Origin of the sequence: Candidatus Symbiopectobacterium sp. NZEC127 (assembly GCF_025962675.1) — a bacterium.
In the GTDB taxonomy this organism is placed as follows: domain Bacteria; phylum Pseudomonadota; class Gammaproteobacteria; order Enterobacterales; family Enterobacteriaceae; genus Symbiopectobacterium.
The window spans coordinates 1-57,671 of the sequence record NZ_JAGFPG010000007.1 but is presented as its reverse complement, the minus strand read 5'-3'; the positions used below and the strand labels follow the sequence as shown (position 1 = coordinate 57,671).

46 protein-coding genes and 4 tRNA genes (1 of these 50 running past the window's edge) are annotated in these 57,671 nt (G+C 55.8%); 9 read left to right on the top strand and 41 right to left on the bottom strand.

Features of this window, described 5'->3' with window-relative positions; all coding sequences use genetic code 11:
- The 7 genes from J5069_RS20290 to J5069_RS20260 form a co-directional block, all read right to left on the bottom strand.
- A protein-coding gene (locus J5069_RS20290) for a M20 peptidase aminoacylase family protein (protein ID WP_264645560.1) crosses the window boundary here: on the bottom strand, positions 1-1,083 show its 5' portion. 75 nt of this gene lie to the left of the window's left edge; the window shows 1,083 of its 1,158 coding nt (coding positions 1-1,083); its start codon is at positions 1,081-1,083; its stop codon lies off the left edge, out of view.
- A gap of 96 nt (positions 1,084-1,179) precedes the next feature.
- Positions 1,180-1,941, bottom strand: a complete 762-nt coding sequence (locus tag J5069_RS20285; protein ID WP_264624868.1) for an amino acid ABC transporter ATP-binding protein — start codon at positions 1,939-1,941, stop codon at positions 1,180-1,182.
- 12 nt (positions 1,942-1,953) lie between these two features.
- Complete coding sequence (locus tag J5069_RS20280) at positions 1,954-2,625, bottom strand: amino acid ABC transporter permease (protein ID WP_222161225.1); 672 nt, start codon at positions 2,623-2,625, stop codon at positions 1,954-1,956.
- 68 nt (positions 2,626-2,693) lie between these two features.
- A complete protein-coding gene (locus tag J5069_RS20275) occupies positions 2,694-3,503 on the bottom strand; it encodes an amino acid ABC transporter substrate-binding protein (protein WP_264645559.1) in 810 nt (269 codons plus the stop codon).
- A gap of 11 nt (positions 3,504-3,514) precedes the next feature.
- Positions 3,515-4,042 (bottom strand): GNAT family N-acetyltransferase, encoded by a 528-nt coding sequence (locus J5069_RS20270; RefSeq protein WP_264645558.1) that lies wholly within the window; start codon positions 4,040-4,042, stop codon positions 3,515-3,517.
- 13 nt (positions 4,043-4,055) lie between these two features.
- Complete coding sequence (gene purB / locus J5069_RS20265) at positions 4,056-5,420, bottom strand: adenylosuccinate lyase (protein ID WP_264645557.1); 1,365 nt, start codon at positions 5,418-5,420, stop codon at positions 4,056-4,058.
- 193 nt (positions 5,421-5,613) lie between these two features.
- A complete protein-coding gene (locus tag J5069_RS20260) occupies positions 5,614-6,687 on the bottom strand; it encodes an iron-containing alcohol dehydrogenase family protein (protein ID WP_264645724.1) in 1,074 nt (357 codons plus the stop codon).
- Positions 6,688-6,984: 297 nt separating this feature from the next.
- Between J5069_RS20260 and J5069_RS20255 the strand changes: the two genes are divergently transcribed.
- The gene (locus J5069_RS20255; RefSeq protein WP_264645723.1) at positions 6,985-7,794 is read left to right on the top strand and encodes an amino acid ABC transporter substrate-binding protein; all 810 of its coding nucleotides are present in this window, start codon (positions 6,985-6,987) and stop codon (positions 7,792-7,794) included.
- Positions 7,795-7,918: 124 nt separating this feature from the next.
- On the opposite strand, the gene J5069_RS20250 is transcribed toward J5069_RS20255, so the two are convergent.
- The 18 genes from J5069_RS20250 to trxA form a co-directional block, all read right to left on the bottom strand.
- Positions 7,919-7,995: transfer RNA gene (locus J5069_RS20250), tRNA-Pro, on the bottom strand.
- 55 nt (positions 7,996-8,050) lie between these two features.
- A tRNA-Leu gene (locus J5069_RS20245) sits at positions 8,051-8,136 on the bottom strand.
- A 23-nt stretch (positions 8,137-8,159) separates the two neighbouring features.
- Positions 8,160-8,235: transfer RNA gene (locus J5069_RS20240), tRNA-His, on the bottom strand.
- 82 nt (positions 8,236-8,317) lie between these two features.
- Positions 8,318-8,394 (bottom strand) — tRNA-Arg (locus J5069_RS20235).
- A gap of 139 nt (positions 8,395-8,533) precedes the next feature.
- Entirely contained in the window at positions 8,534-9,928 is a 1,395-nt protein-coding gene (thrP, locus tag J5069_RS20230; RefSeq protein ID WP_264645556.1) for a bifunctional threonine/serine APC transporter ThrP, read from the bottom strand.
- Between the two features lie 220 nt (positions 9,929-10,148).
- On the bottom strand, positions 10,149-10,889 hold the full coding sequence (wecG, locus tag J5069_RS20225) for a lipopolysaccharide N-acetylmannosaminouronosyltransferase (protein WP_264645555.1): 741 nt from the start codon (positions 10,887-10,889) through the stop codon (positions 10,149-10,151).
- Positions 10,890-10,898: 9 nt separating this feature from the next.
- Positions 10,899-12,272 carry an ECA oligosaccharide polymerase gene (wzyE, locus tag J5069_RS20220; protein WP_264645554.1) on the bottom strand — a complete coding sequence of 458 codons (1,374 nt, stop codon included), beginning with the start codon at positions 12,270-12,272 and terminating at the stop codon, positions 10,899-10,901.
- Positions 12,269-13,354: a TDP-N-acetylfucosamine:lipid II N-acetylfucosaminyltransferase gene (locus J5069_RS20215; protein ID WP_264645553.1), complete on the bottom strand. Its 1,086-nt coding sequence runs from the start codon at positions 13,352-13,354 to the stop codon at positions 12,269-12,271. The genes wzyE and J5069_RS20215 overlap by 4 nt, the downstream gene beginning before the upstream one ends.
- The gene (gene wzxE, locus J5069_RS20210; RefSeq protein WP_264645552.1) at positions 13,351-14,601 is read right to left on the bottom strand and encodes a lipid III flippase WzxE; all 1,251 of its coding nucleotides are present in this window, start codon (positions 14,599-14,601) and stop codon (positions 13,351-13,353) included. The genes J5069_RS20215 and wzxE overlap by 4 nt, the downstream gene beginning before the upstream one ends.
- A gap of 1 nt (position 14,602) precedes the next feature.
- Positions 14,603-15,733 (bottom strand): dTDP-4-amino-4,6-dideoxygalactose transaminase, encoded by a 1,131-nt coding sequence (gene rffA / locus J5069_RS20205; protein ID WP_264645551.1) that lies wholly within the window; start codon positions 15,731-15,733, stop codon positions 14,603-14,605.
- Positions 15,720-16,439, bottom strand: coding sequence for a dTDP-4-amino-4,6-dideoxy-D-galactose acyltransferase (gene rffC / locus J5069_RS20200; RefSeq protein WP_264645550.1), 720 nt, complete (start codon positions 16,437-16,439; stop codon positions 15,720-15,722). Before rffC ends, rffA begins: the two co-directional genes overlap by 14 nt.
- A gap of 63 nt (positions 16,440-16,502) precedes the next feature.
- A complete protein-coding gene (gene rffG / locus J5069_RS20195) occupies positions 16,503-17,576 on the bottom strand; it encodes a dTDP-glucose 4,6-dehydratase (protein WP_264645549.1) in 1,074 nt (357 codons plus the stop codon).
- Entirely contained in the window at positions 17,567-18,829 is a 1,263-nt protein-coding gene (wecC, locus tag J5069_RS20190) for a UDP-N-acetyl-D-mannosamine dehydrogenase (protein WP_264645548.1), read from the bottom strand. Before wecC ends, rffG begins: the two co-directional genes overlap by 10 nt.
- 38 nt (positions 18,830-18,867) lie before the next feature.
- A complete protein-coding gene (gene wecB / locus J5069_RS20185; protein ID WP_264645547.1) occupies positions 18,868-20,001 on the bottom strand; it encodes a non-hydrolyzing UDP-N-acetylglucosamine 2-epimerase in 1,134 nt (377 codons plus the stop codon).
- A gap of 52 nt (positions 20,002-20,053) precedes the next feature.
- Positions 20,054-21,151 carry an ECA polysaccharide chain length modulation protein gene (wzzE, locus tag J5069_RS20180; RefSeq protein ID WP_264645546.1) on the bottom strand — a complete coding sequence of 366 codons (1,098 nt, stop codon included), beginning with the start codon at positions 21,149-21,151 and terminating at the stop codon, positions 20,054-20,056.
- A 23-nt stretch (positions 21,152-21,174) separates the two neighbouring features.
- A complete protein-coding gene (gene wecA / locus J5069_RS20175) occupies positions 21,175-22,257 on the bottom strand; it encodes a UDP-N-acetylglucosamine--undecaprenyl-phosphate N-acetylglucosaminephosphotransferase (RefSeq protein ID WP_264645545.1) in 1,083 nt (360 codons plus the stop codon).
- 310 nt (positions 22,258-22,567) lie between these two features.
- The gene (gene rho / locus J5069_RS20170) at positions 22,568-23,827 is read right to left on the bottom strand and encodes a transcription termination factor Rho (protein WP_010283881.1); all 1,260 of its coding nucleotides are present in this window, start codon (positions 23,825-23,827) and stop codon (positions 22,568-22,570) included.
- A 470-nt stretch (positions 23,828-24,297) separates the two neighbouring features.
- Positions 24,298-24,624, bottom strand: coding sequence for a thioredoxin TrxA (gene trxA / locus J5069_RS20165; protein ID WP_196908155.1), 327 nt, complete (start codon positions 24,622-24,624; stop codon positions 24,298-24,300).
- 117 nt (positions 24,625-24,741) lie between these two features.
- On the opposite strand from trxA, the gene rhlB reads away from it, so the two are divergent.
- Complete coding sequence (gene rhlB, locus J5069_RS20160) at positions 24,742-26,028, top strand: ATP-dependent RNA helicase RhlB (protein WP_264645544.1); 1,287 nt, start codon at positions 24,742-24,744, stop codon at positions 26,026-26,028.
- A gap of 6 nt (positions 26,029-26,034) precedes the next feature.
- Complete coding sequence (gppA, locus tag J5069_RS20155; RefSeq protein WP_264645543.1) at positions 26,035-27,531, top strand: guanosine-5'-triphosphate,3'-diphosphate diphosphatase; 1,497 nt, start codon at positions 26,035-26,037, stop codon at positions 27,529-27,531.
- Between the two features lie 8 nt (positions 27,532-27,539).
- Here gppA and rep read toward each other — a convergent pair whose 3' ends face one another.
- Entirely contained in the window at positions 27,540-29,564 is a 2,025-nt protein-coding gene (gene rep, locus J5069_RS20150) for a DNA helicase Rep (RefSeq protein WP_264645542.1), read from the bottom strand.
- Between the two features lie 178 nt (positions 29,565-29,742).
- Here rep and ppiC point away from each other — a divergent pair, with 178 nt between their 5' ends.
- On the top strand, positions 29,743-30,024 hold the full coding sequence (gene ppiC, locus J5069_RS20145) for a peptidylprolyl isomerase PpiC (protein ID WP_264645541.1): 282 nt from the start codon (positions 29,743-29,745) through the stop codon (positions 30,022-30,024).
- A gap of 62 nt (positions 30,025-30,086) precedes the next feature.
- Here ppiC and putA read toward each other — a convergent pair whose 3' ends face one another.
- Positions 30,087-34,055: a trifunctional transcriptional regulator/proline dehydrogenase/L-glutamate gamma-semialdehyde dehydrogenase gene (gene putA / locus J5069_RS20140; protein ID WP_264645540.1), complete on the bottom strand. Its 3,969-nt coding sequence runs from the start codon at positions 34,053-34,055 to the stop codon at positions 30,087-30,089.
- 356 nt (positions 34,056-34,411) lie between these two features.
- Between putA and putP the strand changes: the two genes are divergently transcribed.
- Positions 34,412-35,896 carry a sodium/proline symporter PutP gene (gene putP / locus J5069_RS20135; RefSeq protein ID WP_264645539.1) on the top strand — a complete coding sequence of 495 codons (1,485 nt, stop codon included), beginning with the start codon at positions 34,412-34,414 and terminating at the stop codon, positions 35,894-35,896.
- Between the two features lie 79 nt (positions 35,897-35,975).
- Here putP and ilvC read toward each other — a convergent pair whose 3' ends face one another.
- Entirely contained in the window at positions 35,976-37,454 is a 1,479-nt protein-coding gene (ilvC, locus tag J5069_RS20130) for a ketol-acid reductoisomerase (RefSeq protein WP_264645538.1), read from the bottom strand.
- A 162-nt stretch (positions 37,455-37,616) separates the two neighbouring features.
- On the opposite strand from ilvC, the gene ilvY reads away from it, so the two are divergent.
- The gene (gene ilvY, locus J5069_RS20125) at positions 37,617-38,507 is read left to right on the top strand and encodes an HTH-type transcriptional activator IlvY (protein WP_264645537.1); all 891 of its coding nucleotides are present in this window, start codon (positions 37,617-37,619) and stop codon (positions 38,505-38,507) included.
- A 4-nt stretch (positions 38,508-38,511) separates the two neighbouring features.
- On the opposite strand, the gene J5069_RS20120 is transcribed toward ilvY, so the two are convergent.
- Positions 38,512-40,638, bottom strand: coding sequence for a TonB-dependent siderophore receptor (locus tag J5069_RS20120; protein ID WP_264645722.1), 2,127 nt, complete (start codon positions 40,636-40,638; stop codon positions 38,512-38,514).
- A gap of 619 nt (positions 40,639-41,257) precedes the next feature.
- Here J5069_RS20120 and J5069_RS20115 point away from each other — a divergent pair.
- Positions 41,258-42,028 carry a lysozyme inhibitor LprI family protein gene (locus tag J5069_RS20115; RefSeq protein ID WP_264645536.1) on the top strand — a complete coding sequence of 257 codons (771 nt, stop codon included), beginning with the start codon at positions 41,258-41,260 and terminating at the stop codon, positions 42,026-42,028.
- Here J5069_RS20115 and J5069_RS20110 read toward each other — a convergent pair.
- The 7 genes from J5069_RS20110 to J5069_RS20080 all read right to left on the bottom strand — a co-directional run bounded on the left by J5069_RS20110 (position 42,025) and on the right by J5069_RS20080 (position 49,488).
- Entirely contained in the window at positions 42,025-42,768 is a 744-nt protein-coding gene (locus J5069_RS20110; protein ID WP_413542266.1) for a DUF2461 domain-containing protein, read from the bottom strand. The two genes, J5069_RS20115 and J5069_RS20110, sit on opposite strands and share 4 nt — an antisense overlap.
- A gap of 83 nt (positions 42,769-42,851) precedes the next feature.
- The gene (gene ilvA, locus J5069_RS20105) at positions 42,852-44,405 is read right to left on the bottom strand and encodes a threonine ammonia-lyase, biosynthetic (protein ID WP_264645535.1); all 1,554 of its coding nucleotides are present in this window, start codon (positions 44,403-44,405) and stop codon (positions 42,852-42,854) included.
- A 5-nt stretch (positions 44,406-44,410) separates the two neighbouring features.
- Positions 44,411-46,261 carry a dihydroxy-acid dehydratase gene (ilvD, locus tag J5069_RS20100; RefSeq protein WP_264645534.1) on the bottom strand — a complete coding sequence of 617 codons (1,851 nt, stop codon included), beginning with the start codon at positions 46,259-46,261 and terminating at the stop codon, positions 44,411-44,413.
- A 113-nt stretch (positions 46,262-46,374) separates the two neighbouring features.
- A complete protein-coding gene (locus tag J5069_RS20095) occupies positions 46,375-47,301 on the bottom strand; it encodes a branched-chain amino acid transaminase (RefSeq protein WP_195314406.1) in 927 nt (308 codons plus the stop codon).
- Positions 47,302-47,324: 23 nt separating this feature from the next.
- On the bottom strand, positions 47,325-47,582 hold the full coding sequence (ilvM, locus tag J5069_RS20090; protein ID WP_195314405.1) for an acetolactate synthase 2 small subunit: 258 nt from the start codon (positions 47,580-47,582) through the stop codon (positions 47,325-47,327).
- A 17-nt stretch (positions 47,583-47,599) separates the two neighbouring features.
- Positions 47,600-49,249: an acetolactate synthase 2 catalytic subunit gene (ilvG, locus tag J5069_RS20085; RefSeq protein WP_264645533.1), complete on the bottom strand. Its 1,650-nt coding sequence runs from the start codon at positions 49,247-49,249 to the stop codon at positions 47,600-47,602.
- Between the two features lie 140 nt (positions 49,250-49,389).
- A complete protein-coding gene (locus J5069_RS20080; protein ID WP_195314403.1) occupies positions 49,390-49,488 on the bottom strand; it encodes an IlvGEDA operon leader peptide in 99 nt (32 codons plus the stop codon).
- Between the two features lie 350 nt (positions 49,489-49,838).
- Here J5069_RS20080 and J5069_RS20075 point away from each other — a divergent pair, with 350 nt between their 5' ends.
- Entirely contained in the window at positions 49,839-51,368 is a 1,530-nt protein-coding gene (locus J5069_RS20075; protein WP_264645532.1) for a YifB family Mg chelatase-like AAA ATPase, read from the top strand.
- A gap of 60 nt (positions 51,369-51,428) precedes the next feature.
- Here J5069_RS20075 and J5069_RS20070 read toward each other — a convergent pair whose 3' ends face one another.
- Entirely contained in the window at positions 51,429-51,767 is a 339-nt protein-coding gene (locus J5069_RS20070; RefSeq protein WP_264645531.1) for a DUF413 domain-containing protein, read from the bottom strand.
- A 120-nt stretch (positions 51,768-51,887) separates the two neighbouring features.
- On the opposite strand from J5069_RS20070, the gene hdfR reads away from it, so the two are divergent.
- Complete coding sequence (hdfR, locus tag J5069_RS20065; protein WP_264645530.1) at positions 51,888-52,712, top strand: HTH-type transcriptional regulator HdfR; 825 nt, start codon at positions 51,888-51,890, stop codon at positions 52,710-52,712.
- A 14-nt stretch (positions 52,713-52,726) separates the two neighbouring features.
- Here hdfR and yjfF read toward each other — a convergent pair whose 3' ends face one another.
- From yjfF to ytfQ, 4 genes are all read right to left on the bottom strand, one after another.
- Positions 52,727-53,689, bottom strand: coding sequence for a galactofuranose ABC transporter, permease protein YjfF (gene yjfF, locus J5069_RS20060; RefSeq protein WP_264645529.1), 963 nt, complete (start codon positions 53,687-53,689; stop codon positions 52,727-52,729).
- Entirely contained in the window at positions 53,689-54,699 is a 1,011-nt protein-coding gene (ytfT, locus tag J5069_RS20055; protein WP_264645528.1) for a galactofuranose ABC transporter, ATP-binding protein YtfT, read from the bottom strand. The genes yjfF and ytfT overlap by 1 nt, the downstream gene beginning before the upstream one ends.
- Complete coding sequence (gene ytfR, locus J5069_RS20050; protein ID WP_264645527.1) at positions 54,680-56,206, bottom strand: galactofuranose ABC transporter, ATP-binding protein YtfR; 1,527 nt, start codon at positions 56,204-56,206, stop codon at positions 54,680-54,682. The genes ytfT and ytfR overlap by 20 nt, the downstream gene beginning before the upstream one ends.
- Before the next feature lie 66 nt (positions 56,207-56,272).
- Positions 56,273-57,229, bottom strand: coding sequence for a galactofuranose ABC transporter, galactofuranose-binding protein YtfQ (gene ytfQ, locus J5069_RS20045; protein ID WP_264645720.1), 957 nt, complete (start codon positions 57,227-57,229; stop codon positions 56,273-56,275).
- Between the last annotated feature and the right edge of the window lie 442 nt (positions 57,230-57,671).

The window sequence follows — 57,671 nt, the reverse complement described above, 5'->3', positions numbered from 1 at the left end:
GTCATCAACGCGGAATTTCGGGTGATGCAGCGCAAAAGGCCCGCCCGAACCGACCATCATGAAGGTACCCGGCAGTTTTTGCTGATAGAAGGCAAAATCCTCGCCAATCGGGCTGGCATCCACGCGACGCGCTTCAAAGCCTTCTTCATCGGCAACGCGCAGGGCAAAGTCCACCCATTCCGGCGTATTGACCACGGACGGTGGCCCGGCGTGCCAGATAAACTCCAGCTCAGCGCCAAAGGTGCTGGCAATGCCTGCCACAATCTGGCGGAAGCGCTGTTCGATCACATCGCGCGCTGCCTGGCTAAAGGTGCGTACCGTGCCTTCCACGTAGGCGGTATCCGGGATCACGTTCCAGGTGCTGCCGCTGTGTACCTGAGTGATTGACACCACGGCGGTATCATCCGCAGGCACCGTGCGACTGATAATGGTCTGCACCGCGCTAATCAACTGGCCGAGAATGATAATCGGATCGTTGCCTTCATGGGGTTTGGCCGCATGGCAGCCTTTGGCGGCAATCTTGATTTCAAAACGGTCCACGCCCGCCGTCAACGCACCGTCTTTGCCTCCCACCACGCCAACGGGCAGCGTTGGGTCGTTGTGAATGCCAAAGATGGCTGCGGCATTATCCAGCGCACCGGTCGCGATCACTTCTGGCGCGCCCAGCCCGGTTTCTTCTGCCGCCTGGAACAGAATGCGCACCGTGCCTTTTAACTCGGACTCGATGCCTTTAAGTAAAATGGCGGCACCCAACGCAGCGGAGGAGTGAAAATCGTGCCCGCAAGCGTGCATCACGCCCTGACGCTGAGAGGTGAATGCCACGCCGGACTCTTCTTCAATGGGCAGCGCGTCGATATCTGAACGTACGATAACCAACGGGCCATCCTGCACGCCGCCGACTTCGGCGACCAGACCGGTTTTCAACGGCAGGTCCAGAATGCGGATGCCTTCCTTCTCCAGCGCGGCGCGGATTTTTTTGGTGGTTTCAAATTCCTGGTTGGATAATTCAGGGTTCTGGTGCAGATCGTGCCGGAACGCCTGAATAAATTGCGCTAATGGCGCATGCTGAGGTGCTGTTTTCACGATGTATATTCTCCACACTGTCCGTGCTTAACGCCGCGGGATGAGCCAGCGTTAAGCAGGGTGTTGTCATTTTAAATAGCGTATATCACCACATCGTCAGATGTCGTATTCCGTATGCTCCGGCATCTTGGTCATCTGGCGTAAGAAACGCTGCGTCTGCGGGTTATCGGAGAAACTGATCACCTGCTCAGCGGGGCCCTGCTCGACGATATGCCCGTCGGCCATGAAAATCACCCGGTCAGCAACCTCTTTGGCAAACTGCATCTCGTGGGTCACGATAACCATCGTGGTGCTGTTTTTCGCCAGATTTTGAATCACTTGCAGCACTTCGTGCACGCGTTCCGGATCCAGCGCCGAGGTGGGTTCATCAAACAGAATGGCTTTCGGATCCACGGCCAGCGCCCGCGCGATACCGACGCGCTGCTGCTGCCCGCCGGACAGCGTCACCGGATACTGATGGGCTTCCGGCAGCAGGCCGACCTGCTCGATAAGCCTGAGCCCGATCTCCTGCGCCTGTTTCTTCGGCATTTTTTTCACAACAATCAGCGCTTCGGTGATGTTTTCCAGCGCGGTTTTGTTTTTGAACAGGTTGTAGTTCTGGAACACCATCGCGGTTTGCTGACGCAGCGCGTAGGCTTCCTTGGTGCTGTAACGACGGGTATCCAGCACGCGATCGCCAATTTCAATCGTGCCGGACTCCGGCTTTTCCAACAGGTTGAGGCAGCGCAGCAGGGTAGATTTACCCGATCCGGATGGCCCGATAATCGCCACCACTTCGCCCTGTGCGATATCAAGACTGATATTGTCCAGCACCACTTTGTCGCCAAAGCGTTTTGAGAGGTTTTTTACACTGATCATGGCGGCGTCTCCTTAGCGCTGTAATGAGTGGTTCAGTTTCTTTTCCAGCCAGTTTTGCAGTCTGGAATAAACGATGATGACCAGCCAATAAATCAGCCCTACCACCAGGAAGGTTTCAAAGAAACGCAGCGATTCTGCGGCGATCATCTTACCTTCAGCAAACAGCTCAGATACGCCCAGCGCAAAGGCAACCGAGGTGTCTTTGATCAGTGAAATAAAGGTGTTACCTGTTGCAGGCAGCGCATTGAGCATCGCCTGCGGCAGCACGATACGGCGATAAATCTGCGAACGATTCATGCCGATCGACAGCCCAGCTTCCGTTTGTCCCCAATCGACCGAGGCCAGCGCGGCGCGGAAAATCTCCGCCATGTACGCCGAGGTTTTCAGGCTGAAACCGATAATCGCCGCCGACATCGCGGTCAAATCGCTCAGCGCCGGGAACAGCTGCGGCAAACCGAAGTAGATAATAAACAGCTGAACCAGCGACGGAATGCCGCGAAACAGCGAGATATAAAACTCAATGACCTTCACCAATACCGTGATCTTGCTTTCCCGCAGCAGCGCTAGCACCAGACCCAGTATCATGGCGAAAATCATGGATACCACGGCTAACAGCAGCGTGGTCGGTAAATAGAGCAAAACCTGAGGAAACACCTTCAACAGGTAAGCAAAATCGATATTCATGAGCAGTACCATTAATGCTTCCACCGGCGCAAGCACCGGTGGAAAAGAGATGACAAAAAGCGCGTCTGTTAGTGAGCTTGCGGTGCGGCGGTAATATCCTCACCGAAATATTTCACGGAAATCTCTTTCAGACGGCCATCAGCGCGCATTTTCGCCAGCTCGGCATTGAACTGCTCACGCAGCTTGTCGCCTTTTTCATCTTTGTGGAACGGGAAACTGACTTCCTCAATCACCAGCGGATCGCCAACCAGTTTGAACGGCAGGTTACGCTTGTTGATTTCGGCCAACAGGATCGGGCGGGAGTTCACGTAGCCTTCCACGCGCTTGGACAACGCATCATTCATTGCGCCATCGCGGGTTTCATAGGTGCGGATGGTCACGCTGCCGTCAGAAAAGGCTTTCTTCAGGTTATTGACGTGGTTAGAGCCCAATACGCCCGCTACGGTTTTGCCTTTCAGGTCATCCAGCGTGTTGATATCGGCGTTGTCTTTGTGCGTAACAATCTGGCTGCCGTAGTAGCTGTAAACATCGGCAAAGTTATACTTTTCTTTGCGCGCCGGGGTAATCGCCACAACGTTGGCCACGGTATCGAGTTTTTTCGCTTCCAACTGCCCCATCAGGCCGCTGAAATCGGCGGTGACCCACTCGATTTTGTAATTCAGATCTTTGGCGATGGTTTCAGTGACTTCAACGTCAAAACCCACCAGCTTGTTATCTTGCTTAAAGCCGCTCGGGTAGCTTTGTCCGGTAGAACCTACGCGCAGCACCGTGCTGGCTTCTCCGCCTGCCGCTGCTTTTTTGTCCTGAGAATCACAGCCAGCCATCAGAAAGGCAGTGGTAAGCGCTAACGCAGACAAAGTCAGTTTTTTCATTATCATGTTCATGCCTCTCATTGGGAATTTTTCTTCTTCCACTGGTGATAACCATCCTGGTCCAACACTTTTTCCATATAAATCGTCAGGTGGCCTTTACCCAGATTCGCCTGCCCGACTTCGTTAAAACCGTAATGCTTATACATGTCGATAAGCCAAGGATGGCTCTGTGCCGTGCCCAAAGAAACCGCAGGTGCTTTCAGTTGCCCAATCAGCACCGTTTCTTCCAGCCACTGCATCATCTGGCGGCCAAACCCCTGCCCTTTGTAGTCCGGGTGGGTGGCGAACCACCCCAAGTGCGGCAAACCATACGGGCCCGGCTCCGGTCCCCAAGGGTAACGGATGCTAAAAGACGACACCATCACGCCGTCTTTTTCCAGCGCATAGACACCGTGGCGCGTGATATGGCGACGCACCCTATCGATATCCGCCTCAGCCGCAGCAAAGTGAATGCCCAGTTGGCGAATCGGTTCATAGGCCGCCAACGCCAACGCCAGAAACGCTTCGTCATCTTCCAGCGTGAGCTGGCGAAAAACCATACTCATGTTTGACGCTCACTTACGCTGGCAGCAGGCCAGAGTTGTCGGCATAACGAATCACTTCATCCACTTTTTGCGGTGCGCTGCCCAAATAGTTGACCGGGTTCAGCCACGCGTCAAGTTCCTGTGCGGTAACCTGCGCCGACAGCACCGGATCTTCCAGCAGTACGTCTTTAAAGTGACGATCCTGTTCAAACGCCTTCATGGAGCACTCGTACACCAGATGGTGCGCGGTTTGTTTGCCCATGCGTTTGCCAATTTCAAACATCACTTTCTCAGAGAGCAACAGGCCGTTTTGCAGTTCCAGGTTCGCCAGCATCTGCTTTTCATTGACCGACATACCGCGCAGGATACCCAGCGCATTCTGCAACTGTGCAGAGAGGTAAATGTTCACTTCCGGCAGTGCGATCCACTCGGCGCGCCAGCTCATGGCGTCACGCTCGTGCTCCACTTTCATGGATTCATGAATCAGCGATGCGCTTTTGAAAATGGGTGCGGTCAGGCTGGCTAGCCCTTCCAATGCCGCCGGGTTACGTTTGTGCGGCATGGTGGTGGAGCCAATTTTCCCTGCCGAGAACGGCTCTTCAACTTCGTTGATTTCCGTGCGCATCAGGTTATACAGTTCGTTGCCGATCTTGCCGAGCGTGCCGCTGATCAGCACCACCACGGAGGCATATTCGGAGAAGCGATCGCGCGCAGACTGCCAGCCAATATTCGGTGTGCCCAGCCCCAATTTATCCAGCGTCAGGCGCTCAATCTGCGGTCCCAGTTCGCCAAACGAGGCATAGGTGCCAATCGCGCCGTTCACGTTACCCACCAATACGCGGGCTTTGATCTCTTTCAGACGCTCCAGATGGCGAACAAACTCATCCAGCCACACCGCCAGTTTAAAGCCAAACGTGGTCGGTAACGCCTGCATGCCGTGGGTGCGCCCCGTCATCGGCGTATGCTGATACTTCTTCGCCAGCCGCTTCAACTCAACTGCCATCAATTGCGTGTCGCGCTCAACAATGGCAAAGGCCTGTTGTAATTGCAGCACCGTGGCGGTATCCACGATATCTTGCGTGGTCACGCCATAGTGAATGTATTCGCCCGCGTCGCCACACTGCTTTTGAATCGCGGTGATGGTGGGCATCAGGGAGTGCTTCATACGGACCGCGTCCTGCGCGATCTCTTCCACATTCAGTGCGCTTGCATCCGCTTTCGCGGCAATGGTTTGTGCCGCGTCGGCCGGGATAACGCCCAGTTCGCCTTCGGCCAGCGCCAACGCAATTTCAACGTCAACCTGCTTCGTCAGGCGGTTATGTTCTGACCAGACAGCACGCATTTCGGGCGTGCCAAAGTTGTTCCCGATGAGGAGAAAATCAATGAGATGTGATGCCATAGCTTACTCGTTCGTTGGATGTGTCAGGCGGGATTTTTGTCGTCGTTCTAATCTTGGGAATATAGCATGCGACAAATCGGCCCCTATATATCTTCTGGATCTATCTTATATTCAGAAGATAGGAAGAGAGATCCTTTACCACACATCCAGACATAACGCTATATTGATATCCATCACACTCTGCAAAACCGCATTACTTGCTGTATTGCGTGGTTAATACGGCCCGTTGAATCACCTCTGGCGCTAGCGAAAACGGCAGCAGCGCGGCGCTGGCAGCAGGAAATTTAAAGCTGCGGGACAGCGTGTCAGCCAGTTCGGCATAGCGCGCTTCCGCCACCGGCAAGCGTGCGGGGGCATCATAGCGCTGCAACTGTGCCAGCAAATCGGGATCGACCGAACCGTCGCCGCGCGCCACTAGCGACTGCACCCGCAGGCCGTAGCCCACTTTTTCACCGTGCAACCAGTCATGCAGTTCAGGAACGTGCGTCATACGATTATGAATTGCATGAGCCACGCCCGGCGAGGGTGAATCATCGCGCATGCTGTTTGCCAGTCCGGCCAGCGCGATATTGGCATCAATCACCTTTTGCAGCGCCACAGTCACCCGCTGTTCGGCATTGTCTCTCAGCGCCTGCTCGCCCCATTGTACAAAGGCATCGCGGGCGAGCGTCGCCACCTGAACCTTGAGGCTCAGCGCCAAATTATCTCCGTTCTTCGCCAGATAGGGCTGAAATTCATACCATTTAGCCAGCGCATCGACGATCCCGGCTTTCAGATAGCGCACATCGCTGCGGGCAATCACGTCGCTATCCACCAGCACCATCACCGGCATGTGTTGCAATACCTGCGTTCCCTGATGCCCACCCTGTTCATCATACAGGATGCTGATCGGGGACCAGGCCGCACAGGTAGCGGCAATGGTCGGCAGGGTGATCGCCTGTCCGTTCTCCAGCCCGTCAGCGACCGCTTTGGCGCAATCCATCACGCGTCCACCGCCAACACCGAGGACGACATGCATACCGCGCTGAGCTATCTCATGCTGATGATGTGCAATCGCCTCACGCGTGCATTCCCCTTCCAGCAGGTACACCTCAAACTGGACGTCGGACTGCGTCAAACTGGTGGAGAGTGCACGTTCCACCGCGGCCCAGGCGCGTGGACTGGTTAATACGGCAATGTGGCGCGAAAACGGCGCGATCAGTTCACCGACACGTGAAAGCAGGCCAGACTGGTGGTGATAAACACCGGAAGATTTGATGGCAAACACGGTAATCCCTTGATTTTCTACGCTGTGCCAACTCTTGCGCACAGGCTATAACTTGTAATAGTAAAAGCCTGCCAGCAGGTTGTAACCGAGCAAATGGTGATAAGATATAACGTGATGATATAAATTCCTGTTTGTTTTGAATGATATAGTTTTTCAAATAAACAACGCTCCCTCACTTCCCCTCAATGTGCATCCCACTGTTGTTAGCCTGCCATTACCCTCAGGGCTGATGAGCGCGTTGCAAATTTTTAACCCGATTTCGTTTTAAACCAGGAACGTTGAAACAGGAACCCCATGATGAAAATCCAATTGACCCGCCACGTCAGTGCCGCGCTGCTGACCCTGATTGCCGCCGTGACGCTGGCTGGCTGCGATAATAACAAGAGCGCGGAAACGCAGAGTAAGGTGCTGCGGGTGGGCACTACGGGCCAAAGCTTCCCGGGTTCTTACAAAGAGAACGGTACGCTGGTAGGTTATGACGTGGAAGTGGCAGAAACCATCGCCCACGAACTGGGCTACCAGATTACCTGGACTACTGCCGATTTCAGCGGCCTGATGGGCCAGTTGGAAGCGGGGAAACTGGATACCGTCGCCAATAATTTCGTGAAAACCACCGAGCGCCAGAAAAAGTACAACTTCACTGACGCTTACCTCACCTATGCGTCGCAAATCGTCACCAGCGTTGAGAACAAAGATATTCAATCGCTGGACGATCTCAAGGGCAAAACCGTATCCGGCGTTTTAGGCTCGACCCACGTAACCAACCTGCGCAATGCCTTTCCCAACAATGACGTCACCATCCGCACCTATGAAACCCGCGACGGTGCGATGAATGATGTGATCAACAACCGCGTTCAAGGCTACGTCAATTCCCGCCCCATCCTGTTAGCAGAGATTAATAAACGCCACCTGCCGCTGAAACTGGTGGGTGAACCCATCTCCAATGAGCAGGTCACGTTCCCGTTTGCCAAAACGGCGGAAGGCGACAAGTTATTGGCGGAATTCAATCAGAAGCTGCAACAACTGCGCCAGAGCGGCCAGTTAAAAGCGTTGGCGGAGAAGTATTTCGGCAGTGATAAGGTGCTGGAAGGCGGTAAAGCGGAATAAGCGGTTTTCGCCCTCGCACAACGGGGGCGTTGTTCCAACGAACAGGCTATACGGATGCCAGAAAGACAGATGCCAGAAAGCAAAAAGCGGCTGTTCCTGAGGAACAGCCGCTTTTCACAGAAAGTGGTCGGCGAGAGAGGATTCGAACCTCCGACCCACTGGTCCCAAACCAGTTGCGCTACCAAGCTGCGCTACTCGCCGAAATACTTTTTTCAACGTTATCAGTGTAAACACACTGAATGTTGATGACGTTCGTTGGTGCGAAGAGAGGGACTTGAACCCTCACGTCCGAAGGACACTAACACCTGAAGCTAGCGCGTCTACCAATTCCGCCACCTTCGCATACATTCACGAACATCTGAATCTGGGGTGGCTAATGGGACTCGAACCCACGACAACTGGAATCACAATCCAGGGCTCTACCAACTGAGCTATAGCCACCAATGTACTGCTTACAACTAACGATAAAACCGGTACTTCCCTTACGGTGAATTGTACCACCGCAGCTCTTGCACACAATGAATGGTGCGCCCGACAGGATTCGAACCTGAGACCTCTGCCTCCGGAGGGCAGCGCTCTATCCAGCTGAGCTACGGGCGCATAGCGCCGTTGCGGGTGGGGATAGTACGGATTTAATCTCTGCCTGTCTAGTGCTTTTTTTATCGAAATGATGCGTTTGCTTATGCTTTGCGCATTTCGTATCGAAAACACACAGCCAGTGACTCTCCCCACCCATTAATCAGGCTTCGGGTGCCGTTAATGCCTGTTTTTTACGCCCTTCCAGCACGGCATAAATCACGCTAACGGCGGCGAGAAACGCGACGCCGACCAATAATGACATCCGCGTGTCTTCATTGATATACATACCCACCAGTACACACAGCAAAAAGGCCATGGTCAGGTAGTTCACCCACGGAAACAGCACGGATTTGAACGGATGACCCGCCAATTGCGCCTGATGCTGCTGACGAAAGCGTATTTGGCTTATCAGCACCACAAACCATGGCACCATGCCCGGCAGCACGCTGGCGCTGTAGACATAGACGAACACTTTTTCCGGGTTGGGAATAATGTAGTTTAGCGCCGAGCCTAGCAGCAGACAAACAATAGAGACAGCAACACCTGCCGCAGGCACGCCGCTGACCGTGACTTTACCTATCCAGGCCGGTAGCTGACGGTTGTTTGCCAGTGAATAAAGCATACGCCCACAGCTGTACATCCCGCTGTTACAGCCTGAAAGCGCAGCGGTCAGCACCACAAAGTTGATGATACCGGCTGCGGCGGTAATCCCGATTTTGGCAAAGGTCAGCACAAACGGGCTGCCAGCGGTGCCAATTTCATTCCACGGGAAAATGGTGACGATGATAAAAATGGCACCCACGTAGAAAATCAGAATACGCCACAGGATGTTGTTAATCGCGCGACGCAGGGTAATTTTAGGGTTCTTGGCTTCACCGGCGGTGATCCCGACCAGCTCAACGCCCTGATAAGAGGCCACCACCAGACACAGCGCAAACAACAACCCTTTCCAACCACCGGCCAGGAAGCCGCCGTGCTCGGTCAAATTGGCAAAGCCGGTCGCCTGACCATGGTTACCAATACCAAAAAAGATAATGCCAACGCCGACCACAATCATCACGATAATGGTGGTGATTTTAATCATGGCAAACCAGAATTCGATTTCACCGTACAGACGCACTGCGGCCAGGTTGGCCAGCGCCACCAGCGCCACGCACACGATAGCGGGGATCCACTGCGGCAGTTCCGGGAACCAGTACTGCACGTAAACGCCGATAGCGGTGATTTCGGAAATCCCGACCGCCATCCACATAAACCAGTAGCCCCAAGCGGTGAGATAACCAAAGAACGGGCTCATGTATTTATGCGCATACACGGCAAAGGAGCCGGTGACCGGTTCCATATAGAGCATTTCGCCCATTGAGCGCATGATAAAGAAAACGAATATCCCGGCGACGATATACGCCAGCAGCACAGACGGCCCGGCCCACTTCAATGCGCTCGCCGCGCCCATAAACAGCCCAACGCCAATCGTTCCGCCAAGCGCGATCAGCTCAATATGTCGCGCCTCAAGCCCGCGGTGAAGCTTGCCTTGTGATTCTTCCTCGTTAGCCATAGATCCTCAGTCTTAAATGTTGTGTTTTCCTCCCGGTTTCATACCGGGTTGTAGTGTGCCCATCCCGCTTTCGAGCGGGTTAGTGCATTTTCGGCAGCATATCCTTCTGCATTTTTTCCTGATTAGCAAATAGTCATTTAAAATCAAATGGGAATAACAATTTTGTTTTAAGAGCCGATTGTCATAACAAATAGCGATGGCTAGGCAGAGCGTAACGCCGTTACAGGCGTCCGCTAAAGTAGTAGGCGAGGAATTTTAATAGCTTAATCTGACGCGTAATGCGGCTGGGTTGGCTCAACAGCCGGTAAAGCCATTCAAGCCCTAAGCGCTGCCACGCCAGAGGCGCGCGTTTCACGTGTCCAGTGAAAACGTCGTAAGTGCCTCCCACGCCCATATACAGCGCCTGCGGATGGTAACGACGGCAGTCACGCATCAGTATCTCCTGGCGAGGGGATCCCATGGCAACCGTAACGATACGCGCCCCGCTGGCGCGCACCCGCTCAAACACCGCATCGCGCTGTTCCTGCGGAAAATAGCCATCCTGGCTGCCGACGATATTCACCTGCCACTGCGCCCGCAGTTTCTCTTCGGTCTGGCGCAGTATCGCCGGTTTTCCGCCCAGCAAAAAAACCGGGGTGCCTTCCGCACCGGCTTTTTGCATCAGCGCTTCCCACAGATCGGCCCCGGCGACACGCGTTACCTCCGCCTGCGGATATTTACGCCTGATGGCGCGCACAATACTGATGCCGTCGGCATACTTGTATTCGGCCTCGGCAATCAGATCCCACAGCGGTTTATCCTGCTCGGCCGCCAACACTTTCTCGGCATTGATTGCCACTAACGTACCGGTTTTTACCTCTCCCTCGGCAAAAAGGTAGGCCAGACAGGCGGCTTGATCCGCAAACCCGTGCAGTGGGATATTGCGAATGCGATAAAGCGGGACAGAAGCGGGGTTTTCCATGAGGGTTCCTTATGGCGTATCCGGAGTGTGTGGGGCCAAGGTGGCCGCTACGGATGGCGAACGCGCCCAACGCTGGCGAATCAGGCCCGCACGTTCAAACAGCCAGTACAGCAACTTCGCCACCAGCACGCACAGCCCAAACACCAGGATAAAAAACACCACGCGTGACACGAAAGCATCGCCGCCTTCTCGCACCAGCACCATCAGGTTAAAGATGGCACCAAAGCAGAAACTTTGCAGCACCGCCGCGCTGTAGCGATTCTGGCTGCGACGGCCCGATTCATACAGGGCATCAAACCACTTGACGATCAGGCCCACCACAATGGCGCCGAGCGGAATAAACAGCACGCCACCCATCACCACCAGCGATCCCAGCAGCGTCGGCGAAATCGCCAACCCGGAGTGGTTATTGAGCACTTCCCAGGTGAAATAGTTAGCGCTGTTGAGCACCAGATTAGGGCGCGCGGGCCACAGCCAGGACGGAATAAACACGTAAAAATCACGCACGATAGGGGCTAGCCCTTGAAATTCGATGTCATCGTAGTGTTGCCACAGCAGTGCCAGATTTTCCCACGGAGAGAAGGTGTCGCGCGTCAGATACAGGAAGGTGTAAAACGCCTCCGCACCGCTCACGTCCAGACTGTAGCGCTTTAACGCCAGCCAGAACATGGCGGTAACGCTCACCGCCCCCGCCGCCACCAGCATCCACAGCGTGATCCAACCGCGCTGGATGCCAATAAACAAGAACAGGGCAAAAGCGATAATGATATTGGCTCGCGTACCGCCGACAATCAGATAGGTCAGTATTCCGAACCCGACGGTGCCCACCAGAAACAGCAGCCAGGCGCGGCGCGTCTGGTGCAGGAAATAAACCACCAGCATCGCGGGGATGAAGAAATAGAAGAAGCGCTTTAAGGCGACACCGGATACTTCGCTGGAAAAAATCTGGCTGTAGGAGCGCAGTTTAAACAGCAAAAAACCGTTGTTGATAAAGAAGATAGCCACTGTTACCACGGCCACCAGCGCCAGCAATAGCCACGTCAGGTGCGTTTCAACGCGATTCATCACGAGCCATGACTCACCGGGCGGCCTGCGCTGCGCCCTCAGCCGGGTTTTATAGGTCACGTAATAGATGGCGTAAAACGCGGTGGCCGACAGCAGCGCCTGAAGCAGATAGGTCGCAGGCACCACCGCCACATTGAATTTAAACGCCAGCAGGCAGGTAAAAGGAAAACCGAAATAAAACGTCAGCAGAAACAGGATGGAGAACAGTACGTTAAAGTTAAAGCGTACGCGACGAAACTCCTTCCAGGTCAAAAAAAGAATAAAGCAGACGGCAAACAGATACACCACGACCAAGCCGCCGAATTCACCCTGTGTCATCGTTTCGTCTCCGCCGCCAACGTCAAGGCATCGTGCCAGCCTTGCTGATAGTTAGGCTGGAAGAACGCGATGCGACGTTGATCCACGCTCGCGAGCTGGCGTTGCGCTTCACGCACCACCGCTTCCGTCAAAGTATCGCCGTAAAACAGCACCGGTAAATGCTGTTCGGCCAGATCCTGCCAGAAGGGGTTCTGTCGACTGATCACAAAGGGCACCCCGCACTGAATCAGCAGGCAAAGCGTACCAATGCCTTGCTGACGCGGGAAGATAAATACGCCAAGATCGCAACTGCGCAATAGGTTCAGGTAATCGTCGAACGCCAACTGCTCACGCAGCAACTGAAACTGTTTCGGGCCAAACAGCGTTTCACCTTCCTGCGCCACCTGATTGATATAGTCTTGGTTGTTGGCGGGATATCCCATGGGGACAATCACCCGCACCTGCGACCCCAGTTGCTGATGAATGGCCCGCAGCGCTTCGATGTGCCGATTGCTGCTATCGCCGGAATTGCCCACCAGCACCGTCATCGGCCCGGCCAGCGGTTTGGTCACGGTTTCTTCCGTCAGCGCCGGATTCATTTTGGTGGGGAAGTAAAGCAGCGAGGCAGGCACGTCAGCATGCCGCTGCCGATAGAAATCCAGATCACCACGCGTGGCAAAGACATGACCTATCCGTCCCTGCGCCATGCGACGCAGCAGGTAAAACACGCGATGCTTCCACTGTGTGGCCTCTTCATACAGATCCGCACCCCACACATGCCAATAGGCCTGGGCCGGTTTGATACGTCGCCCCAACAGCGCCAGCCAAATCCACGGATTGAACTGTCCGTGGAAAAAGAACCGCGTCTGCCGATCGGCCCGCGCCCGCGTCACCACCGCCTGCGCCAGCGCGCGTTTATCGGCATAGCAGGTTAAGGTCAGCCCCGGAAAAGCCTGCTGCAAGCGTTCATCACCGGATACCACCATAAAATGCGTGACCACGGGCGCAGGCAGCTGCGTTGCCAGCACGTCGTGGAAGAAGCGCAGCAGCGTCTGGTTATGATGCGGGATATCCGATCCCAGCACGTGAATCAGTGTCGTCATGGTCGCCTACGATAAATAAGAAAAACACAACAGCACAGGAAAAAGTAAACCACATAGGTCCACATATAGGCTTGCGTGGCCCCCAATGCGCCGTGGCGCGGAATCAACCACTGGGAGAAACCACTCAGCAACAGAAACTGGCTCAGTTCCGCCAGCAGATAAAAGCGCAGCGCCGCTTTGGCAATCACCAGATAACCAAAGACATAGGCCCCCACTTTCATCACATCACCCACCAGTTGCCAGGCAAAGAGATCGCGCATCGGCACAAACTGCGGGGAAAACAGCAGCCAGATAGCCACATCGCGCAATAACCAAATCGCGAGACTGGCGGCAGCCACCGCCGGGAAAACAAACCGCAACGCGCGGCCTACTTCTCGCGCAATCGCCGGTTTTTCCTGCAATCGCGCCAGCGTCGGTAGCAAATAGACCGAAAACGCCGCCGTGATAAATTGCAGGTAGGCATCGGATATCGTGCTCACCCCCTGCCACAAGCCGACCGCATCCCACCCGGCATGCGCCGCGAGCAGGTTACGCATCATGATATAGGCGACGGGCACCGTCACCGCCGTCATCACCGCCATCAGGGTAAATTTGCCTAACTGCGTGGCAAACGCGCGGTCCCATAGCGGACGCAGATGCTGCCAACGCAAGGGGGTGCGCCGCCACAGCAACACACCGGCGGGCAGCGTAATCAACGCCGGTACCAGCGCCAACCCGACCAACGCACCGGCGTACCCTCCCAGCAAAAAGCAGGCAACAAACGCCACCAGCCCAATCAGGCTGCCGCTGACAATCGCCAGTGCGTTGCCCTGTGCGTCCCGATACCCTTTCAGGATAGCCAAAAAGAAGTTGGCGCAGGCAATGCCCATTTGCAACAGCGCCAGCAGGCGGATCACGTCACGATAGCGATCGTCGCCAAACAGCGCCGTGGCTATCGGCCCGGCCGCCAACACAAAGAGGAGCGCTAACGCCGATGAAAAGAGCGCAATCAGCGTCGCTGACGTCCCCAACACCTGTCGCAACGGCTCAGGCTCAGGCTGATGGCGCGCCACCAGCATGATCACGCCATTAAATATTCCCGCGCCTGACAGCACGCCCAACACGGTGATCAGTTGGCGGTAATTCCCCGCCAGCCCCACGCCGCTCGGACCGAAGGACACCGCCAGCAATTTGATCACCACCAGGCCAATGGCGATTTTGACCAGCGTCGAACCCGCCGTCCATAAGGACGCTCTTGCCAATGACATATCAGGAAAAGAAACTCAGGATGGTGTTGATCACCGTGCGCTGATTGATATCAGACAGATTGTAAAACAGCGGCAACCGGACCAGCCGCTCGCTTTCCCGCGTGGTATAACGGTCTTCCCCGGAAAACCGCCCGAAGCGCAGTCCCGCAGGTGAGGTATGCAGCGGAATATAGTGGAACACCGTCAGAATTTCCGCATCCTTCATGTCGTGAATAAACGCAGCGCGATCGTCAATATCGCGCAGCTTGAGGTAAAACAGATGCGCATTGTGCTGGCAGTGTACCGGCAACGTGGGCCGCGTAACACGCCCGGCCTCCGCCAGCGGGCGGAAGGCGTCATAATAGTTGTGCCACAGGCGTAAACGGCGTTCGTTGATGCGACCGGCTGCTTCCAACTGCCCCCACAGGTAGGCAGCCTGAATATCCGCCATCAGGTAGCTGGAGCCGATATCGCGCCAGGTATATTTATCGGCCTGACCGCGAAAGAACTGGCTACGGTTGGTGCCTTTTTCGCGGATGATTTCTGCCCGCTCGACCAACGCCGGATCGTTAATCAGTGTGGCACCGCCTTCACCGCCGGACGTGTAGTTTTTGGTTTCGTGAAAACTAAAGCAGCCAATGTGACCAATCGCCCCCAACGGACGCCCTTTGTAGCGCGCCATCACCCCTTGCGCAGCATCCTCCACCACCCACAGATCGTACTTTTCCGCCAGCGCCATAATGGCGTCCATCTCGCACGCCACACCGGCATAGTGCACCGGCACGATGGCACGGGTCTTGTCAGTAATCGCCGCTTCAATCTTGCTTTCATCGATGTTCAGCGTATCCGGGCGCACATCGACATACACGATGGTTGCCCCACGCAGCACAAAGGCATTGGCGGTAGAAACGAAGGTGTAGCTGGGCATGATCACTTCATCACCCGGCTGAATATCCAGCAGGATGGCCGCCATCTCCAATGATGCGGTACAGGAGGGGGTTAACAACACTTTCTTGCTGCCAGAATAGTGTTCCAGCCATTGTTGGCAACGGCGCGTAAAACCGCCGTCACCACACAGCTTGCCGCTGCTCATGGCGGCCTGCATATAGTCCAGTTCAGTACCCACAATCGGGGGAGCGTTAAAGGGAATCATGCGGTCTCCTGTAAAACCAATGCGCCGTATCATGAATCTGCGCGCCGCAGCGTTGATAAAGGCGCAGCGCGCGCGTATTACCCAACTGAGTGGACACCCACAGATGTGCCACGTGCCGCTGTTGGCACCAGTGCCTTGCCAGCGCCATAAGCGGCATGCCCACACCGCCGGATGCACCCGGCCACGCGGCCAGAAGGCCGATGCGCGCCCGATCCGCCTGCGTCTGGCGCAGCGTCACCCAACCGAGTGGCGCACCCTGCGCGTTAAGTGCGATCAGGCAAACATCGTCAAAGGTGCCACGCACCGCGTTTTCCACCCATTGCGCATAAAAACGACCGCTGTCCGTCATGCGATACCAGGGTGCGCGAAACCGGCTGTGCGAAAAAACGCGCGCAGCAGCCTCACGCAACGGCGCAATATCCGCAGTATCCGCCACGCGCCAGGCCGGAAGCGCCACCTCGCCAGAATCGATGGGCAGGCAAAAATCCACTTCGCTCTCTGCCAGTTGGAAACCTGCGGCAGAGAGCGCATCGACAGTCGCCAGATCGCTGGCAGAAACCTTGGCCTGCACCACCGCATAGACGTTCAACGCCGCGGGCGTTAGCGCTGGCGCATCATCACTGAACGACAGACGCGCGCTGGGGAGGGCGAAAAAATCGCTTTCCCACGCCAACGGCAACACATGGGCACAGATCGTGGCTGTCATCGCCTCTCCTGTCATGGCTTGCACGCTACTGTTACTGACACAGGGGTGCGATAAACGCGTCGATTACGCGTCCAGCCCCAACCGTTCTCCGGTATAGGAGCCATCCTGCACGCTGCGCCACCAGGCTTCGTTATTCAGATACCACAATACCGTTTTACGCATACCGCTTTCGAACGTCTCCTGCGGTTTCCAATCCAGCTCCTGCGCCATTTTGCTGGCATCGATGGCGTAGCGCATGTCATGGCCGGGTCGGTCAGTCACATAGGTAATCAGATCGCGATAATGGGTGACACCCGCCGGTTTTTGCGGCGCCAGTTCTTCCAGCAGATCGCACAGGGTATGCACTACGTCGAGGTTTTTACGCTCGTTATGGCCACCGATATTGTAAGTTTCCCCGACCTCACCCGCCGTCACCACGCGGTAAAGCGCACGCGCATGATCTTCAACAAACAGCCAGTCGCGGATCTGCGCACCGTTGCCATACACCGGCAGCGGCTTAGCGGATAACGCGTTGAGGATCATCAGCGGAATCAATTTTTCCGGGAAGTGGTAAGGACCGTAGTTATTGGAGCAGTTGGTGATGATCGTCGGCAGCCCATAGGTGCGCATCCAGGCGCGTACCAGATGATCGCTGGAGGCTTTGGATGCGGAATACGGGCTGCTGGGTGCATACGGCGTGGTTTCGGTAAACAGATCGTCCGTGCCGTGCAGATCGCCAAACACTTCATCGGTAGAAATATGGTGGAAACGGAAGGCGGCTTTTTTCTCGTCATCCAGTGCGTTCCAATAGTGACGCGCCGCTTCCAGCATCTGATAGGTGCCGACGATATTGGTTTCAATAAACGCCGCCGGACCATCAATCGAGCGGTCAACGTGACTTTCTGCCGCCAGATGCATCACCAAATCCGGCTGATACGTGGCAAAAACCCGATCCAACGCGGGACGATCGCAGATATCAACCTGCTCGAACGCGAAACGATCGCTGGTCGCCACCGGGGCCAATGACGCCAGATTACCGGCATAGGTCAACTTATCGACCACCACCACGCTGTCCTGCGTTTCCGTTACCAGATAGCGCACCAGCGCTGAGCCAATAAACCCTGCACCGCCTGTCACCAAAATACGTTTCAACGCCATACTCCTTTCGTGTCTACAATCCACTGTTGTTTTATCTTTTCAGGTTCTATCGCGCGGAATACGCGGTGATCGACCAGCATCACGACCACATCCGCCTCACGCAGCGCCGTCGGCAATTCCGCCAACGTGACCAACCCGGTCAAACGGGGCGGCAACGCCGCCACATTGGGCTCCACGGCCAGCGTCGTGCCACTGTGCCACTGTGCAATCATCTCGGTAATCCCGACCGCCGGGCTTTCGCGCAAATCGTCAATATCTGGCTTAAAGGCCAGCCCAAAACAGGCGATGGTCACGTCGCTGGCGCGTTTGCCGCTCTGTACCAGACAATCCGCTACCGCCATTTTGACGCGATCGACCACCCACAGCGGCTTGCCGTCGTTCACCAATCGCGCCGTGTGTATCAAACGTGCCTGCTGCGGGTTTTGCGCCACGATAAACCACGGGTCTACCGCGATGCAATGACCGCCAACGCCGGGGCCAGGCTGAAGGATATTCACACGCGGGTGACGATTCGCCAGACGAATCAGCTCCCATACGTTGATACCCTGTTCGGCACAAATCAGCGACAGTTCGTTGGCAAAGGCGATATTCACGTCACGGAAGCTGTTTTCCGTCAGTTTACACATCTCGGCCGTGCGCGCATCGGTCTCCACGCACTCGCCTTCAAGAAAGATCTTGTACAACGCGCTGGCGTGCGCGGCACAGGCTGGCGTCATGCCGCCAATCACCCGGTCATTTTTCACCAACTCCACCACCACCTGACCGGGCAACACGCGCTCCGGACAGTAAGCGATATGGATATCGGCATCGTCCCCCGCGTGCTGCGGGAAGGTCAGATCGGACCGGGCTTCGGCCAGCCACGTCGCCATCTGCTCCGTTGCGCCAACCGGACAGGTGGACTCAAGCACCACCAGCGCGCCGGGTTGCAGCACCGGTGCAATCGACGCAGCCGCTGCCTGTACATAGCTCAAATCCGGTTCATGACCCTCTTTAAACGGCGTCGGCACGGCGATCAGGAAGGCGTCCGCCGCCTCGGGTTTGTGGGTTGCCGTCAAATAGCCGTTGTCCACGGCGGCCTTCACCATGGCTCCCAGATCGGGCTCGACAATATGAATCTCACCGCGATTAATGGTTTCCACCGCGTGCCGGTTGACGTCCACACCAATCACCCGCTTTTTCCGTGAGGCAAACGCGGCCGCGGTCGGCAGACCGATATAGCCCAACCCAACCACCACTATTTTATTAATTGTCATTGCGTTAGTTGTCATGGTGTTCATTGTCATGGCGTTGCTCATTGTCGTGTGATCAAAGTGTGCTTCAGTGCGGCAATAATACGCTGACAGGCAGTGCCGTCACCGAACGGGTTATGCGCCCGGCTCATGGCCTGATATGCCGCATTGTCGGTCAACAGTTGCGACACTGCGTCCAGAATCGTCGCCACTTCGGTGCCAACCAGCCGCACCGTTCCCGCATCCACGGCTTCGGGCCGCTCTGTCGTTTCACGCATCACCAACACAGGCACGCCCAGCGAGGGCGCTTCTTCCTGAATGCCGCCAGAATCAGTCAAAATCAAGTACGACCGGTTCATCAGGTAAACAAACGGCAAGTACTCCTGCGGCGCGATCAGAAACACGTTATCAATACCGCTCAAAATACGGTTTACCGGCTCACGCACATTCGGATTCAGGTGCACCGGATAGAGAATCTGCGCTTCCGGGTGGCGACGGGCAATGCTTGCCAACGCCGTACAAATACGCTCGAAACCGTCGCCAAAGTTTTCACGACGATGCCCGGTGACCAGAATCAGTTTTTTATTCGCATCCAGAAAACCGTAGTGGGTATCCAAGGCGTGGCGCAATGTTTCATCGCCAAGAATTCGATCGCGCACCCAGAACAGCGCATCGATAACCGTATTTCCTGTCACCAGGATCTGCCGGTCGCCAAGATTTTCACGCAGCAGGTTATCACGCGCCCGCTCGGTTGGCGCAAAGTGGTAGGTTGCCAAATGGCCGGTCAGCTTACGGTTGGCCTCTTCAGGCCAGGGCGAGTAGAGATTGCCGGTGCGCAACCCGGCCTCCACATGTGCGACGGGAATACGCTGATACAGCGCCGCCAGGCTGGCGGCCATCGTGGTGGTGGTATCACCATGCACCAACACCAGGTCAGGTTTGAAGGCCGTTAACACGGGCTCCAATCCTTCCAGAATGCGACACGTGACCTCACTCAACCCTTGGCCCGGCTGCATAATGTTCAAATCATAATCCGGCGTAATAGCAAATAAACGCAGCACCTGATCCAGCATCTCCCGGTGCTGGGCTGTTACGCATATTTTCGATTCAAAGGCTTCATCTTGAGCCAGGGCATAAACCAGAGGGGCCATTTTAATGGCTTCTGGGCGGGTGCCGAAAATAGTCAACACTTTCACAATGAATCTCTTTCATCAGGTTAGGGGCTGCCCTTTCAGGCGGCGTAAACGGTCAATCCACCCGTCGCTGAGATTTACAGCGAACCAGTGCAATACCCGCCCCGGTCAGTGCACCGATAGCGCCCCACATCACCATCAAGAACAGGCGACGCGGACTGTCTCGCTTCACCGGCTCCTCCGGCGTGCGCAGATAACGGTAGGTCTGCAATGCCGCGTCGAGCTGTGGCTCAACGCTCAATGTCGCCAACATGGCGCGGTTTTGGTCATAATCGATGTCGTAGCGCGGACCACTGGCCTGCAAGGACTCCAATTGCGCCTGCAACATCGGCCGCCCCAACAGGAAAAGCTCTGAGGGCGGCAATTCTTGTGCGGGGGTATCGGTCTGGCTGCGGCTGATCCCCTGCTGTTGCGCAATCTTTAACGCCATCTTCACGCTATTCAGGTCGCGATCGAAAATGGCCTGCGCGACCGCTTCCTGACGTTGGATCTGCGACTGCAAAAAGACCTTACGTGCCGCCCAGGCGCCGGTTAGCTCACCGTTAAGGTGTTGCGCTGCGCGCTGACTGGCAAACTCGATATATTGACGCAACAGCCGATTGGCGGCGGCCGCGTTGTCCACCGTCAGGCGCACGCTGTCGAAGGTCTTTTTGCCGTCGTCACGCGGGGTAAACTGGATATCGGCGATCAGTTCGTCCAGCAAGGCCGCGTCCGCTTTGGCATCACCTTCCTGATGCGATTTATAGTAGTCGCTCTGTAGCCAGAAATCGCGCCGGGTATCATACGCGGCAACCTGCATGACAAACTCATCGTAAACCTTGGCTGACACCGACAGCGGCTCGGGCGGCAGCGACGCGAAGGCTTTGGCATCCAGATTGCGCAAAAACTGCTGTTGCGGATAATAACCGCCCAGCCGCGTGACGCCGGGCCGATCGGTTATTGCCGTGGCGCTCCACTCTTGGCGTGCAAGATAGGAATACCCTAACGCCATCAGTGCGAAAGCCAGCGCCACGCCGGCAATCCAGAATTTGCCTCGCCACAACGCACCGCACAGGCCGCGAATATCCAGTTCATTCTCGATACCGGCACCCGCAGTATCAACGCGGTGATGGGCTTCGCCAGAGGCTCCGTTAGCAGGGTTTTCGTGTTTCATTACTTCCCCAAAGTGATGTGGTTTCAAGTTGAGTGTCGACGATCGTCGCTACGGCGCGTTCGACGCTTGATGCGTTTCAGAAAGCGCGCCACGCGCCATGCCCGTTTCAGGCAGTAGTCATAAAGCCCAAAGGCCAGTAAAAACAGCACCAACATGGCCCATTCGGGAATGAAAGAGAAATACTCTCCGGCCATGCCGATGCCCGCCAACAGCACCGCAGCTGCGGTGATCAGCACAAAAGCCTGATGCGGGGTAAATCCGGCGCGCATCAGTAAATGATGGATATGCTGGCGATCCGGCGCGAAAGGGCTCATCCCCCGGCGCAAGCGACGGTACATGATGGCCACCATGTCCATCAGCGGAATGGCGATCAGCCACAGTGCGGTTACCGGGTTAATCGGATGGTATTTGCCCTGGGTGGATTGCATCAGGATCCAGATGGCGGTGAACCCTATCATGGTGCTGCCTGCATCGCCCATAAACACTTTATAGCGGCGGCCAAAGAAACCGAGATTGAGCAAGATGTACGGCAGCGTGGCGGCAATCATGGCAAAGCACCACAGCGCCAGATTGTGGTGACCGTAACCGTAGAGCAGGATACCCATCGCGCCGAACGACACCACGGAAAGACCGCCGAGCAGCCCGTCGATGCCATCGACCATGTTAAACGCGTTAATCGCCGCCCAGACGGCAAACAGCGTCACCAGATAGCTCAACGGCCCCAGCACCATATCCCACGGGCCAAACAGCTCCCCCAGGTTGCGCAATGAGAGATGCGCGAACACCATCATGGCAATGGCAACCAGCGCCTGAACCAGCGCACGAATTTTGACACTGATATCAAAGCGATCGTCCAACGCCCCGACAAACACCAGAATTCCGGCACACAGCAGGTAAAAGCGGAAATGGGGAATGTAGTAGTCGGTTATCAGGAAGGTAAAGCACAGGCCAGCATAGACGGAAATGCCCCCCACCAACGGGATCAGCCCCTGGTGACGTTTACGCTGATTGGGACGATCGACAAGACCGAGCGGCCTCGCCACGCGACGGGCCAGGAATAGAAAAGCCAAAGAAAACAAGAAAATAAATAATAACTCTAGACGCATAGCGAGTAAGTTTACCGTTTATGGCTACAAGCCGCCGCAGGCTGCCACGGCGAAGCAGGGTTCGCCATAACAGGGCCGTTCACCACAACATCATTATGCGGCCGACGGTATCGCGCGGGCATGCACAGGGCAAGCGCGAGCGAAGAGGTTATGATGACGCCTTCAAATCAGTGCGTACCATAACGGAAAGCATGACGCCGGGACATCCTAGAATACTCTGGAAAAACACCCTGTAGTGTAAAGGTCGGTAAGTTCCTAAAAAAAAAAACGCCACGACCCGCGTGGCGTTTTCCCCGAGAACACTGCCGGCTTATGAACGCTTCATCATGTCGAAGAATTCATCGTTGGTTTTGGTCATTGCCAACTTGTTGATCAGGAACTCCATCGCATCGATCTCGCCCATTGGGTGAATGATTTTGCGCAGGATCCACATTTTTTGCAGTTCTTCGGAGGTGGTGAGCAGCTCTTCTTTACGGGTACCGGAACGGTTGTAGTCGATAGCCGGGAACACACGCTTCTCAGCGATTTTACGCGCCAGATGCAGTTCCATGTTACCTGTACCTTTAAACTCTTCGTAAATCACTTCGTCCATCTTCGAGCCGGTATCTACCAGCGCAGTGGCGATAATGGTCAGGCTACCGCCCTCTTCCACGTTACGCGCAGCACCAAAGAAGCGTTTCGGGCGGTGCAGGGCGTTGGCGTCCACACCACCGGTCAGCACTTTGCCAGACGCCGGTACCACGGTGTTGTAGGCGCGCGCCAGACGGGTGATGGAGTCTAGCAGGATGATAACGTCTTTTTTGTGCTCGACCAGGCGCTTGGCCTTTTCAATCACCATTTCGGCAACCTGAACGTGACGAGAAGCAGGCTCATCAAAGGTAGACGCCACCACTTCCCCTTTCACCAGACGTTGCATCTCGGTCACTTCTTCCGGACGTTCGTCGATAAGCAGCACCATCAGCACGCAGTCAGGGTGGTTATACGCGATGCTCTGCGCAATATTTTGCAGCAGCATGGTTTTACCGGCTTTCGGCGGTGCCACGATCAAACCACGTTGACCACGGCCAATCGGCGATGCCAAATCCAATACGCGTGCCGTCAGGTCTTCTGTCGAACCATTACCGCGTTCCATACGCAAACGTGAGTTGGCGTGCAGCGGGGTGAGGTTTTCGAACAGGATCTTGTTGCGGGCGTTTTCAGGTTTGTCGTAGTTAACTTCGTTGACTTTCAGCAAGGCAAAATAGCGTTCCCCTTCTTTGGGAGGACGAATCTTGCCTGAAATGGTGTCACCAGTACGAAGATTAAAACGGCGGATTTGGCTGGGAGAAACGTATATATCATCAGGGCCGGCGAGGTAGGAGCTGTCTGCGGAGCGGAGGAAACCGAAACCATCCTGCAAGATTTCCAGCACGCCATCGCCGAAAATATCTTCGCCACTTTTTGCATGCTGCTTCAAAATGGCGAAAATAATATCCTGCTTGCGCATACGAGCCTGGTTTTCCAGCCCCATGTTTTCGCCAAGAGTAATTAACTCAGAAACTGGCGTATTCTTTAATTCGGTAAGATTCATAGTGGTGGGTTCTTAAACTCGGGGTAAATCTCGAACAATTAACGTGAATGGGATGGCAAGGGTCACCGTGCCACTATCATATACCGCCCTCAATCACACCATTCCGTTTGGCTTGATACGTGAACGTGTTACACGTTGACCACGCAAGCCCGATACAAAACGACGGCAAGAGATCGAAGACACCTGAAACCAATTAATGTAATGCTTTAGATTGCCTGACCACGCTACGGATTCTTATGCCGTGTTTGTGCGATTTGTTGTCACGAACGGGCAGCGTTAAGGTATAGACAGCGAGTAATGCTATAGATTCAAACTTTCAGGCTTAAGCCTGCGAGGCTTAAACATAGGCAAGTACGATATGCAGTAATGATGAATCTAGCACGCTTCATGACGTGCGGCAAGCGGTCAATACGAGAAATCCTCACTGACCGCTTTGTGCGATGAAATAGCGTTGATAAACCTATCAGGCATTACAGATTGGTGTTCAAAAACTCTTTCAACTGGCCTTTGGACAACGCGCCGACTTTGGTTGCCGCCACTTCGCCGTTCTTGAACAGCAGCAGGGTCGGGATGCCGCGAATGCCGTATTTCGGCGCGGTCGCCGGATTTTCATCAATATTCAGCTTGGCAACGGTGATGCGACCTTCGAATTCATCAGCGATTTCATCGAGAATGGGAGCGATCATTTTGCAGGGACCACACCATTCGGCCCAAAAATCAACCAGTGTTGCCCCTTCGGCCTGCAACACGTCCGTTTCGAAGCTGTCGTCTGTCAGGTGAATAATTTTATCGCTCATTTTTTACTCCGCAGGATTATCTTTAGCGAGTTGGTGTAGCATTAACCAACAAAGCTTGACTTTATTTCACTGTATACGCTTTCGTAAAGCAATAGTTAGCTGATATTCTACCACACTATGAGCAAAACACACTTGACCGAACAGAAGTTTTCCGACTTCGCGCTGCACCCGCAGGTAATCAAAGCCCTTGAAAGCAAAGGGTTTTATAACTGCACGCCCATCCAGGCACTCGCACTACCTCTCGCCCTTGATGGCCGGGACGTCGCGGGTCAGGCGCAAACCGGAACGGGCAAGACGCTGGCATTTCTGGCGTCTACTTTCCACTATCTCTTGTCGCACCCTGCTTCGGCAGAGCGTCAAACCAACCAGCCGCGCGCGCTGATCATGGCTCCCACTCGCGAGTTGGCGGTGCAAATCCACGCGGATGCACAGGCGCTGGCCGAATCGACGGGCATGAAACTGGGTCTGGCTTACGGCGGAGACGGCTACGATAAGCAGCTTAAAGTGCTGGAGCAGGGTGTTGATATCCTGATCGGTACCACGGGCCGCTTGATCGACTACGCCAAGCAGAATCATATTAACCTTGGCGCCATTCAGGTTGTGGTGCTGGATGAAGCCGACAGAATGTACGATCTGGGCTTTATCAAAGATATTCGCTGGCTGTTCCGCCGCATGCCGCCTGTGACGCAGCGTCTGAACATGCTGTTCTCCGCCACGCTGTCATACCGGGTGCGTGAGTTGGCGTTCGAACAGATGAACAACGCCGAGTACGTTGAAGTGGAGCCGGAGCAGAAAACCGGACACCGCATCAAGGAAGAGCTGTTCTATCCGTCAAACGAAGAGAAGATGCGCCTGCTGCAAACGCTGCTGGAAGAAGAGTGGCCGGATCGCTGCATCATTTTCGCCAACACCAAGCACCGCTGCGAAGATATCTGGGGCCATCTGGCTGCGGACGGACATCGCGTGGGTCTGCTGACCGGCGACGTGGCGCAGAAAAAACGCCTGCGCATTCTGGATGACTTCACGCAGGGCAACCTGGACATTCTGGTCGCCACCGACGTTGCGGCGCGCGGTCTGCACATTCCTGCCGTCACCCACGTATTCAACTATGACTTGCCGGACGATTGCGAAGACTACGTGCACCGCATTGGTCGTACCGGACGTGCGGGCGCCAGCGGTTTTTCCATCAGCCTGGCCTGTGAAGAGTATGCGCTGAACCTGCCGGCCATTGAGCAATACACGGGCCATTCAATCCCGGTTAGCAAATACGATAGCGATGCGCTGATGACCGATCTGCCTGCGCCGAAGCGCTTGCCCCGCACGCGTACCAGCAGTGGCCCGCGTCGCAGTGGCCCGCCACGTCGTAGCGGCGCACCGCGCAGCAACCGTAAAAGACCGAGTTAAGCATCCATGCTAAATGCTTCCTCGCTGTATGCGGCGATCGATCTGGGCTCGAACAGCTTCCATATGTTGGTGGTGCGTGAGAGCGCTGGCAGCATTCAGACGCTGGCGCGCATTAAACGTAAAGTGCGTTTGGCGGCAGGACTGGATCGCGATAACCGCTTGTCACAGGAAGCCATGCAGCGCGGCTGGCAGTGCTTACGCCTGTTTTCCGAACGCTTGCAGGATATCCCTCAGACGCAAACCCGCGTTGTCGCCACGGCGACCCTGCGGCTTGCCACCAACGCCGATGAGTTTCTGGCACAGGCGCAGCAGATTCTGGGCTTGCCGATTCAAGTCATTAGCGGTGAAGAGGAGGCGCGCCTGATTTATCAGGGCGTGGCCCATACCACCGGTGGACCGGAAAAACGTCTGGTGGTGGATATCGGCGGCGGCAGTACCGAGCTGGCGACCGGAACCGCGGCGCAGGCCACGCAGTTACTCAGTTTGCCAATGGGATGCGTGACCTGGCTGGAACGTTATTTCAGCGATCGCACCCTGACGGCAGAAAATTTTGCCCGCGCGGAGCAGGCGGCGGGTGACATGATACGCCCCGTGGCAGCCCAACTGCGTGCACAGGGTTGGCAAGTGTGCGTGGGCGCATCCGGCACCGTACAAGCGTTGCAAGAGATTATGGTGGCGGCTGGCATGGACGAGCACATCACGCTCGACAAGCTGCGTGCCCTAAAACAGCATGCCATTGCCTGCCATAAGCTGGAAGAGCTGGAAATTGACGGCCTGACGCTGGAGCGGGCGCTGGTGTTCCCCAGCGGGCTGTCCATTCTGTTAGCCATTTTCCAGGAACTTGACATTCAGAGTATGACGCTGGCCGGTGGCGCACTGCGTGAAGGCCTGGTATACGGGATGCTGCACCTGCCCGTAGAGCAAGATATTCGCCAGCGCACGCTGCTCAATCTGCAACGTCGCTATTTGTTGGACGGTGAACAGGGCCAGCGCGTCAGCGCGTTGACCGACAATTTTTTGCACCAGTTGGCGCAGGATTGGCCGTTGGATCATCGATGTCGCGAGTTGCTGCACAGCGCCGGTTTTCTGCATGAAATCGGTCTGGCCATTGATTTTCGCAATGCTCCGCAACACGCCGCCTATCTTATTCGCAACAGCGATCTTCCCGGTTTTACTCCGGCACAGAAAAAACTGCTGGCTATTCTGGTGTTAAATCAGAGTGGTGCGCTCGATCTTCAGTCATTGAATCAGCAAAACGCCGTGCCCGCGCTGCCTGCGCAGCGCTTATGCCGTTTGTTGCGACTGGCGATTATTTTCGCCAGCCGCCGCCGTGATGACACCTTGCCTGACAGCATCTTGTGCGCAAGCGGCGATACCCTGCGTATCCAGCTACCCGCTGGCTGGTTGGCCGCGCATCCCCTGCGCGCAGAAGCGTTGGAGCAGGAGAGCCGTTGGCAAGGCTATGCCCACTGGCCGCTGGTGATTGAGGAAGCCGCGCAGTAACCGCGGCGCTACTCCTTGTCGCGCGCCTGCGCCAACTGTGCGCGCAGGTTCGCCAGATGGTTTTGCCCCTTTTGCATCCGCTCTTGTGCGCTGACCACTTTGCGTGCCGTTTCCCATTGCAGATCGTCCTGCGGCAGTTCCAGCAAGAAACGGCTGGGCTCTGGCCGCATCAGTTCGCCGTACTGGCGACGCTCTTTGCACAGGGTAAAAACCAGCTCACGTTGCGCCCGCGTGATGCCGACATAGGCCAGACGACGCTCTTCATCGACATTATCTTCATCAATGCTGCTCTGGTGCGGCAGTAACCCCTCTTCCATCCCCACCAGATACACATAGGGGAACTCCAGCCCTTTGGAGGCGTGCAGCGTCATCAGTTGCACCTGATCCACATCTTCTTCGCTTTCACCGCGTTCCATCATGTCGCGCAGGGTGAAGCGCGTTACCACCTGCGTCAGCGTCATCGGTTCATCGAGATCCGAGCCCGCCAGCATTTCCGTCATCCAGCTAAACAGCTGATTGACGTTTTTCATCCGCATTTCCGCCGCTTTCGGGCTGGTTGAGGTTTCATACAGCCAGCTTTCATAATCCAGTCCGTGAATCAAATCGCGCACCGCCGCCACCGGTTCCCGCTCAGCCTGCTGGGCAATTTCCCGCATCCAGTGAGTGAAGCGTTGCAGCGAGGAGAGCCCACGGCCAGACAGGTGCGCCTCCAACCCTAAATCAAAACTGGCGGTGAACAGGCTTTTGTTGCGCACATTGGCCCACTCTCCCAGTTTCTGTAGCGTTGCAGGGCCGATTTCTCGCTTAGGGGTGTTGACGATGCGCAGAAAGGCGCTGTCGTCATCCGCGTTGGTCAACACCCGCAGATAGGCCAACAGGTCCTTGATTTCCGGACGAGAAAAGAAGGAAGTCCCGCCGGAGATGCGATAGGGGATGCGGTTTTGCATCAGCATCTTTTCAAACAGCCGCGACTGATGGTTGCCACGATAGAGGATGGCATAGTCGCTGTACTGCGTCTTGTTGATAAAGTGATGAGCAATCAGTTCGCCCACCACCCGTTCCGCCTCGTGGTCTTCGTTGTTGGCGGTGATCACCTTCAGTTCACTGCCGTAACCCAATTCCGAAAAGAGCTTTTTTTCAAATACGTGTGGGTTATTGGCGATCAGGATATTGGCCGCTTTGAGAATACGGCCCGAGGAGCGGTAATTTTGCTCCAGCTTGATCACTTCAAGCTGGGGGAAATCCTGTGAGAGCAGCACCAGGTTTTGCGGGCGGGCACCGCGCCAGGAGTAGATGGATTGATCGTCATCGCCGACCACGGTAAAGCGCGCACGCGCACCGACCAGCAGTTTAATCAGCTCATACTGGCTGGTGTTGGTGTCCTGATACTCATCCACCAGCAGGTAGCGCAAACGGTTTTGCCAGCGCTCACGGACCTCTTCGTTGCGCTTGAACAGCAACGTCGGCAACAGGATCAGATCGTCGAAATCCAGCACGTTACAGGCACGCAAATGGTCGTGATACAGGCCATAGCAGTGCGCAAACAGCTTATCGCGCTCCGACTGCGCCGATGCCGCCGCCTGCGCCGGATCCATCAGATCATTTTTCCAGTTGGAAATGGTGGAGGTCAATTGCTGTAGCTGGGTTTTATCCCCTTCCAGCCAGGTTTCCGTCAGTTCATTGAGCAGTGCAGCCTGATCCTGATCGTCAAACAGCGAGAAGTTCGCCTTCATGCCCAACGCCGCGTATTCCCGTTTGATCACCTCCAGCCCCAAGGTGTGGAAGGTGGCGATAAGCAGCCCGCGCGTCTCCTTGCGCCCCAAGGTTTGCGCCACGCGCGCTTTCATTTCGCGCGCAGCCTTGTTGGTAAAGGTCACTGCCGCGATATGGCGCGCCTGATAGCCGCACTGGCGGATCAGGTGAGCAATCTTGTTGGTGATAACGCGCGTTTTACCTGATCCTGCGCCAGCCAGCACCAGACAAGGACCAGTGACAGATTCGACAGCATGTTGTTGACTGGGATTCAGGCGCATGACGTTCAGCTCGCAATAAAAACGGAAGCCGATTGTAGCAGAAAGCCACGCGGATCTTGATGGCCGGATTCGCCTTTACCGATCCACATCAGGCAGGCATCGTGCTACATTGCCAGCCATCGGCGTCGGCGTGAGGCCAGTTCAATTCACGCTTCTCAATCACATGAAAGGTATTCCCATGGCGAAAACGGCATCTGCACTGCATATTCTGGTCGATACGGAACAACAGGCGAATGATCTACTGGACCAATTGGCTCAAGGGGCAGACTTTCAGCAGTTAGCTAAAAAGCACTCCACCTGCCCGTCCAAACGGGATGGCGGCAATCTGGGCGAGTTTCGTCAAGGCGATATGGTCCCCCCTTTCGACAAGGCGGTATTTTCCTGCGATCTGCTGAAACCCTTTGGACCGGTAAAAACCCAGTTCGGCTACCACATCATCAAGGTGCTGTACCGTAACTAAGCGTTTTGGCAACCGAGCGTGCTGTATTGTTGCGCCGCGCACACTGCGCGGCGCGTACCCTGTTATGACTCCGCCATCATCAGCAGGCTGGCATTTCCCCCCGCTGCCGCCGTATTCACGCTGAGCACACGTTCATGCCATAAACGCTCCAGCGGCAGGGTGTCACTGCCGGGCTCACACCCGAGCAGAGGAACAATCGCTCCCTCCCATTGCGCGAGCTGCTGGCCAACCTGACGCAGCATGTCACTGTCGCCGTGGCAGATAACCGCGCCAATCTGCTCACCGTCCTGTTGCCATTCAGGCGTAAAACGGATGCGGTGCTGTACTTCCTGCGGCAAGCTGCGGGCAAGTTCACGTAACGCTGCGCTGTCAGGCCATAACGCGTTACTGCCCACGGCCAGCAGCGCCGCCAACTGGCGCAGAATATCGTCACTCTCCTGCGCCAAACACAGCACGTTCTCGCGCGGCGTCAGCATATAGGTATTGCGTTCGCCGGTGGGGCCCGGCAGCGGGCGTATCACTCCGCTGACGGCCCCCCAGGCGCGGTAGCACTGCGCCGCCGCGAACAGAGTCTGCCGCCCTTGTTGTTGCGCCCAATCAACCAGTAGCGCAAACCCCGCGCGTTCGGGCGTCGTCGCCAATGTGGCATTCACGCCCAACGCGCTGCTCGCCGCACTGGAGAGGCCGGGCGGCGTTCTCTGCAAGCGCGGCAGATAGAGCGGCCCACCCGCTTTCGGTCCAGTACCGGATAGCCCTTCGCCCCCGAACGGCTGAACCCCCACCACGGCCCCCACCATATTGCGGTTGACGTATTGGTTACCCACATGCGTCCGCTGCGTGATACGCGAAATGGTTTCATCAATCCGCGAATGGATGCCCAGCGTGAGTCCATACCCGAGGGCGTTGATCTCCTCAATCAAGGTATCCAGCCCTTCGCGGGCATAACGCACCACGTGCAGCACCGGACCAAAGATCTCTTGTTGCAAGCGGGTCACGTGGTCCAACTCAATCAGCGTTGGCAACACAAAGGTACCCTGTCGCCATGAGGCCACGCACGCCTGCGCACCGAAAGCCGCCTGAAACACCGAATGCCCTTCCGCTTGCATCAGGTGAATATGTTGCTCGATCCGTTCGCGCGCCTCATCATCAATCACCGGGCCGCAGTCCGTTGCCAGCCTGTCGGGATTGCCTACGCGGAACTGCGCCATGGCGCCACGCAGCATGATCAGGGTCGCCTCCGCGATGTCATCCTGAAGACAGAGCAGGCGCAGTGCTGAGCAACGCTGCCCTGCGCTGTCAAAGGCGGAGGCCATGACATCGCTGACCACCTGCTCGGTCAGCGCGGACGAGTCGACAATCATGGCATTCATCCCACCGGTTTCAGCGATCAGCACCGCAGGTCGCCCGTGCGCATCCAGCCGGTCTGCCAGCGTGCGCTGCAAGCTTTTGGCAACCACCGTGGAGCCGGTAAACAGCACACCATTGATGCGCACATCGCGCACCAGCGCCGCGCCGACACGTTCTCCAGCGCCGGGCAGCAGTTGCAGCACATCAGGCGCAATGCCAGCCTGATGCAGCAGTTGCACCGCCAACGCGGCAACCAGCGGCGTTTGCTCCGCCGGTTTTGCCAGTACCGCATTCCCCGCCGCCAGCGCGGCAGCAACCTGCCCGGTAAAAATCGCCAGCGGGAAGTTCCACGGACTAATGCAAACCACTACGCCCAATGGGCAAGCCTGTTCCGACGACACCGCAGCAGACTGCTGCGCGTAATAGCGCAAAAAATCCACCGCTTCGCGTATTTCGGCAATAGCATTTGGCACGGTTTTTCCCGCTTCCCGCACCAGCAGCCCGATGAACTGTGGATAGGCCGCTTCCAGCAGGCTGGCGGCGCGTTGCAGGCTGGCAACCCGCTGCGGGAGCGATGCCGTCGAGAACCGTTCTGCCGCTTGCACCGCACGGCCCAGCGCAATGCGTACATCTTCGTCGCTGGCATCACGTACGTACCCCACGATATCGTGCTGTTGGGCCGGATTGAGCACTGGCCGAGCTGCCAGCGGCGATGTCGCATCGACCATCATCGGTGCCGCATGCCGTACCTGCGCGGCGTCGGCGCTTAAGGCCGCCGCGAGCATTTCCAGGCGGCGTTCATCGGTCAGGTCTACGCCTTGCGCATTGCAACGCTCTGCGCCGTAGAGCTTAGCGGGCAAAGGAATTCGCGGATGCGGGCAGCCGGGAGCCCCCTCTTTGTAAGCCAGCGCCTGTACTTCAGCTATTGGGCTGGCAACCAGTTGCTCCAGCGGGACCTCGGCATCCGCAATGCGGTTGACAAACGAGGTGTTGGCACCGTTTTCCAATAAACGTCGCACCAGATAAGCCAGCAAGGTTTCATGGGTGCCGACCGGGGCATAAATCCGGCAGGGGCGCGCCAGCTTGCCTTGTTCTTCGGGACCGACGACCTGCGAATAAAGCGCCTCGCCCATACCGTGCAGGCATTGAAATTCATATTGCCCCGGGTAATAACCGTCACCCGCCAGCGTATACACGGCGCTCAGGGTTTGGGCATTGTGGGTGGCGAACTGCGGGTAAATGGCATCCGGTGCCGCCAGCAGTTGGCGGGCACAGGCCAGATAAGCGACATCGGTATAGACTTTGCGGGTATAGACGGGGTAATCCTCCAAACCGTCCATTTGCGTGCGTTTGATTTCACTGTCCCAGTAGGCCCCTTTCACCAACCGCACCATCAGGCGTCGTTGGGTACGCTGTGCCAGATCAATAAGGAAATCAATCACAAACGGGCAGCGTTTCTGGTAGGCCTGCACCACAAAACCGATCCCTTTCCACCCCGCTAGCGCAGGCTCATGGCACAACCGCTCCAGCAGATCGAGGGAGATCTCCAGCCGCTCCGCTTCTTCAGCATCAATATTAATGCCGATATCGTACTGCATCGCCTGCAACGTCAGCGCCAGCAAACGGGGATAGAGCACTTCCATAACGCGGTCATACTGCGCGCGGCTGTAACGCGGGTGCAGCGCCGACAGCTTGATGGAGATGCCCGGCCCCTGATACACCCCGCGTCCCTGCGACGCCCTGCCGATAGCATGAATCGCCTGCTGATAGGCGTTGAGGTAAGCCTCAGCGTCCTGCGCGGTAAGGGCTGCTTCGCCCAACATGTCATAGGAATAGCGAAATCCCTGCTGCTCCAGGTGTTCCGCGTTGGACAGTGCCTCATCGATGGTTTCGCCGGTAACGAACTGCTCCCCCATCAGGCGCATCACGCGGTCCATCCCCAGGCGAATGACCGGCTCGCCCCCTTTGTTGATCAATTGCTTCAGGGTGTGCGCCAAGCGCGTTTCACTGTGCGTCGCCACCAGCTTTCCGGTTAGCAACAGCCCCCAGGTCGCCGCATTGACGAACAGTGATTGCCCTTTCCCCACGTGGGAATGCCAATCTCCGCTGCTGATCTTGTCACGAATCAGCGCATTGCGCGTTGAGGCATCGGGAATGCGCAGCAACGCTTCCGCCAGACACATCAACGCAATCCCCTCGGAGGATGACAGGGAGAAGGCTTGTAGCAAACTTTGCACCCGCCCCGCTCGCCCGTGGGTTTGCTGTTCACGCCGCAGCGTCTGCGCCAGTCGATAGGCCAGCGCCTGCACCGCCGGGGCCATCGGAGCCATCGGCTCCACCCGTTCGAGCAGTAACGGCACCATCTCGCCCTCGGAACGGCGGTATGCTGCGGTGATGGCATCACGCAGCGGTGAACGGGGTAACAGCGTTTGCGTGAAATCTAAAAACGGTTGATAGCTTCCTTCATGACGAGATTGCGGCATAATCTCCGGCGCGCGCTGGAATGCCTTACTCTGCTCAGACGTGATGTCAGGTGCCTTGCCATCGCGTTCAACGGTGTCGAGGTAACAAAAAATGGCGTGCTCAATCAACCAATGCGATGTGCGATCAAGGCGCTGCGCTGTACGTTCGATACGATTGCGGGTCGCATCGTCAAGCTTTACCGCTATAGTGGAGAATCCCATCGTTTCACTCCAGTGAAGCCAAGATAATCATCGATAGTGAGGGATCGGATAACGTTGATTTGTTGAAGGTATGCCTTCGAAGCTTGGCCGCCGTTATCGGATTATGCAACCTGGTTTTTGCGAGTTGCCATAAGATGCAATGCAGTTAACAAGTGTATAACATCGGCGTGGCTGGGAAATATAACAAATCGTTAACGCTTTGCATTATAAGAAAAAACAGGCTGCACGAGGGATGCGCAATCGTGCAGACTGCGCTTTACCTGACGTCGTTCCCGTCAGGCTAGACCAACAATATGATTTGCCTTTATGCCCTAGCATGATGGGGACAGACAGGGCGCTTTAACTTGGAGATTCTAATGACAATGAGTACACCCATGCTGGTGACCTTTCTGGTGTATATCTTCGGAATGGTCTTGATCGGCTTGGCCGCTTATCGCTCAACCACCACCCTTGGCGACTATATCCTGGGTGGACGACGGATGGGCAGCGTGGTCACGGCACTTTCAGCGGGGGCTTCTGACATGAGCGGCTGGCTGCTGATGGGATTGCCGGGCGCAATATTTATTTCCGGCATTTCTGAAAGCTGGATCGCGATCGGGCTGACTATCGGCGCTTACCTCAACTGGCGCTGGGTTGCAGGTCGTCTGCGCGTTCACACCGAAGTGAACCACAACGCACTGACCTTACCGGACTATTTCACCCACCGTTTCGAAGACACCAGAAAAATCCTGAGGGTCATTGCAGCCTTGATTATTCTGGTGTTTTTTACCATCTACTGCGCTTCTGGCATCGTTGCCGGTGCCCGTTTGTTCGAAAGCACCTTTGGCATGAGTTACACCACCTCATTGTGGGCCGGCGCGGCAGCCACCATCGCCTATACCTTTATCGGTGGCTATCTGGCGGTCAGTTGGACGGATACGGTACAGGCCACGCTGATGATTTTCGCCCTGATCCTGACGCCGGTGATGGTGATTCTGGCGCTGGATGGGATCGATACCTCTCTGCTGGTTATCGCGGCGAAAAACCCGGCCAATCTGAATATGTTCAAAGGGCTGGATATTATTGCCATTATCTCGCTGCTGGGCTGGGGTCTGGGCTATTTTGGACAGCCGCACATTCTGGCGCGCTTTATGGCAGCGGATTCCCACCACACTATTCGCAGCGCACGCCGTATCAGCATGACCTGGATGATCCTGTGCCTCGCAGGTGCCGTGAGCGTGGGCTTCTTCGGTATCGCCTACTTTAGCAATCATCCGGAACAGGCGGGCAACGTGACGCACAACGCCGAGCGGGTGTTTATCGAGCTTTCCATGCTGCTGTTCAATCCGTGGATCGCCGGTATCTTGCTTTCCGCTATCCTCGCCGCCGTGATGAGCACCCTGAGCTGCCAGTTGCTGGTCTGTTCCAGTGCCATTACCGAAGACTTGTACCGCCCGTTCTTCCGCCCAGGAGCCACACAGCGTGAACTGGTTTGGGTAGGCCGTATGATGGTGTTGCTGATTGCCATTATTTCGATTGTGTTGGCCGCCAACCCGGAAAACCGCGTGTTAGGACTGGTCAGCTACGCCTGGGCCGGTTTTGGTGCGGCGTTTGGTCCGGTGATCCTGATTTCCCTGCTGTGGCCGCGCATGACGCGTAACGGCGCGCTGGTAGGTATGCTGATAGGGGCTGCCACGGTGATTATCTGGAAACAGTATGCCTGGTTTAATCTGTATGAAATTATCCCCGGCTTCCTCTTTGCCAGCCTGGCGATCTTTATCGTGAGTCTGATGGGGCGTGCGCCATCCAAAGCCGTCACCGATCGCTTCCAACTGGCAGAAGCCCAGTTCCAGAGCCGCTAAGGAACGACGTAGCTTCACGCATAAAAAAGGCGCAACCCAAGGTTGCGCCTTTTTTTATTGACTGAGTAATACGTTGGTTTTAGCCTGCAACCGCAATGCGTTTCATGTCTTTCATGTAGCCACGCAGTTTCTGACCCACCGCTTCGATCGGGTGGTTGCGGATCGCGTCATTAACGTCACGCAACTGCGCATTGTCAACGCTGCTGGCCGCCACCGGCTTGCCGATGTCACCCGCTTGCAGTGAAGCCATGAATGTCTCTTTCAGCAACGGTACGGCGGCATTAGCGAACAGGTAGTTACCGTATTCTGCGGTATCAGAGATAACCACGTTCATTTCATACAGACGCTTACGTGCAATGGTGTTCGCGATCAGCGGCAGTTCGTGCAGCGACTCGTAGTAAGCGGATTCTTCGATGATGCCCGCGCTTACCATGGTTTCAAACGCCAGTTCTACACCGGCTTTAACCATCGCGATCATCAGTACGCCGTTGTCGAAGTACTCTTGCTCTGCGATTTTACCGTCGAACTGCGGAGCATTTTCAAACGCGGAATTACCGGTTTCTTCACGCCAGGTCAGCAGTTTAATGTCGTCGTTGGCCCAATCTTCCATCATGCCGCCGGAGAACGCGCCGGAGATAATGTCATCCATGTGTTTCTGGAACAGCGGTGCCATGATGGTTTTCAACTGCTCAGACAGCGCGTAAGCACGCAGTTTCGCCGGGTTAGACAGGCGATCCATCATCAGCGTGATGCCGCCCTGCTTCAGCGCTTCGGTGATGGTTTCCCAGCCGAACTGAATCAGTTTTTCCGCGTAGGCGGGATCGGTGCCTTCAGCAACCAGTTTGTCAAAGCTCAGCAAGGAACCAGCCTGCAACATACCGCACAGGATGGTCTGCTCGCCCATCAGGTCAGATTTCACTTCAGCAACGAAAGACGATTGCAGAACCCCCGCGCGGTGACCGCCGGTAGCCGCTGCCCAGGCCTTGGCAATCGCCATGCCTTCACCTTTCGGATCGTTTTCCGGGTGAACCGCGATCAGCGTCGGAACGCCAAAGCCGCGTTTGTACTCTTCACGCACTTCGGTGCCCGGACATTTCGGCGCCACCATCACCACGGTGATGTCTTTACGGATCTGCTCACCCACTTCAACGATGTTGAAGCCGTGAGAGTAACCCAGCGATGCACCCTGCTTCATCAGCGGTTGAACGGCCTGAACCACAGCGGAGTGCTGCTTGTCCGGCGTCAGGTTCACCACCAGATCCGCCTGCGGGATCAGGTCTTCATAGGTGCCGACTTTGAAGCCGTTTTCTGTCGCTTTACGCCATGACGCACGTTTTTCCGCGATCGCTTCTGCACGCAGCGCATAGGCGATATCCAGCCCGGAATCACGCATATTCAAACCCTGGTTCAGCCCTTGCGCGCCGCAACCGACGATCACCACTTTTTTGCCTTTCAGGTAGTTCGCTTCGTCTGCGAATTCTTCACGTCCCATGAAACGACATACACCCAATTGCGCCAACTGCTGACGCAGGTTCAAAGTGTTGAAATAGTTAGCCATGCACAACTCCGTTTAATCTGTTAATTGCGAGTGTTCAGAAGAGGTTTCCTGTCAGGGAAGCCTTAATGCCCTCATGATATGACAGGAAAAGTATTGCTTAAATTGATATATTAACAACATGACATTGCAATAACTGCAAGATGAAAATGAGGCCGCGCGCACATGGATTTACGAGATTTAAAACTGTTTCTGCACCTGTGTGACAGCCGCCATTTCGGGCGCACCGCCAAAGCCATGCACCTGAGTCCGTCAACCTTGTCACGCCAAATCCAACGACTGGAGGAGGATGTCGGGCAAACCCTGTTTTTGCGCGACAACCGCACGGTGCAACTGACCGATGCCGGTGAGCAATTGAAGCAGTTTGCTCAGCAGACGCTGCTGCACTATGAGCAGTTGCGCCACGCCATTGGGCAACGTGGGCCCTCATTGAGCGGCGAGCTACGCATTTTCTGTTCCGTGACCGCCGCCTACAGCCATTTGCCGCCAATCCTCGACCGTTTCCGCGCCCAGCATCCGCTGGTCGAAATCAAGCTGACGACCGGCGATGCCGCAGATGCGGTGGAAAAAGTACAGTCCAATGAAGCCGATCTCGGCATCGCGGGCCACCCGGAAACGTTGCCCACCACCATTGATTTTATGCCTATCGGCAAGATCCCGCTGGTACTGATTGCCCCGGCGCTGGCATCACCGGTGCAAGCGATGGTACGGCAACCCAATCCAGACTGGGCACAGATTCCGTTTATTTTGCCCGAGCACGGCCCGGTGCGAAAACGCATTGACGTCTGGTTCCGCCGTCACCACATCGTCAATCCGCTGATTTACGCCACGGTGTCCGGGCACGAGGCAATGGTGTCGATGGTGGCACTCGGCTGCGGCATCGCGCTGATCCCGGACGTGGTGCTGGAAAACAGCCCGGAGCCAGTGCGCAACCGCGTTTCGGTATTGCTGGAGCAAGCGATGGAACCGTTTGAACTCGGCGTATGCGTGCAGAAAAAGCGACTCAATGAGCCCTTGATTGCCGCGTTTTGGCATACCTTGCAGGACAACGTTTGAGGATTTACCAGCGGTAGCTGACGGTGGCGATAATCGAGCGTCCAACGCCGTAGAAGCAGGCTTCGTTATTACTGCAAGACGCCACATAATGCTTATCGGTCAGGTTGTTGACATTGATCTGCAACACCGCCCCTTTCCACTGCGACGAGGCCACGCCCAAATCATAGCTCACCATCGCGTCATACAGGATGTAGTGCGGCACGCTGAAACTCTCCTTGTTATCGCCATAGCTGCTGCCGATGTAGCGCACGCCGGTTCCCAGCGCCAACCCGGCCAACGGGCCGTTGTGAACCAAGTAGGTACCCCAGGCGGAGGCCATATGGCGTGGCGTCGCCGCTGGCCTGTTCCCTGCTGGCGTACTCGTATTGGTGCTCTCCTTGGTTTCCGCCTCCGTGTAACTGTACGCCGACATCAGGCTCAGCGCTGGCGTTATTTGGGTACCTAGCTCCGCTTCAGCGCCACGTGACTCGACTTTGCCAATTTGCTCGTTGAACTTGAGTTTGCTGTTCCACGACGTGATATTTTTCTGCGTAATATCGAACAGCGATAGCGTTAACAAGGTGTCGCTGCCCACCGGCTGAAACTTCATCCCCACTTCAGTCTGCTCGCCGGTTGTCGGCTTAAAGGGTGGTGAACCCGGAATGCCGCTGTCCAGGTTGGGCTCAAACGAGGTGCTGTAACTGATATAAGGCGAGAAACCATTCTCAAACGCATACAGCAGCGCCGCACGGCCGGTGAAATCGTCATCATTCGACTGCCTTTTGGCATTATTGAGTGTGCGCTCGTAGGTGCGTATTTCCGTCCAGTCATGTCGCCCGGAGAGTAGCAGGTTCCACTGCTGCCACACCGCCTGATCCTGCACATAGAGTCCAACCTGATCGAGCTTTTTAAACGCGCTGCGCGCGAGGGGCAAGTCACTGTCATTTTCCAGATAAGCCCCACCATAGCGGGGATGAGCCCAGTCAAAATTGTACTTATCGCCGGTCTTGCGCCAGAAGTTGGCATTGCGCTTCTGCCATTTGTAATCCAAACCGGCCAGCAGAGTATGGTTCACCGTGTGAGTCGCGAAGCTCGCTTTTAATTGGTTGTCGATCCCTAATTCGTCAGCATCAATGTTTTCGCGTTGCTGGTTACGCATTAGCGTAGTATCCGTGGCGCTGCCACCGGTGCTATACACCAAATATTTATAGTTATCATGCAACTGTGAATAACGCAGATTCTGTTGCACTGAGATCGCCTTGTTAAAGGAGTGCTCGAAAATATAACCGAGCGCCACCTGCTCACGCGTTGAGTGATGGTAATTGGGATCGCTGACATTCAGCGTGTAAGGAATATAGCCGGCGTTGGTAGCAAACACCGTGCCGTAGGCGGGCAAGAAGTTACGAAAACCCGCTTCAGGGTCGTATTGGTAACTGGTCAGTACGGTCAGGCTGGTATCTGCATTGGGCAGCCACGTCAGCGCGGGGGCAATCGCCATGCGCTGTTGCCGGGCATCGTTGACAAATTGCTGCCGGGTGCTGGCGATGACGTTCAAACGATACAACAGCGCGCTGTCCTCGTTCAGCACACCGCCGAAATCAAACGCCGCTTCACCCAAGCGTTTATTGCCTGCGCTAACCTGTAGGTGGCGGATGTTTTCTGCCGTGGGGCGTTTGCTGGTCATAATGACCGTGCCGCCAGGATCGACCTGACCATACATGACAGAGGCCGGGCCACGAATCAGCTCAACGCGTTCTAACAACCAGGGGTCAATCTTTCCAATGCCGGCACCTTGCCCGATCAAACCAAAACTCAGCCCATCCAGAAATTTAGGCGCATAGCGAAAACCGCGCACGATGGTTTCATCACTCCGGTTGGAGGAACCCCGGTAATTTGGCAGCACACTGGCAGAGTAATTAAACGCATCGGAGACGGACATCACCCGTTGCTTATCCATTTGCGCACGCGTAACCACGGTGATCGACTGTGGCGTCGTTACCAACGGCGTTTGTGTTTTCGTACCGGCGGCACTCTGTTTCGCAATCATTCCACCCGTGGGGAGCGTGGTATTTTGCTCGCCCTGTGCAATGACCACCATCACATCAGCGTTGCCAGTCACCGTTTCAGCGGCCAGCGTTTGCGCTGCCATCATGAGCGATGATGCAACACCCAGTACCGTGACATAACCGAAAAACAATTGCCCAACGAGGTAAAATTTCCTTTTATTTTCAAACACGTTTCCATCCTTTACTGCAATAGTATCTTTGTGCGACATAAAGAAGCCAATATATTCCTGGCTAATAATGCACCAAAAAAGAGTATTTCAAATGCAAACTCGTCTCAATCGCATTTATGCAATTGCATTAATTTTTCTTAGTTTGCATTTAACGTTACGCTGTAAAAATGAAAGGGATTCACCCTTAGGACGGTCTATGGCTCCAGCCTTGCCGTCACGAACCGGTTCCTGATTTCCGGTGAAGGTGAACCGCGAGATGTATCACTATCGCAGGAAATGCCACCAGACATACCTGATGAGACAGAATCACTCGGGCCAACACCCGATACGATTAGTGAATAGCTTAACGTCAGTCCACCGTCACGAATATCAGTTTTCGATTCTGGATGGGACGCTATTTGGCAACACCTCAGGCAACAGGAGGAGATAGCGTTAAACGGTCACGGCAATCTGCGTTGGCGTACTGCACTGGCGAAGGAACGCAGATGGCTGTATAACAAACACTAATTGCTCAAGGAATGAAACAGGATCCCCTATGAAGCTCTCTGTGTTCTCTGCCGTGGCGGCATTGGCGGCTTGCGCGTTTGTGCCTCATGCACAGGCTGTCTCGTTCGACTGCGCCAATGCCACCAGCGCGCAGGAGAAGCAGATTTGCCAGAGCCCACTGCTCGGCCAGTTGGATGATGAACTGGCGCAGGAGTGGAAGACCGCACGATCGGCGCTGACCACCTATACGCAGAGTCAGCCCTTTGAACAGGCACTGAACCTGTTTCAACGTAGCTGGCTCACCACCCGTAACCAATGTCAGGATGAGGATTGTCTGCGCCAGCGCTATCAGCAGCAGCTCAACCGACTGCGCTACCTCAATCAGGTGGCCCAGCACGCGTTACCGACGCCCATTACCCCGATCAAAACCACCGGGTGTTTCCACGGGGCGTTCAGCTACGAGGATTATTTGCAGGATCTCACCAAGGAAGAGTACGACAATCTCGGCAGTTATTTTCAGGAAATGTACGACCAGAAAGCGCCCTATAATGCGGTCGGTTTGGATATGACGCAGGAGAAAGGGAAAATCAGCGGCAACATTTCCGTCGCGTTCCGCTACGCCAACCGGCTGGATGACGGTGAGTTCACCGCCCGCCAGATGAGCGATACGCAGGCGATAGGCCGCCGGGAAAGCAGCTTTGGCGGCACCACCAAGATCCTGTTTACCTGCGTGAGCGACGACGAAATTCGCATCTCAACGTTCGACACACAGGGCGAAAGCTACCTGTTCAACATGGTGATGACGCGGCAAAAGCTTTAACGTTCAAAACGCGCTGACGGCGGGAAGCTCGACCAGCTTCCTTCCTGTTGTTCAGGCGTCAGCCGCTTCATACTCTCAATGCCCATCAGATAGCGATACAGCGGCTCCAGTTGGCGAAAACCCTGTGTCAGCGTAGTGACCAAATCCGCTGAAAACAATGCATCCATATCTTGCCGCGTGGTCATGGCGGCGAAGGATTTACGGTTGTACCAGGTCGCCAATTCCTCAGGCTGATCTTTGACCAACGGGCGCTTGTAACTTTCACCTTCCAGGGTAAACGTGGGTTCCAGACACGCAGCCATCGCCAAAAACGCCTGCGGGCTGTCGCGCAGCGTCTGGCGAAACAGTTCCATGGTATCGCGCGTGGCGCTGTAGTACCCCAACCCGTAACGCCAGAAATCGGGGCCAATTTCGAAAAAGTACACCGGCGCATCCGTCCAGTCTTTGCGCGGACGTTTGAACGTCAGCCACATCTGACTGCGGTAGCGGGATTTATCGTGAGAAAAACGGGTATCGCGATGGATACGCGACAGGGTTTTACCAATAGCAGGACGAATTTCAAACTGATCGTCGATCGGTAGCATCGTCAGGCCCACATCCTCGACCAACGCGCGGAACGGGGCAACCAGCGTCTCATCGTATATTGCGCGGTTGTCGTCAAACCACTCTTTGCTGTTTTCCTGCCGAACTTGCTGAAGAAAGGTGAGGCTCTGCTGCGAGAAACCGGTGAACGTCGTCATGATGGTCTGCCATTGCTAATCCCTTGAATGGCAACCACGATAGCGCGCCCGGCGGTGAAATTCCACCGTCGGGCACACTGACATCACGCCGTGTTACCGGCCAGGAAGAAACGAAACGCCGGATTTTGGGTTTCGTCGTGGCACTCGTAACCCAGCGCCTGCAAACGTTGCTCAAACTCCGGATCGCGCTCGGTCACTTCGAACGCCGCCAGTACGCGACCGAAATCGGTCCCGTGGCTGCGATAGTGAAACAGCGAGATGTTCCAGTGCGTGCCGAGCGTGTGCAGGAACTTCAGCAGCGCACCGGGAGATTCCGGAAACTCGAAGCTGTAAAGCTGTTCCTGCAACGGCTTGGAAGGACGTCCGCCAACCATGTAACGCACATGGAGCTTCGCCATTTCATCATCGGAGAGATCGACCACCTGATAACCACCTGCGGAGAGTTCTGCGATAATCTCATCCCGCTCCGCATGTCCACGCGTCAGACGCACCCCCACGAAAATGCAGGCGTCTTTGTCATCGGCGTAACGGTAGTTAAACTCAGTCACCGAGCGACCACCCAGCAGTTGGCAAAAGGTCAAAAAGCTGCCCTTGCGCTCAGGGATGGTTACCGCCAGCAATGCCTCACGCTGTTCACCCAGTTCACAGCGTTCAGAGACATAGCGCAGACCGTGGAAGTTGACGTTGGCACCCGACAGAATATGCGCCAGCCGTTCACCCTGAATGCCGTGCTGCTGGATATACTTCTTCATCCCCGCCAGCGCCAGTGCGCCAGACGGTTCGGCAATCGCCCGCACATCTTCAAAGATATCCTTCAGCGCGGCACAAATCGCATCGCTGTCCACGGTGATGACATCATCCAGATATTCCCGGCACAGGCGGAAGGTTTCATCGCCAATACGCTTGACCGCCACGCCCTCAGCGAACAGTCCAACGCGCGGCAAATCCACCGGATGTCCGGCATCCAATGCCGCACGCAGGCAGGCTGAATCTTCCGCCTCAACGCCGATCACTTTGATCTGCGGCATCAATTGTTTGATCAATACCGCCACGCCCGCCGCCAGACCACCGCCACCAACCGGTACAAACACGCGATCGAGATGCGCATCCTGCTGCAACAGCTCCATCGCCAGCGTGCCCTGCCCGGCAATCACGGCCGGATGATCGAACGGCGGAATGAAGGTCATATGCTGCTCTTGCGACAGCACAATCGCTCGGGCCTTGGCCTCATCAAAATTGGCACCGTGTAGCAACACTTCACCGCCAAAACCGCGCACCGCATCCACTTTGATATCCGCGGTGGCGACCGGCATGACGATCAGCGCCTTGATGCCAAGCTTGCTGGCTGATAGCGCTACGCCCTGTGCGTGGTTACCGGCGGAAGCCGTTACCACACCGTGCGCTTTTTGCGCTTCGGTCAGGGTCGCCAACATGGCATAGGCACCGCGCAGTTTAAAACTGTGCACTGGCTGACGGTCTTCTCGCTTCACCACAATGGTGTTGCCGAGACGCGCCGAGAGTTTTTCCATCGGCTGAAGCGGCGTCACCTGTGCCACTTCATACACCGGCGCGCGCAACACCGCACGCAAATACTCCGCGCCGCACGGGGCGTCGGGGAGAGGGAGTGATACCGCCATTGAACTTAGCCTCCCAGCTTGCTCTTGTCGCGTACCGCGCCTTGGTCCGCGCTGGTTGCCAGGCTGGCGTAAGCACGCAGTGCAAACGACACCTGACGCTGACGGTCTTTCGGCGTAAAGGCCGCATCGCCGCGCGCCAGTTGCGCATCGTGGCGGCGTGCCAGTTCATCTTCCGCCACCACCAGCGCAATGGTACGGCTAGGAATATCAATGGCAATGGTATCACCGTCTTCCACCAGCCCGATGGTGCCGCCACTGGCCGCTTCAGGCGAAGCATGGCCGATGGAAAGCCCGGAGGTGCCGCCGGAGAAACGACCGTCGGTGATCAACGCACAGGCTTTACCCAATCCCATCGATTTCAGGAAGCTGGTCGGGTAGAGCATCTCTTGCATGCCTGGCCCGCCTTTCGGCCCTTCGTAACGGATAACCACCACATCTCCCGCTACCACCTTCCCGCCCAGAATGGCTTCTACTGCATCATCCTGAGATTCATACACTTTCGCCGGGCCACGGAATACCAGACTGCCATCATCCACACCGGCGGTTTTGACGATACAACCTTTTTCCGCGATGTTGCCGTACAGCACTGCCAGACCACCTTCCTGACTGTAGGCATGCTCCCGCGCACGGATACAACCCTGTTCACGATCGGTATCCAGCGACTCCCAGCGACAATCCTGTGAGAACGCCTGCGTGGTGCGAATGCCCGCTGGCCCTGCGGAGAACATACTTTTCACCGCTTCATCATCGGTCAGCATCACGTCATAGGCATTCAGCGTTTCCGTCAGGCTTTTACCCAACACGTTACACACATCGCGGTTCAGCAATCCGGCGCGATCCAGTTCGCCCAGAATACCGATCACCCCACCCGCACGGTGCACGTCTTCCATATGGTATTTCTGCGTGCTCGGTGCCACTTTGCACAGCTGCGGCACCCGGCGCGACAGACGATCGATGTCGTCCATAGTGAAATCCACTTCCGCTTCCTGCGCGGAGGCCAGCAAGTGCAGCACGGTGTTGGTGGAGCCGCCCATGGCGATATCCAGCGTCATGGCATTTTCAAACGCGGCCTTGGTCGCGATATTACGCGGCAGCGCGCTGGCATCATCCTGCTCGTAGTAGCGTTTGGTCAGTTCAACGATGCGCGTACCCGCATTCAAAAACAGTTGCTTACGATCGGCGTGAGTCGCCAGCAGCGAGCCATTGCCCGGCTGTGACAGGCCCAGCGCTTCCGTCAGGCAGTTCATCGAGTTAGCGGTAAACATGCCGGAACAAGAGCCGCAGGTCGGGCAAGCGGAACGTTCGATTTGGTCGCTGTCCGCATCGCTGACGTTCGGGTTAGCGCCCTGGATCATGGCATCCACCAGGTCCAGTTTGATCAGTTGGTTAGAGAGTTTGGTTTTCCCGGCTTCCATCGGGCCGCCGGAAACAAAGATCACCGGGATATTCAGGCGCAGCGAGGCCATCAGCATTCCGGGGGTGATCTTGTCGCAGTTGGAAATGCACACCATCGCATCGGCGCAGTGGGCATTGACCATGTATTCGACCGAATCGGCAATCAGCTCACGTGACGGCAGAGAGTAGAGCATGCCTCCGTGCCCCATCGCGATGCCATCATCCACCGCAATGGTGTTGAACTCTTTGGCCACGCCGCCAGCGGCTTCGATTTGCTCCGCCACCAGCTTGCCCAGGTCGCGCAGATGCACGTGGCCCGGAACGAATTGTGTGAACGAGTTGACCACGGCAATGATCGGCTTGCCGAAATCGGCATCGGTCATTCCGGTGGCACGCCACAGGGCGCGCGCACCTGCCATGTTACGGCCATGCGTGGTTGTGGCTGAACGGTACTTAGGCATACTCTGTTACTCCAGTGTGTGTTTCCTCCCCTTTCCTGCTCCCGTTCGGCGGCGACTGGCGTCTTGGGTTCGTGAAGCAAGGGAAAGGGGTGTATTAATCTTTCTTGTGACGATTACGGGTTAACCTGATCTAACCAGCCCCATTTGTCTTCGGTTTCGCCGGTAAACAGGCCGAAGAACGCTTTTTGTAGTTGTTTGGTGACCGGGCCACAACGGCCAATGCCGACCTGAATACCGTCCACGCTGCGCACCGGAGTGATTTCCGCGGCAGTGCCGGACATAAAGACTTCATCCGCCAGATAGAGCGATTCACGTGACAGCACCTGCTCACGCACTTCCAGTCCCAGGCTCTGCGCCAGTTTGATGATGGCGTCGCGAGTGATACCCGGCAGCGCTGATGAGGTGAACGGCGGGGTAAACAACACGCCATCTTTCACTTCAAACAGGTTTTCACCTGCACCTTCAGACACATAGCCGTTGACGTCCAGCGCGATCCCTTCCTGATAGCCGTGGCGGCGCGCTTCGCTGCCCACCAGCAGAGAGGAGAGGTAGTTACCGCCCGCTTTTGCGGCCGTTGGAATGGTGTTGGCTGCCACACGGTTCCAGGAGGACACCATGGCATCAATCCCCTGATCCAGTGCGTCTTCGCCCAGATATGCGCCCCAGGGAAATGCCGCAATGATGACATCCGTGACGTAACCTTCCGGCGGATTCACGCCCATGCCAACGTCGCCAACGAACACCAGCGGACGGATATAGGCGCTTTTCAGATCATTTTTACGTAGCGTTGCGCGGCAGGCTTCCATCAGGTCATCTACGCTGTACTGCACCGGCATACGATAGATTTTAGCGGAGTCGTGCAGGCGGCGCATATGCTCACGGTGACGGAATACCACCGGGCCTTTATGGGAATCGTAACAGCGCACCCCTTCAAACACCGACGTACCGTAGTGCAGCGCATGGGACATCACGTGTACTTTGGCTTCCGCCCACGGCACCATCTCACCATTGAACCAAATGTAATCAGCTTTGCTCGTCATTCTGTTTATCCTTTCTGATGCCTTCAGGCACGTATTTGTTGTGATGTGTGGGGTTGTATTTCAACACAAGCGATATCCAGCAGCTTGCTTAACTGTGTTGACAATAAATCCACCGGCCGTTGGCTGGCAACGGTCAATTCGATATTGATATGGTCGGGGTTGGCGGCCGTCATCATGTTCATGGCACACACCCGGAAGCCGCGGTGGCGAACCACGCGCAGCACGCGCTCCAGCATTTCGGGACGAAAGCGAGCCTGTATGGAAAGTTGATGATGCGTCATTCTCTGTTCTCCTGCCATTATTCGGTACGTTCCAGCATGGTTTCATTCCCGGCACCCGGTGGAACCAGCGGCCAGACGTTTTCCAGTTCATCGATAGAGACATGCAGCAAATACGGCCCATCACTGCTCAACAGGGCATCCAGCGCGGCATCGATCTGATCTTTTCGGGTTATGCGTTGCCCTGGGATACCAAAAGCGCTTGCCAGGGTCAGAAAATCGGGGTTATCGGAGAGGTTGGTTTCGCTGTAACGCTCATTGAAGAACAGCTGCTGCCACTGTCGAACCATGCCTAACCGTTGGTTATCCAGCAGCACGATTTTTACCGGCAACTGTTTTCGTTTGATGGTGCCCAGCTCTTGCACGTTCATCATGAAAGAGCCGTCACCGGAAATACACACCACGGTATCTTCAGGACGGGCGACCTGTGCGCCTACCGCTGCGGGCAAACCAAAGCCCATGGTGCCTAACCCGCTGGAGGTGATGAAATTTTCCGGACGGGAAAAACGCATGTGCTGCGCAGCCCACATCTGGTGCTGGCCGACATCGGTAGTAATCACCGTTTCCGCCGGTTTGCGTTCAGACAGGATTTTTAACAGCGCCGGCGCATAGATGGCCTCGCCCGGATGATCGTAACGCCACGGGTATTCGGCTTTCAGCGCCGCCACCTCTTGACGCCAGGCATCAATTGCCAGCGGCTGGGCCAATGCGGGCAACAGCGTGTTTAAATCCCCCGGCAGTGCCACGTTGGCCAGGCGCAATTTACTCAATTCAGCCGGATCGATATCCAGATGAATCACCGCTGCATGCGGCGCAAACGCATTCAGCTTGCCCGTCACGCGATCGTCAAACCGCGCACCGACGGCAATCAACAGGTCACACTCTTGCACCGACAGGTTGGCTGCTTTGGTACCGTGCATGCCCAGCATGCCGAGGTAGTGCGGATGCTCGGCATCAACGGCACCCAATCCTTTCAGCGTAACGACGGAGGGAATACCCGTCTCGGCAATAAACGCGCGCAGTGCCGGCACCGCCTGCGCCATGCCCACGCCACCGCCGACGTACAACATCGGCTTTTTCGCCGCGGCCAGCATGGCGCGCGCTTGTTCGATGGCCTGCGCAGGGAAATCCGGCTGGCTGTCATCGACTGGCGTAAACTGCGGGACGATCTCACTGATGGCTAACTGAATGTCTTTGGGGATATCCACCAGCACCGGGCCAGGACGGCCACTGCTGGCGATGGCGAAGGCTTCCGCCATGATCCCCGGCAGCGACTCCAGCGAATCCACCAGGAAGCTGTGTTTGGTACAGGCCAGCGACAAGCCCAGCACATCGATTTCCTGAAAGGCATCGGTACCGATCAACGGTGAAGCCACCTGACCGGTAATCGCCACCACCGGCACCGAATCCAGCAGCGCATCCGCCAGTCCGGTGATCAGGTTAGTGGCACCGGGGCCAGAGGTGGCGATACACACGCCGACCTTGCCGGTCGCGCGGGCATAACCGAGCGCCGCCATGGCTGCGCCTTGTTCATGACGGCACAACAGGTGCTCAACGCCGCCGTCGTAGAGTGCATCGTAAACCGGCATGATCGCGCCGCCCGGATAACCAAATACGGTATCGACACCTTGCACCCGCAACGCTTGCACCACCCATTGAGCCCCATTCATAGTTTATTTCCCCGACGCTGCCGGGGAGAAACAGGATTTTATGCTGTAAGACATACTCCACTCCCTTCTGTAGTTTTTACCGCCCAACAAAAAACCCCCGACCTTACGGTGCGGGGGTTTTTTGAATTACGGCTTGATTTTTAAGCCATTCTTCGTCTCAGCGACGCCCCGCACGGTGGGTTTATAATCACCACCACGCTAATAATGACTAGGCTAATCACGAGAGAGAACGCTTTCATAAATGGTTTGTTCTGTAATCATTGTCGAACGAATACCTACAGAGTTACCACAGACTTAGCGCCACTGACAATATTTTTTTTCAAACGCGCCATGAAGGCCAATGAAGAAACCGGCGTTAAATGCAATTTAATCATATAGATATAAACAATTATTCACATTGTGCTTTTTCTATAGACTTTCACCGACCACGCCATTGAGTCATGCAAGACTTGCAAGCCAGCGCCCAACCCAGATGGAATGCCCTGTATGGCAATCGCCTCTGTGCGAGCCGTCGCCGATAACGTTATTTTTATACTGCCCCTTGGACTCAGGATGGCGCACGCTGCCGCAATTGACAGGAGGGAGCGTTATGTCGCTGGCTGTTACCTATACGCGTGCAATGATTGGCATTCAGGCCCCTTGCGTGACGATTGAAGCCCATATCAGCAATGGCTTGCCCGCACTGACGCTGGTTGGCCTGCCGGAAACCACGGTTAAGGAAGCACGGGATCGGGTGCGCAGCGCACTGCTCAATGCCGGGTTCACCTTTCCCGCCAAGCGGATCACCGTCAATCTCGCCCCGGCGGATTTGCCCAAGGAGGGCGGGCGCTACGATCTGCCCATCGCACTATCGATTCTGGCAGCCTCAGAGCAGATTTGCGGCAAGGCGTTAGCGCAGTATGAGTTTCTGGGTGAATTGGGATTATCCGGGGCGCTACGCGCGATTACCGGCGCAATCCCGGCGGCCATCGCCGCGGGCAAGGCGGGTCGCCAGCTTATTTTGCCACTGGCTCATCAGCAGGAAATGGCGCTTATCGGGCACGGTGAGGTGCTGCTGGCAGAACACCTGAATGCGGTATGCGCCTTTTTGCACAGCGGTGAACCGTTGACCGGCAGTCAGGCGGTTGAGGTTCACGCGCCCGACCTCACCAACGCCCCGGATCTGGCAGATATCATTGGGCAAGAGCAGGGAAAACGGGCGCTCGAGGTCACCGCCGCCGGAGGCCACAACCTGCTGCTGATGGGGCCGCCCGGCACCGGAAAAACCATGCTGGCCAGCCGTCTTGCCGGGTTATTGCCCCCATTGAGCAACGAAGAGGCGCTGGAGGTGGCGGCCATTAATAGCCTGGTCAGCGCTGCGGATACCACACTGGGCTTGTGGCACACCCGCCCCTTTCGGGCACCTCACCACAGTGCATCAATGACAGCCCTGGTGGGCGGGGGCGGACTGCCAAAACCGGGAGAGATCTCGTTGGCGCACAACGGTATACTGTTTCTCGATGAGTTGCCCGAGTTCGAGCGGCGTGTCCTGGACGCTCTGCGAGAACCGTTGGAAGCCGGTGAAATCGTGATTTCCCGCACGCGGGCCAAAGTCAATTACCCCGCCCGCGTGCAGTTGGTCGCCGCTATGAACCCCAGCCCATCGGGGCACTATCAAGGTATCCATAACCGCCTGCCGGTGCAGCAGATCCTGCGCTATTTGGGTAAACTCTCCGGGCCGTTTCTCGACCGGTTCGATCTGTCGATTGAAGTCCCGTTACTGCCACCTGGAACGCTGCACAAACAAGGGCGTCAGGGAGAACGCAGCACCGACGTTCGAGCGCGCGTGTTGATGGCACGAGAGAGGCAACTGGCACGAGCGGGAAAAATCAATGCGCGCCTGACACCGCCGGAAATGGATATTCACTGCCGCTTGCACGAAGAGGATGCCGTCTGGCTGGAGGCGTTAATGACCAAGCTGGAGCTGTCTGTGCGTGCCTGGCACCGCATTTTAAAGGTGGCGAGGACCATCGCCGATCTGGCACAGCAGCCCGATATCCAGCGCGACCATTTGGCGGAGGCGATCAGCTATCGCTGCATGGACAGGTTGCTGCGCCGCTTACACCGCGATTTAGGGTAAAGCATTTAAGGTAAAGCGCAGAGATAAAAAACGGGGCCATTGGCCCCGCAAGTGAATAACTTAATCGTCGCTATCGGTGTATTCTTCCACCGCATCCATCTGCGGCTTACCGCCGGACAGCGTGTGAAAACGCTTCGGGCGACGAATACGAGCGACATATTTGGCCCAGGTTTTTTCCATGTCGGTGGACGCATCACGCTCACCGCGGCACATGGCGACGAATTGGGTCTCTTCCTCGGTCACCGGCTGGCGTTTACCCAGGTCAAGCTCATTCAACGCATAGCCATAGCGTTCCAGCATCTGGGCCTCTTTGATGGTGAAGTCACCGTGACGAGAGAAGCCGCGTGGGTAGGATTTATTATCAAAAAAACGATTCGTTGTAGAGAAGCTTTCCGCCATCTTACACGCTCCTAATTCTTTTATGGTCGTGCTGTTTATGGCGCGGAGTATTAGATAGGCTTGACATTCTGTAAAACAAAACATTTAAATCATCACGACAAATTTTTTTTGGAGATGAGCGTGGATACCGAATTACTGAAAACCTTCCTGGAAGTCAGCAGAACGCGGCATTTTGGACGCGCCGCAGAATCGCTCTATCTGACCCAGTCAGCGGTCAGCTTTCGTATTCGCCAATTAGAAAATCAACTTGGTGCAAATTTGTTCACTCGCCACCGCAATAATATTCGCCTGACACCGGCGGGCGAGCGCTTGTTGCCCTACGCAGAGAGCCTGATGGGCACCTGGCAACTGGCCAAAAAAGAGGTCGCACGCTCGCAGCAGCACCAGTTGCTGTCGATTGGTGCCACTGCATCGCTGTGGGAAGCCTACCTGACGCCCTGGCTGCAAACGCTGTACCAGCAGCGCCCGCTGCTTCAACTTGAAGCGCGCATTGCACAACGTCAATCTCTGGTGCAGCAGTTACACGAACGGCGGTTGGACCTGCTGATCACTACCGAGCAGCCCAAAATGGAAGAGTTGACCAGCCATCTGTTAGGAAACTTCTCTCTGGCGCTGTTCGCCACCCAAGACGAGGAGCAGGCCGAAAGGCCTTTTATCAAACTGGAATGGGGCGCGGATTTTCATCAGCACGAAGGGCGGTTATTGAGCAATGAGCAGCTTCCCATCTTGACCACTACCTCAGCGCACCTGACGCGCCAGCTGTTGTTGACCACCGGCGGCTGTGCCTTTCTGCCGCGCCATTGGGAAAAAACTTACCCACTGTTGTACGTTCAGCAACATACACCACCGGTGATCCGCCCGCTGTATGCCGTTTGGCTGCAAAACAGCGACCAGCAGGCGTTAATCCGTCAACTGCTCAAAACCCCTATTGCTGATATGTTGTGAGCCGCGTAGCGCCGTCAGGCGCGTTTGGCGACCCAAAATGCGCTAAGTCCTTTCTGCAAGACGATAAAGGTAAACAGCAGGATGCCAATAACGATCTTGGTCCACCAGGAACTGAGGGTGCCATCAAAGGTGATGTAGGTTTGAATCAGCCCTTGGATCAGCACCCCAAAGAAGGTACCCAGCACCGTGCCCACGCCGCCGGTCAGGAGCGTACCGCCAATCACCACTGCCGCAATCGCATCCAGCTCTACGCCGCTCGCTGCCAGCGCGTAACCCGCTGAGGTATAGAGTGAGAACACAATCCCGGACAACACTGCCAGCGTGCTGGAAAGCATGTAGATCTGGATGGTGGTTTTTCTCACCCGCACCCCCATCAGCTCCGCTGAAGTGATATTGCCGCCAATGGCGTAAACACGATTACCAAAACAGGTGCGGTGCGCCAAGACCATCCCGACAATTACCGTCATCAGCATGATCAACGCCAAAAAGGTCAGGCGCCCACCGCCGGGCATGCGCCACGCTAATCCGGCAAGCTGTTGGTATACAGGGTGTTCAATCGGGATCGACTCCTGAGAGACAATAAAGCTCATGCCGCGCACAAAGAACATACCGGCCAGCGTGATGATAAACGCAGGCAGTTTCAGGGTATCGATGATCCACCCCATCAGCGCACCGAATGCCGCCCCCATCACCAACGCCAGCGCAATGGCATAGCCGGGATGCATGCCATAGGTACCAATCAGCTTGGCTAACAGTACGCCAGTAAACGCGATCACCGAGCCGACGGAGAGATCGATCCCGCCGGAGAGGATCACAAAGGTCATGCCGACCGCGACAATCCCGATAAACGCATTATCCGTCAACAGGTTGAAAAATACGCGCGTAGAAGCAAACCCCGGAAACTGGCTCAGGCAAAACAGATAGCCGACGATAAAAACGCCGAGCGTAATCAACAGCGGAATATTTCGTTTCAGCATTATTCGTGCCTCCGCAACAGGCGGCGCAGCGAGAAACGCGGAGACTGCATAATCAGCACCGCCAACACCACCAACGCCTTAAGCACCAGATTGAGTTCAGGACGGTATCCTGCTAACAGAATACCGGTATTCATACTTTGAATAATCAATGCCCCCACCACCGCAAGCAGCAGATTAAACCGCCCGCCCAGCAAAGACCCACCGCCGATCACCACCGCCAAAATGGCATCCAGTTCAAGCCACAAACCGGCATTGTTCGCGTCCGCACCGCGGATATCCGCTGTAATAATCACCCCCGCGACCGCCGCGCAGATGCCGCAGATGACATAGACGGAAATCAAGATCAGACGCGTGCTGATGCCAGCGTTTCTGGCCGAACGAATGTTGATACCCACCGCTTCGATAAATAAGCCCAATGCGGTTTTGCGTGTCAGTATCCAAAGTAGAAGCAGCATGGCGCAGGCGATAATCACCGGCATCGGCAGGTAGAACAGCGAGCCGCTGCCCAGATGTGCCAACGCAGGATGTGCAAAGGTAATAATCTGCCCTTCGGTAATCAGTTGTGCGACACCACGGCCTGCCACCATCAGCATCAAGGTCGCCACAATCGGCTGGATCTGTAGCACCGCAACCAAAAAGCCATTCCACAGCCCGCACACGGCGCCGGTGAGCACTGCCGTCAGTAGAATCACTGGCAATGCATGCCCTTGCGCCGCAAGGCTCGCCGCCGTAGCACCAGCGATCGCCATCACCGCCCCCACCGAGAGGTCAATACCGCCGGTGGCAATCACCAGCGTCATGCCCAATGCCAGCAATGCGACCGGTGCGCCGCGATTAAGGATATCGATCAGGCTGCCGAACAAACGGCCATCTTGCACATGAAGTGAAAAGAAGTTGGGCGCAACCAGGCTATCGATTAACAAGATGACCACCAACGCCGCAATCTGTGGTAGCCCTTTACTGACGCCGAAGCGCACCCGGCGCACGGGTTTAACATGGCTGTCCGTCATGCGCACCTCCTGGTTGTAATGCAATGGCTTGCATCACGGCAGCAACGGAAATCTCCTGATGCGCCAGATGTGCCACCTGCTTTCTGTCGCGCAACACAATGATGCGGTCGGCATAACCGGTCAGCTCTTCCAGCTCAGAGGAGATAACCAGCAGCGCCATACCGCGCTCACACAGTTTTTCTATCAAACGAATGATTTCCGCATGGGCACCAACATCAATGCCGCGCGTCGGTTCATCAAGAATGAGAAAGCGAGGTTCTGTCGCCAACCAGCGCGAGAGCAACACCTTTTGCTGATTGCCGCCGGAAAGATACTGAATTTCCTGTTCAGGGCTCGGCGTTCGTATCCCCAATCGCTCAATGAACATTTCTGCAATGCGGGTTTGCTCTTTCAACCCCAGCGGACGTAACCACCCGCGCTGGGCCTGCAACGCCAGAATAATGTTCTCACGAACCGTCGCCGAACCAACAATGCCTTCGGTTTTGCGGTCTTCAGGGCAATAACCAAACCCCAGCTTGCCCGCCTTGCGTGGGCTACGAATGGAGACTGGCTGACCATCAACCTTGGCCTCACCGCTGTCTGGCGTTTTAATGCCAAAGACCAGCTGTGCGGTCTCCGTACGGCCCGAACCCAGCAATCCAGCCAGCCCGACGATTTCGCCCGGCGCAACGGACAACTCAAAGGGATCGACCATATTACGACGGCCATACCCACGGAATTCGACCAAAGGCTCGCCGGTTTCAGTCGCATGGGCTGAGCGCTTCAAGAGTGACTCATCAAAACTGTGGCCCAGCATCATCTGCACCAGATCGAGACGCGGCAACGCCGCCGTCATTTCACTGCCCACCAGTTTGCCGTTGCGCAACACGGTGATGCGATCGCTAAGGCGATAAACCTGATCGAGAAAATGGGTGACAAAAATCATGCCCACGCCGTGCTCACGCAAATGGGACAAAATGCCGAACAGCATGTCGACCTCATTCGCATCCAGGCTGGCAGTGGGTTCATCGAGGATCAACACTTTGGCGGAAAGATCGACTGCGCGAGCGATAGCAATGATCTGCTGAATAGCGATCGAGTAGTTGCCCAAAGGATCGGTAACATCTATCCGTAATCCGTAGTAAGCGACGATTTCTCTGGCAAGCCGCGCCATTTCCTTCTGATCAACCATGCCGAAGCGCAAGGGTTCCCGGCCCAAAAACAAATTCGCCGCCACCGACAGATTGGGTAATAGATTGACCTCCTGGTAAACGGTACCGATACCTAAGGATTGCGCGTGCGCTGTGCTCAACGGATCGATGGCGTTACCTTCAAGAAAAATTTCTCCTGCTGAACGCCGATAAACCCCGGTCAACGCTTTTATCAGCGTCGATTTTCCGGCACCGTTTTCACCCAGCAGGGCAACAATTTCCCCTTTGCGCAGCGTGAAATCGACGCTATCCAACGCTTTAATACCAGGAAATTCGACACTCATTCCCTGGATGTCCAACAGCAATTCAGTGTCCATCAGACTCACCTATGCCACTTAAAACATCAGGTAACGATGGCGCATTGCACGCCATCGTTATCAGGCTTAATAACCAAGGTCTTTTTTGGACTGGTATTCTGCTTGTGCCGTATCCGGCAATAATAATCTTGATTCAGTCTGAATAAATTTCTGCGGCTGTTTTCCTTCTTTTTTCAAGGCAATTAATGCATCAAATGCCGGGCCAGCCATATTTGGCGTCAGCTCTACTGTGGCATTTGCTTCACCGTCGATCATTGCTTTAAAAATATCGGGAACCGCGTCGATAGAAACCACTTTGATTTGTGAGCCCGGCTTTAATCCGGCCTCTTTAATGGCCTGAATGGCACCGATCGCCATATCATCGTTATGGGCATAAACCGCGCAGATATTCTTGCCGTTCTGCTCCGCTTTGATGAAGCTTTCCATCACCTCTTTACCCTTACTGCGGGTAAAATCGCCTGACTGCGAGCGGATGATCTTCACATTTGAAGACGCTGCGATGCCGTCAACAAACCCTTTTTTACGGTTTATTGCGACGCTCGACCCCACCGTACCTTGCAGCTCAACAACGTTACAGGGTTTGCCCGCGACGTCCTTCAGCAGCCATTCGGCAGCCACCTTACCTTCGTAGACGCTGTCAGAAGCAACTGCGGCGGTATACAGGGAGGGATCGTTAACATCGATCATACGGTCCAGCAGGAATACCGGTATTTTTGCCTCCTTGGCCTCCTGGAGTACCGGCGTCCAGCCCGTTGCGACCACGGGTGCGATAAATATCGCATCAACGCCTTGTGCAATAAACGATCTTACCGCTTTGATCTGGTTCTCTTGTTTCTGTTGCGCATCCGCTATTTTTAAGGTGATACCCCGTTTTTCTGCTTCCTGTTTAGACACTTTGGTTTCGGCAGAGCGCCATCCCGACTCAGAACCGATTTGAGAAAATCCTACGGTTAGCGCCGATGCCTGTGTTGCGCCACATAATGCTGTAGCGACAGCCATTGCGACCAGTAAACGCCTGTACATAATCCACTCCTTTATGAGCAGCCGACAGCTTTTTGGCTTGTTTGCAGGTTTTAACCCCACGTCAATGCGTGCAGGTTGTACAGAGACACGACATGCACCTGACATTTTTTATCAGGGCTTATCTGTTTTAGTCGAAATAGTGACGGGGCGGGATGAGCAAGCTCACAACCTGGTATTACGATAGGTTTGTACATAATTACAGCTAATTCATTCAGCCATTTTCAGGCCTTTAGCTACAGGAAGAGAGGCAAATTAATGCATATAAACGGTGTGGGATTATTGGCGCGTCACGATAAAAAACCTATACAACAAAAACCACGCACAGCAAAAAGGGCTGTCCTTTCGGACAGCCCCTTCACTTAATTAAAGCCTGGCAGTTCCCTACTCTCACATGGGGAAGCCCCACACTACCATCGGCGCTACGGCGTTTCACTTCTGAGTT

What these genes read in the sequence shown, in the direction of transcription:
- ilvY (WP_264645537.1), top strand. Translation starts at nt 37,617, where the DNA reads ATGGATTTACGAGATTTAAAACTGTTTCTGCACCTGTGTGACAGCCGC.
- purB (WP_264645557.1), bottom strand. Translation starts at nt 5,420, where the DNA reads ATGGCATCACATCTCATTGATTTTCTCCTCATCGGGAACAACTTTGGC.
- J5069_RS20280 (WP_222161225.1), bottom strand. Translation starts at nt 2,625, where the DNA reads ATGAATATCGATTTTGCTTACCTGTTGAAGGTGTTTCCTCAGGTTTTG.
- rffC (WP_264645550.1), bottom strand. Translation starts at nt 16,439, where the DNA reads ATGACAGCCACGATCTGTGCCCATGTGTTGCCGTTGGCGTGGGAAAGC.
- ytfQ (WP_264645720.1), bottom strand. Translation starts at nt 57,229, where the DNA reads ATGTACAGGCGTTTACTGGTCGCAATGGCTGTCGCTACAGCATTATGT.
- ilvA (WP_264645535.1), bottom strand. Translation starts at nt 44,405, where the DNA reads ATGGCGGTATCACTCCCTCTCCCCGACGCCCCGTGCGGCGCGGAGTAT.
- gppA (WP_264645543.1), top strand. Translation starts at nt 26,035, where the DNA reads ATGCTAAATGCTTCCTCGCTGTATGCGGCGATCGATCTGGGCTCGAAC.
- J5069_RS20080 (WP_195314403.1), bottom strand. Translation starts at nt 49,488, where the DNA reads ATGAAAGCGTTCTCTCTCGTGATTAGCCTAGTCATTATTAGCGTGGTG.
- rep (WP_264645542.1), bottom strand. Translation starts at nt 29,564, where the DNA reads ATGCGCCTGAATCCCAGTCAACAACATGCTGTCGAATCTGTCACTGGT.
- ytfT (WP_264645528.1), bottom strand. Translation starts at nt 54,699, where the DNA reads ATGACGGACAGCCATGTTAAACCCGTGCGCCGGGTGCGCTTCGGCGTC.
- wecA (WP_264645545.1), bottom strand. Translation starts at nt 22,257, where the DNA reads ATGCGTCTAGAGTTATTATTTATTTTCTTGTTTTCTTTGGCTTTTCTA.
- rhlB (WP_264645544.1), top strand. Translation starts at nt 24,742, where the DNA reads ATGAGCAAAACACACTTGACCGAACAGAAGTTTTCCGACTTCGCGCTG.
- J5069_RS20270 (WP_264645558.1), bottom strand. Translation starts at nt 4,042, where the DNA reads ATGAGTATGGTTTTTCGCCAGCTCACGCTGGAAGATGACGAAGCGTTT.
- rho (WP_010283881.1), bottom strand. Translation starts at nt 23,827, where the DNA reads ATGAATCTTACCGAATTAAAGAATACGCCAGTTTCTGAGTTAATTACT.
- J5069_RS20075 (WP_264645532.1), top strand. Translation starts at nt 49,839, where the DNA reads ATGTCGCTGGCTGTTACCTATACGCGTGCAATGATTGGCATTCAGGCC.
- wecG (WP_264645555.1), bottom strand. Translation starts at nt 10,889, where the DNA reads ATGGAAAACCCCGCTTCTGTCCCGCTTTATCGCATTCGCAATATCCCA.
- putP (WP_264645539.1), top strand. Translation starts at nt 34,412, where the DNA reads ATGACAATGAGTACACCCATGCTGGTGACCTTTCTGGTGTATATCTTC.
- thrP (WP_264645556.1), bottom strand. Translation starts at nt 9,928, where the DNA reads ATGGCTAACGAGGAAGAATCACAAGGCAAGCTTCACCGCGGGCTTGAG.
- J5069_RS20215 (WP_264645553.1), bottom strand. Translation starts at nt 13,354, where the DNA reads ATGACGACACTGATTCACGTGCTGGGATCGGATATCCCGCATCATAAC.
- ilvM (WP_195314405.1), bottom strand. Translation starts at nt 47,582, where the DNA reads ATGACGCATCATCAACTTTCCATACAGGCTCGCTTTCGTCCCGAAATG.
- J5069_RS20120 (WP_264645722.1), bottom strand. Translation starts at nt 40,638, where the DNA reads ATGATGGCAGCGCAAACGCTGGCCGCTGAAACGGTGACTGGCAACGCT.
- wzxE (WP_264645552.1), bottom strand. Translation starts at nt 14,601, where the DNA reads ATGTCATTGGCAAGAGCGTCCTTATGGACGGCGGGTTCGACGCTGGTC.
- trxA (WP_196908155.1), bottom strand. Translation starts at nt 24,624, where the DNA reads ATGAGCGATAAAATTATTCACCTGACAGACGACAGCTTCGAAACGGAC.
- wzzE (WP_264645546.1), bottom strand. Translation starts at nt 21,151, where the DNA reads ATGAAACACGAAAACCCTGCTAACGGAGCCTCTGGCGAAGCCCATCAC.
- ilvC (WP_264645538.1), bottom strand. Translation starts at nt 37,454, where the DNA reads ATGGCTAACTATTTCAACACTTTGAACCTGCGTCAGCAGTTGGCGCAA.
- J5069_RS20115 (WP_264645536.1), top strand. Translation starts at nt 41,258, where the DNA reads ATGAAGCTCTCTGTGTTCTCTGCCGTGGCGGCATTGGCGGCTTGCGCG.
- J5069_RS20095 (WP_195314406.1), bottom strand. Translation starts at nt 47,301, where the DNA reads ATGACGAGCAAAGCTGATTACATTTGGTTCAATGGTGAGATGGTGCCG.
- J5069_RS20255 (WP_264645723.1), top strand. Translation starts at nt 6,985, where the DNA reads ATGAAAATCCAATTGACCCGCCACGTCAGTGCCGCGCTGCTGACCCTG.
- yjfF (WP_264645529.1), bottom strand. Translation starts at nt 53,689, where the DNA reads ATGCTGAAACGAAATATTCCGCTGTTGATTACGCTCGGCGTTTTTATC.
- wzyE (WP_264645554.1), bottom strand. Translation starts at nt 12,272, where the DNA reads ATGACACAGGGTGAATTCGGCGGCTTGGTCGTGGTGTATCTGTTTGCC.
- ilvD (WP_264645534.1), bottom strand. Translation starts at nt 46,261, where the DNA reads ATGCCTAAGTACCGTTCAGCCACAACCACGCATGGCCGTAACATGGCA.
- J5069_RS20070 (WP_264645531.1), bottom strand. Translation starts at nt 51,767, where the DNA reads ATGGCGGAAAGCTTCTCTACAACGAATCGTTTTTTTGATAATAAATCC.
- ytfR (WP_264645527.1), bottom strand. Translation starts at nt 56,206, where the DNA reads ATGGACACTGAATTGCTGTTGGACATCCAGGGAATGAGTGTCGAATTT.
- rffG (WP_264645549.1), bottom strand. Translation starts at nt 17,576, where the DNA reads ATGGCGTTGAAACGTATTTTGGTGACAGGCGGTGCAGGGTTTATTGGC.
- wecC (WP_264645548.1), bottom strand. Translation starts at nt 18,829, where the DNA reads ATGACAATTAATAAAATAGTGGTGGTTGGGTTGGGCTATATCGGTCTG.
- ppiC (WP_264645541.1), top strand. Translation starts at nt 29,743, where the DNA reads ATGGCGAAAACGGCATCTGCACTGCATATTCTGGTCGATACGGAACAA.
- putA (WP_264645540.1), bottom strand. Translation starts at nt 34,055, where the DNA reads ATGGGATTCTCCACTATAGCGGTAAAGCTTGACGATGCGACCCGCAAT.
- rffA (WP_264645551.1), bottom strand. Translation starts at nt 15,733, where the DNA reads ATGATTCCCTTTAACGCTCCCCCGATTGTGGGTACTGAACTGGACTAT.
- ilvG (WP_264645533.1), bottom strand. Translation starts at nt 49,249, where the DNA reads ATGAATGGGGCTCAATGGGTGGTGCAAGCGTTGCGGGTGCAAGGTGTC.
- J5069_RS20275 (WP_264645559.1), bottom strand. Translation starts at nt 3,503, where the DNA reads ATGATAATGAAAAAACTGACTTTGTCTGCGTTAGCGCTTACCACTGCC.
- J5069_RS20110 (WP_413542266.1), bottom strand. Translation starts at nt 42,768, where the DNA reads ATGACGACGTTCACCGGTTTCTCGCAGCAGAGCCTCACCTTTCTTCAG.
- J5069_RS20285 (WP_264624868.1), bottom strand. Translation starts at nt 1,941, where the DNA reads ATGATCAGTGTAAAAAACCTCTCAAAACGCTTTGGCGACAAAGTGGTG.